The organism is Tepidiphilus succinatimandens (assembly GCF_006503695.1).
GTDB classification, from domain to species: Bacteria; Pseudomonadota; Gammaproteobacteria; order Burkholderiales; family Rhodocyclaceae; genus Tepidiphilus; species Tepidiphilus succinatimandens.
The window spans coordinates 100,001-146,609 of sequence record NZ_SBIK01000003.1; the positions used below are offsets into that span (position 1 = coordinate 100,001).

General features: G+C 65.4%; 40 protein-coding genes and 1 pseudogene (1 of these 41 only partly in view). 8 read left to right on the forward strand and 33 right to left on the reverse strand.

What is annotated here, in order from left to right; genetic code table 11:
- From EPD82_RS03390 to EPD82_RS03495, 22 genes and pseudogenes are all read right to left on the reverse strand, one after another.
- On the reverse strand, positions 1-300 hold the 5' end (the start) of the coding sequence (locus EPD82_RS03390; protein ID WP_028874379.1) for a virulence RhuM family protein/type II toxin-antitoxin system death-on-curing family toxin. Its footprint begins 702 nt before the window's first position; only the first 300 of its 1,002 coding nucleotides appear in the window; its start codon is at positions 298-300; the stop codon falls past the left edge of the window.
- A 77-nt stretch (positions 301-377) separates the two neighbouring features.
- A pseudogene (locus EPD82_RS03395) lies at positions 378-629 on the reverse strand (type I restriction endonuclease); the annotation flags it as partial.
- A gap of 51 nt (positions 630-680) precedes the next feature.
- The gene (locus tag EPD82_RS03400) at positions 681-2,396 is read right to left on the reverse strand and encodes an ATP-dependent nuclease (RefSeq protein WP_141055323.1); all 1,716 of its coding nucleotides are present in this window, start codon (positions 2,394-2,396) and stop codon (positions 681-683) included.
- Positions 2,393-3,754: a restriction endonuclease subunit S gene (locus EPD82_RS03405; RefSeq protein ID WP_141055325.1), complete on the reverse strand. Its 1,362-nt coding sequence runs from the start codon at positions 3,752-3,754 to the stop codon at positions 2,393-2,395. Before EPD82_RS03405 ends, EPD82_RS03400 begins: the two co-directional genes overlap by 4 nt.
- A gap of 80 nt (positions 3,755-3,834) precedes the next feature.
- Complete coding sequence (locus EPD82_RS03410) at positions 3,835-4,992, reverse strand: Fic family protein (protein ID WP_141055328.1); 1,158 nt, start codon at positions 4,990-4,992, stop codon at positions 3,835-3,837.
- A 253-nt stretch (positions 4,993-5,245) separates the two neighbouring features.
- Complete coding sequence (locus EPD82_RS03415) at positions 5,246-6,943, reverse strand: RNA-binding domain-containing protein (RefSeq protein ID WP_141055331.1); 1,698 nt, start codon at positions 6,941-6,943, stop codon at positions 5,246-5,248.
- A gap of 51 nt (positions 6,944-6,994) precedes the next feature.
- Positions 6,995-8,542, reverse strand: a complete 1,548-nt coding sequence (locus tag EPD82_RS03420; protein ID WP_141055334.1) for a class I SAM-dependent DNA methyltransferase — start codon at positions 8,540-8,542, stop codon at positions 6,995-6,997.
- A 35-nt stretch (positions 8,543-8,577) separates the two neighbouring features.
- On the reverse strand, positions 8,578-9,507 hold the full coding sequence (msrA, locus tag EPD82_RS03425) for a peptide-methionine (S)-S-oxide reductase MsrA (RefSeq protein ID WP_141055337.1): 930 nt from the start codon (positions 9,505-9,507) through the stop codon (positions 8,578-8,580).
- Positions 9,504-10,907 (reverse strand): amino acid permease, encoded by a 1,404-nt coding sequence (locus EPD82_RS03430; protein WP_141055340.1) that lies wholly within the window; start codon positions 10,905-10,907, stop codon positions 9,504-9,506. The genes msrA and EPD82_RS03430 overlap by 4 nt, the downstream gene beginning before the upstream one ends.
- Before the next feature lie 92 nt (positions 10,908-10,999).
- Entirely contained in the window at positions 11,000-11,419 is a 420-nt protein-coding gene (locus tag EPD82_RS03435) for a SufE family protein (protein ID WP_141055343.1), read from the reverse strand.
- A complete protein-coding gene (gene sufT, locus EPD82_RS03440; protein WP_141055346.1) occupies positions 11,416-11,946 on the reverse strand; it encodes a putative Fe-S cluster assembly protein SufT in 531 nt (176 codons plus the stop codon). Before sufT ends, EPD82_RS03435 begins: the two co-directional genes overlap by 4 nt.
- On the reverse strand, positions 11,943-13,223 hold the full coding sequence (locus EPD82_RS03445) for an aminotransferase class V-fold PLP-dependent enzyme (protein WP_141055349.1): 1,281 nt from the start codon (positions 13,221-13,223) through the stop codon (positions 11,943-11,945). The genes sufT and EPD82_RS03445 overlap by 4 nt, the downstream gene beginning before the upstream one ends.
- Positions 13,180-14,388, reverse strand: coding sequence for a SufD family Fe-S cluster assembly protein (locus tag EPD82_RS03450; protein ID WP_141055352.1), 1,209 nt, complete (start codon positions 14,386-14,388; stop codon positions 13,180-13,182). Before EPD82_RS03450 ends, EPD82_RS03445 begins: the two co-directional genes overlap by 44 nt.
- Positions 14,385-15,137, reverse strand: a complete 753-nt coding sequence (gene sufC / locus EPD82_RS03455; RefSeq protein WP_055422983.1) for a Fe-S cluster assembly ATPase SufC — start codon at positions 15,135-15,137, stop codon at positions 14,385-14,387. The genes EPD82_RS03450 and sufC overlap by 4 nt, the downstream gene beginning before the upstream one ends.
- Entirely contained in the window at positions 15,137-16,564 is a 1,428-nt protein-coding gene (gene sufB, locus EPD82_RS03460; protein WP_141055355.1) for a Fe-S cluster assembly protein SufB, read from the reverse strand. The genes sufC and sufB overlap by 1 nt, the downstream gene beginning before the upstream one ends.
- A gap of 89 nt (positions 16,565-16,653) precedes the next feature.
- On the reverse strand, positions 16,654-16,926 hold the full coding sequence (gene minE / locus EPD82_RS03465) for a cell division topological specificity factor MinE (RefSeq protein WP_055422928.1): 273 nt from the start codon (positions 16,924-16,926) through the stop codon (positions 16,654-16,656).
- A complete protein-coding gene (minD, locus tag EPD82_RS03470) occupies positions 16,926-17,738 on the reverse strand; it encodes a septum site-determining protein MinD (RefSeq protein ID WP_055422927.1) in 813 nt (270 codons plus the stop codon). Before minD ends, minE begins: the two co-directional genes overlap by 1 nt.
- A gap of 12 nt (positions 17,739-17,750) precedes the next feature.
- Positions 17,751-18,506 carry a septum site-determining protein MinC gene (minC, locus tag EPD82_RS03475; protein ID WP_055422926.1) on the reverse strand — a complete coding sequence of 252 codons (756 nt, stop codon included), beginning with the start codon at positions 18,504-18,506 and terminating at the stop codon, positions 17,751-17,753.
- 20 nt (positions 18,507-18,526) lie between these two features.
- A complete protein-coding gene (gene hslO / locus EPD82_RS03480; RefSeq protein WP_141055359.1) occupies positions 18,527-19,402 on the reverse strand; it encodes an Hsp33 family molecular chaperone HslO in 876 nt (291 codons plus the stop codon).
- 9 nt (positions 19,403-19,411) lie between these two features.
- Positions 19,412-21,730, reverse strand: a complete 2,319-nt coding sequence (locus EPD82_RS03485) for a Tex family protein (protein WP_141055362.1) — start codon at positions 21,728-21,730, stop codon at positions 19,412-19,414.
- Positions 21,731-21,783: 53 nt separating this feature from the next.
- A complete protein-coding gene (locus EPD82_RS03490) occupies positions 21,784-22,638 on the reverse strand; it encodes a D-hexose-6-phosphate mutarotase (RefSeq protein ID WP_055422923.1) in 855 nt (284 codons plus the stop codon).
- 2 nt (positions 22,639-22,640) lie between these two features.
- Entirely contained in the window at positions 22,641-25,334 is a 2,694-nt protein-coding gene (locus EPD82_RS03495; RefSeq protein ID WP_141055365.1) for a bifunctional acetate--CoA ligase family protein/GNAT family N-acetyltransferase, read from the reverse strand.
- Positions 25,335-25,461: 127 nt separating this feature from the next.
- Here EPD82_RS03495 and EPD82_RS03500 point away from each other — a divergent pair, with 127 nt between their 5' ends.
- Complete coding sequence (locus tag EPD82_RS03500) at positions 25,462-26,919, forward strand: NAD-dependent succinate-semialdehyde dehydrogenase (RefSeq protein ID WP_141055368.1); 1,458 nt, start codon at positions 25,462-25,464, stop codon at positions 26,917-26,919.
- Positions 26,920-26,950: 31 nt separating this feature from the next.
- Here the strand turns inward: EPD82_RS03500 and EPD82_RS03505 are convergent, their stop codons facing one another.
- From EPD82_RS03505 to gluQRS, 8 genes are all read right to left on the reverse strand, one after another.
- A complete protein-coding gene (locus EPD82_RS03505; protein ID WP_141055371.1) occupies positions 26,951-27,871 on the reverse strand; it encodes a DMT family transporter in 921 nt (306 codons plus the stop codon).
- Positions 27,868-28,578, reverse strand: a complete 711-nt coding sequence (locus EPD82_RS03510) for an ABC transporter ATP-binding protein (RefSeq protein WP_141055374.1) — start codon at positions 28,576-28,578, stop codon at positions 27,868-27,870. The genes EPD82_RS03505 and EPD82_RS03510 overlap by 4 nt, the downstream gene beginning before the upstream one ends.
- Entirely contained in the window at positions 28,571-29,383 is an 813-nt protein-coding gene (locus EPD82_RS03515) for an ABC transporter ATP-binding protein (protein ID WP_141055377.1), read from the reverse strand. Before EPD82_RS03515 ends, EPD82_RS03510 begins: the two co-directional genes overlap by 8 nt.
- The gene (gene livM / locus EPD82_RS03520; RefSeq protein ID WP_141055380.1) at positions 29,380-30,666 is read right to left on the reverse strand and encodes a high-affinity branched-chain amino acid ABC transporter permease LivM; all 1,287 of its coding nucleotides are present in this window, start codon (positions 30,664-30,666) and stop codon (positions 29,380-29,382) included. Before livM ends, EPD82_RS03515 begins: the two co-directional genes overlap by 4 nt.
- The gene (locus tag EPD82_RS03525; protein ID WP_141055383.1) at positions 30,666-31,580 is read right to left on the reverse strand and encodes an ABC transporter permease subunit; all 915 of its coding nucleotides are present in this window, start codon (positions 31,578-31,580) and stop codon (positions 30,666-30,668) included. The genes livM and EPD82_RS03525 overlap by 1 nt, the downstream gene beginning before the upstream one ends.
- A gap of 32 nt (positions 31,581-31,612) precedes the next feature.
- Positions 31,613-32,704, reverse strand: coding sequence for a branched-chain amino acid ABC transporter substrate-binding protein (locus tag EPD82_RS03530; protein WP_141055386.1), 1,092 nt, complete (start codon positions 32,702-32,704; stop codon positions 31,613-31,615).
- A gap of 101 nt (positions 32,705-32,805) precedes the next feature.
- Positions 32,806-36,444, reverse strand: coding sequence for a bifunctional proline dehydrogenase/L-glutamate gamma-semialdehyde dehydrogenase PutA (putA, locus tag EPD82_RS03535; RefSeq protein WP_141055389.1), 3,639 nt, complete (start codon positions 36,442-36,444; stop codon positions 32,806-32,808).
- Positions 36,445-36,474: 30 nt separating this feature from the next.
- Entirely contained in the window at positions 36,475-37,434 is a 960-nt protein-coding gene (gene gluQRS / locus EPD82_RS03540) for a tRNA glutamyl-Q(34) synthetase GluQRS (RefSeq protein ID WP_206202163.1), read from the reverse strand.
- A 38-nt stretch (positions 37,435-37,472) separates the two neighbouring features.
- Between gluQRS and EPD82_RS03545 the strand changes: the two genes are divergently transcribed.
- Entirely contained in the window at positions 37,473-38,408 is a 936-nt protein-coding gene (locus EPD82_RS03545) for an alpha/beta fold hydrolase (protein WP_141055395.1), read from the forward strand.
- A 13-nt stretch (positions 38,409-38,421) separates the two neighbouring features.
- Here the strand turns inward: EPD82_RS03545 and EPD82_RS03550 are convergent, their stop codons facing one another.
- Entirely contained in the window at positions 38,422-39,003 is a 582-nt protein-coding gene (locus EPD82_RS03550) for an RT0821/Lpp0805 family surface protein (protein ID WP_055422913.1), read from the reverse strand.
- Positions 39,004-39,067: 64 nt separating this feature from the next.
- Positions 39,068-40,723, reverse strand: a complete 1,656-nt coding sequence (locus tag EPD82_RS03555) for a sigma-54-dependent Fis family transcriptional regulator (protein ID WP_141055400.1) — start codon at positions 40,721-40,723, stop codon at positions 39,068-39,070.
- 328 nt (positions 40,724-41,051) lie between these two features.
- Between EPD82_RS03555 and EPD82_RS03560 the strand changes: the two genes are divergently transcribed.
- The 6 genes from EPD82_RS03560 to EPD82_RS03585 all read left to right on the forward strand — a co-directional run bounded on the left by EPD82_RS03560 (position 41,052) and on the right by EPD82_RS03585 (position 45,709).
- A complete protein-coding gene (locus EPD82_RS03560; protein ID WP_055422911.1) occupies positions 41,052-41,309 on the forward strand; it encodes a phenol hydroxylase subunit in 258 nt (85 codons plus the stop codon).
- Positions 41,310-41,342: 33 nt separating this feature from the next.
- Entirely contained in the window at positions 41,343-42,338 is a 996-nt protein-coding gene (locus EPD82_RS03565; RefSeq protein ID WP_141055403.1) for a ferritin family protein, read from the forward strand.
- 12 nt (positions 42,339-42,350) lie between these two features.
- Positions 42,351-42,620 carry an MmoB/DmpM family protein gene (locus EPD82_RS03570; protein ID WP_055422909.1) on the forward strand — a complete coding sequence of 90 codons (270 nt, stop codon included), beginning with the start codon at positions 42,351-42,353 and terminating at the stop codon, positions 42,618-42,620.
- A gap of 21 nt (positions 42,621-42,641) precedes the next feature.
- Entirely contained in the window at positions 42,642-44,195 is a 1,554-nt protein-coding gene (locus EPD82_RS03575; RefSeq protein WP_141055406.1) for an aromatic/alkene/methane monooxygenase hydroxylase/oxygenase subunit alpha, read from the forward strand.
- A 70-nt stretch (positions 44,196-44,265) separates the two neighbouring features.
- Positions 44,266-44,625, forward strand: a complete 360-nt coding sequence (locus EPD82_RS03580) for a phenol hydroxylase subunit P4 (protein WP_055422907.1) — start codon at positions 44,266-44,268, stop codon at positions 44,623-44,625.
- A 28-nt stretch (positions 44,626-44,653) separates the two neighbouring features.
- The gene (locus EPD82_RS03585; RefSeq protein ID WP_141055409.1) at positions 44,654-45,709 is read left to right on the forward strand and encodes an NADH:ubiquinone reductase (Na(+)-transporting) subunit F; all 1,056 of its coding nucleotides are present in this window, start codon (positions 44,654-44,656) and stop codon (positions 45,707-45,709) included.
- Between the two features lie 25 nt (positions 45,710-45,734).
- On the opposite strand, the gene EPD82_RS03590 is transcribed toward EPD82_RS03585, so the two are convergent.
- On the reverse strand, positions 45,735-46,436 hold the full coding sequence (locus EPD82_RS03590; protein WP_141055412.1) for an FCD domain-containing protein: 702 nt from the start codon (positions 46,434-46,436) through the stop codon (positions 45,735-45,737).
- Positions 46,437-46,609 lie beyond the last annotated feature (173 nt).

A 46,609-nucleotide genomic window follows, 5' to 3' on the forward strand; every position in this document is an offset into this window, starting at 1 on the left:
TTTCGCGGAACTGACCCGATACCCCACGGAAATGATGGCGTCGAGGTTGTAGTGCTTGAGCCGGCGTCGTACCTGCCGCGCGCCCTCCTGGCGAACTACCGAGAAATCCTCGGTAGTTGCCGCCTCCTGAAGCTCCCGCTCCTTGTAAATGTTCTTGAGGTGCAGGCTGATGTTGTCACTGGAAGTGCCGAACAGCTCGGCCATCTGCGCCTGCGTCAGCCACACGGTCTCTCCCTCCAGCCGCACCTGGACCGGACCGTTTTCAGCTTCGAAGATGACGAGTTGCCCAGCTTCGTTCATAAGTCACGTTCCTTGAGGAAGGCTTGGGCATCGGAGATACGCAGCGTGCCGGAAATCAGGCCGTGCGGGACGTGCACATCGAGCAGGGCGGGCAGATCGGACGGTGTGACCTTGCGGATCGCGTCCTGCCGCGCCTCCGGCGGCACCCCGGGGTTCAGGCGGGCAACGGCGTCCTCGACCCGCCTGCGCAGCACCACCTCATTGTGGCTCTCGCGCTCCGGCCGGTGGCCGTCGGGGCCGATGTCCTCCTCGCGTTCGATCCTGTATCCGAGCCCGTGCAGCTGGTCCAGCAGCGCGCTTTCGATTTCGGCCTCCGACAAGAATGCCAATGCGCTTCTCCTTGTTCTTGGCGGGAACTCTGACGGGAGTCTCAGAAACACTCAAACTCTACTTGCTATCTCAGTTCCAAAGCAGGACTGAACCAGCTCGCAAAATTTGCTGATGGCTTCCGCATCAATCTGATTGGAAGCATAGCAATACAGTATATGCTGAGGTTTTCTGTCGACACGACCGGGATGCGGGACACCTAATAGGTTTTCAAGATTATTTGGTATCGTTACAACCTTGCGTGTAAATTGTGCGTTTCTCGAATCAAGAATGAGCTGATTGAGTCCCTCGTGCTTGTCACTGTTGTTGTCGTCGTCAATCAGGACAGCATGGGAGACGCCAAGGCCGCTTAGTAGATTCATGAAGCGGTGGATGTTATATTTTCCTAGACAGTCCAGCACATAGACCCCTTGCGGCAAGGATAGCTTTCCATCGTCCAGCAGACGATTGATCAGCGCTGTTTCGCTTGGCCCTTCCACCAACAGGACATGCTGGGCAAATAGCAATCCCGCCCGATCCGGATTTAGCCATAAGAAGTACTTTATGGATTCCATTTCTGGCCGCCGATCATCGGCATGCATATCTTTTGCTAATTTGGGATACTTCTTGGCAACCTCTTGAATGCTTTGATTGGCATCCACGATGAGGTTCCACCGCGCGTCATCTATTTGATAGATAGACACGATCCCGTTACTCCGTCGAGCTCGGATGATCGCGGGGATCCGCGAGACATTCCTACTCACAAAGTGGGCGGAGTGTGTGGTGCATACAATTTGCCAATCCTCCGCATCGCTTACTTTGACAAGGTTTCGCGCCAGATCGACCTGTTGAGGCGGATGCAGGAATGCTTCGGGCTCTTCGAAGAGCACCAGGTTCAGAGAGGGCGAGAAGTCCTTCGCCTTCTTTGACACTTTCTGGGGTACGTACTTCGCACCAAGCTGAATAAGCGAATAAATGAAGTGGCGCTGAAAACCGGAACCAAAGTATTCAACTCCTTGCGGCTTTTCATGGCAATCGTCGCGGATACTCCATCCAAGCATGGACTTGATGATCTCCGCGGTAGATGGAGCCGTGAACTCTAGACTGAATCTTGCTTGCCATGACGCAAGCGACGCATTTAGGTCGTCCTCAAAACTCGACAGTGACCGCTTGTCCTCGGTCTCTATCGCCCGAACGCTATCCGCAAAGGCCTTAACACTATTAGCCAGAGCTGTGTAGGCATCACTCTTCTCCACAACATCCGACATGATGTTGGTAATCAGGTCGCGTAGGGCCGATGGGCCACTCAGCTTGGTATGTTCGTCAACCTTGCTGATTGCCGGAATGTAGATCAGATCACCGAACTTGCCGCTTTGAACATTCTTTGCGCCGTAGAACGGAGTATTTGACAGGACACCATCGGACTTATAACCCAGTATCCAGCCAGCAGCATTTTTTCCGTCATCGAGCTTTTCGTTCGTCTGAAAGTACTTCCTAACCTTCAGAGATTTGCTGTCTGTCTTGTATTCATCCTTCAGGGATTCATGCTCCTCATCTGTCAGAGCAAAGGTTAGTTCAACCCAAGACTCTTGATCAGTAGCGCCTTTGAGGGGAAAGTCGGCCTCCTTCTTGAACTTGAATCCGTCCTTTTCGTAAAAGGCACGGATGCAGTCAATGATCGTGCTTTTACCCGAGTTGTTCGCGCCAACAATGAGCGAGTAAGGATGAAACGCCATGGATGCGTCCAAGATTCCACGAAAATTGTGGATCGAAATATGTGTCAGCTTCATGCCATGGCCTCCATGAACTTATCGACATCCGGAACGCGCATCTCGCCGGAGATCAGTTTGGGCAGAAGGGTGTCGCGGAGTTGGGAGAGGAAATGAGATTCTCGTTGCTTCGAACGGATTTGCGCAAAGCTCTTATTCGCAAATACGTCGAATGCCTCTCCTATAGTTTCGACCGGAGCCAAAATGGGAATTGATCTAATGCTATCCGAGTTAACCGCAGTGGCTATAGAAGATGTGCTTCCAAGCGAGCCATAATCGAATTGTTTCAAGTAGCAGTACAGGTAAGGTGCCGATACTTTATTTCCTTCTTTTGGAATGAAATGAGCAATCGCCTCGTTGGACAGCATTTCGCTATCGGTGATTGCGACTCGACCGACAGTAAGCTTAAAACTCAGCACAACCGTGTTGGCAGGAATGCGCCGAACTCGAAAACGCTCAACTGCTTCGGCGGTCAGGTATTCACTCACCTCTGATATGTAAACCCCTGAATTCCCCAGGTCTTTAATGGACATCCAAGGAATATCCTTTGGATTTTTGGAAAACCAATGGGATTCTTTACGGGGAGGGGTTTTTCCGATGCCCACATCATAAATTTCTCCGGCACGTGCAATCGTCCACCCCTCCGGAATCTCCCCCAGCTCCGATTCGACGAGGCGGTCGGGGAAGAGGTCGTAGAGGTGGGCGGGCAGGCCGGGCAGGGTCTCGCCGCGCCGCCAGCGGCCCTCCATCTTGGCGCGCACGGGCTCGAAGTCCACGAACCATGCCTTGAACAGGGCGCGGGCCATGGCCTCCAGCGTTTCATTCTGGCGGCGCAGGTTCTCGATCTTGTCGTCCAGCGTGCCAAGGATGTGGGCGATGGCGCGTTGTTCGGGGAGTGGTGGCAAGGGGATTTCGAGCGATCGCAGATAAGTTACCGGCTGCGCAATCGAAGGCACGCCGACCTGCGATGTGTTGGCGAGTAGCTTATGCCGGCCTTCGGGCGAGCGGAAGTAGGCGACGAGAAATTCGGGCAATACCTTGGTGAAATCAGGGCGCAAGTAAAACTGTCGCTGGGAAATGACGTAGCGCTTGTAAACGGACGTGGGTGGTATGTAGGCAACCTGACCAATATTTCCTGCGTGGGTAAAAATCACATCGCCACACTGCACATTCGCATTCCGTAACTTTTCCGCATGCTCCTGAGTGATGAAGTTGAAACTTGACTTGTCGTCAACGCGCGAACCGTGCAGATGCTGGCCGCTGATGACCGGAACGCCTTCCGGAACAAAGGTTTCGACCTTAATGGAAGAACCGAACGGCCCCATGGCCACCCGCTCGGCCACTTCTTCTATGCGAGCAATTTGCCACTCACCCGCCATACCCAATCTCCGTCCAGTCACCGCATCTGCCACACCCCGCCCGAACGTTTCGCCGCGCAAATCACATCTTCGTCCGCCACTCACGCCTGCGCTCCTTCATTCAGAATGTCCAGATACCGCTGATAGGCAAACACCCGTTCGCGGCTTTTGTGGGTGAGTTCGTGCAGGATTCCGAGGTGCACGAGTGCCTCCACGTGCCGGGCGGCGGTGGCGAAGCTGACGCCGGTTTGCTGGGCGAGCATGCCGATGGTGGCCACGGGGCGGCGGCGCAGGGCGTCGAACAGGTGTAGCGCATTGGCGGCGCTGCGGCCGAGGGTGCTCACGCGCACGGCGTCTTGCTGAAACAGCGCGAGCAGGCGGTGCGCGGTGTCCATGGCGCCAGTGGCGGTTTGCTCGACGCCTTCGAGGAAGAAATCCAGCCAGGATTCCCAGTCGCCGGTGTGGCGCACGGCGTCGAGCTGGCGGTAGTACTCGGCGCGGTGCTGTTTGAAATACAGCGAGAGGTACAAGAGCGGCTGGCGCAGCACGCCGTCGTGATGCAGGATCAGGGCGATGAGGAGCCTTCCCACGCGCCCGTTGCCATCCAGAAACGGGTGGATGGTTTCGAACTGCACGTGCGCGAGCGCCGCCTTGACGAGCGCCCCCGGGGCGTCAGGCGCGTGCAGGTAGCGCTCCAGCGCGCCCATGCAGGGTTCGACTTCCTGCGGCGGCGGGGGCACGAACTGGGCGTTGCCCGGCCGGGTGCCGCCGAGCCAGTTCTGGCTGGTGCGAAATTCGCCGGGTTGCTTGGTCGCGCCGCGCCCGCTCGCCAGCAGCCGGGCGTGGATTTCGCGCAGCAGCCGGTTGCACAGCGGAAAGCCTTCACGCAGGCGCGCCGGGCCGTGTTCCAGCGCGGCGACGTAGTTGGAGACTTCGGTGACATCGTCGAAGGGCACGCCGGGCGCCTGGTCGAGCTCGAACATCAAAAGATCGGACAGCGAGGACTGCGTGCCTTCGATCTGGCTGGAAAGCACCGCCTCGCGCCGCACGTAGGCGTAGAGGAAAAGATCGGGCTCGGGTAGCAGTGCGGTGATGGCATCCAGCCGTCCGCAGGCGAGCAGCGCGCGTTCGAGCAGGCGCTGGCGCGCGCCGGTCAGCTCGATGGCGGGTGTCGGCGGCAGGGGCGCCGGCACAAAGGCGCGTACCGTCTCGCCCGCCACGGCGGTGGCGGTGTATGTTCCCGTGGTTCCGCGTTGCACCGCTGGCCTCCCTGAGATCGGCTGTTTTCACGAGTGAAAATGAGGCACTAGGCTATTTTTACATGAATCGACCCGTGAAAATAGCACATTTTCAAAACTCTGTAGCGGACAATATGTGCTACGAAACCGGACCGTTCTATTTGTTGACAACAGCCCTGTGAGCAATACGAGTACCGCGAAAGCGAATGCACGCGTGCATTTTTATGGGAATCGCGCATAAATATGAGCGGCTCTTCAAAACTTATGAGCGCGCTCATATCTTTTGTCCCCGCTCATACCAGGCGCCCTTGCGCGCACCATGGCGCACCAGGCGGCCCTCGTCCACGAGCCGGGACAGCAGCCGTGTGGCCTGGTAGGGGCCGATGCGGCATAGCTCCGCGACTTCCCGGCGTGTGATCCGCCCGTGTTTTTCCACGTATTGCAACACCATTTGCTCCTGCTGCAACGGCTCGAATCCGCGCTGCCGGACGTAGCCCGCTTTGTCGCCCAACAGCCTATAGACGGCGGCGGCCAGATGCCAGGTGCGGCCTTTCTTCTGTCCGCGCTCTTCGACGAGGCCCGCTTCCACCAGAGTGTGCAAGGTGGAGCGGGTTTGCGCTTCGGATTTCTGCAGGAGGTGTGCGGCATCACCGGTCGTGAGGCTGCGCTCCTGCCACAAGGCGTTGAGGATCAGCAGCTCGTCCAAACCCAAGACACGTCCACCTTGACCTTCCGTGACGAGCAGACGCACGAAATCGAGATTGGCCTCGCCGCCGGGGATGACGAGGGTGACCCCCGTTGCATCGCTGCGTGCGTAAGACGGCGCCGGGCGACCGTTGCGCAACTGCTCGTAGAAGATGGTATCGATGCCGCGCGCGGTGCGTTCGACGATGCCGGCGCGCTTGAATGCATCGGCGAGCAGAGGGTTCCTTGGGCGAGGGGCGGTGACGAGCAGGTTGTCGAGGCGCACGCCTTCGGGAAAGCCGCCGGGATTGCTGATTTCGATCCGGTCCCGGTGCCATTGGAAATGCACCGCCCCCAGACGCAGATAGTCGCGGTGGATGAGGGCGTTGGCTACCGCCTCGCGCAGGGCACGCTCGGGGTAATCCGGCACGCCTACGCGCAGCAGGCCGACCATCAGCTCCTGCTCGCGGTTGCGGGCGCGGATGCGAGCCTCGATTTCCTCCATGATCCTCAGCAGCGGCCAGCGGAAGAAGTCGTTGACCTCCACGTCGAGTCCGCGCAGCACCTGAAAAGCCGCTTCGTGGGCGGGCACAAAACGGCGCAGGGCGTCTTCCTTGCCAAAGAGCAGCAGAGCGGCCAGGCGCACGCCGCGCACGCTGCCGTTGGCTTCGACCACGCCGAGTGCCTTGGCAAGGTCCAGATCCGGAAGGTCGAGCAGGCTTTCGTCACTGCGGCCGCGCCGCTCACGTACGCTGCGGCGGAAGCGCTCGAACTCCAACGGGTCGAGGTCCTGCCAACGGGCTTCAGCGATGATCTGCGCCGAGGGATCCAGCAACCCTCGACCGGCTTGCAGGGACTGCACGTCATGGGCATCCATCGGCATGCAGGCGGGTTTCCCGTCACCGCCTGTTGTTCGGCGTAAAAAGACGCCGTCCGCGCTGGCTATGGGGTGCTGCTGCGGTGGAATTTCAATCACGAGTACAAAGCGGCCATCGAGTTCGACCGACTCAACCCGCACCGCTACCGAAGGGCGGGTCTGGTTGGCGATCAGGGCAGCGAGCTTGTTGCGGTCGGTGGTGTCGCCGTGTCGCGGGCGTGCACCGGTGATACGTCCATCGTCTTCGACGCCGATCAACAGGTATCCCGGTTCATGTCCGCTGCGATTGGCCAGGCACACGACGGCTTTCACGAGGTCGCGATCGTTGAGCGGTGTCCGTTCCTCGCCCTTGAACTCGACCGCGAGGGTTTCGCCTGCGGCGATCATCTGCAAGAGCTCATCGGCTGTCATATCGCGCTCCACTTGGGGGGCACACAAAGGCAGCTATGTTCAACGCAGCGTTCAAAACCCCAGCTCCCGCAGATTGCGCTCGATCGCCGCGTCGAGCCGTGCCGCTTCTTCGCGCTGGGCGCGCCATTGCGCCGACAGCCGTGCCATCTTCTCGGCGAAAGGTTCGCCGTCGTCCTCCTGTGCCGCCGCGCCGACGTAGCGGCCGGGGGTGAGGACGTGGCCGTGCTGGCGGATGTCGTCCAGCGTGGCGGATTTGCAAAAGCCGGGCTCGTCGGCGTACTCGCCGGCATCCGGTTCGCCGCGCCACGCGTGGTAGGTGCGGGCGATTTTCTGGATTTCCTCGTCGGTGAGCTCGCGCCGGGTGCGGTCGACCAGCACGCCCATGCTGCGCGCGTCGATGAAGAGCACTTGTCCGCGCCGGTCGCGCAATCCTTTGCCGGGGTTCTTGTTGCGGGCGAGGAACCACAGGCAGGCGGGAATCTGGGTGGAGTAGAAGAGCTGGCCGGGAAGCGCCACCATGCAGTCCACCACGTCGGCTTCGATCATGGCGCGGCGGATCTCGCCTTCGCCGGACTGGTTGGAACTCATGGAGCCGTTGGCGAGCACCACGCCCGCCACGCCGTTGGGGGCGAGGTGCCAGTGAATGTGCTGCAACCAGGCGAAGTTGGCGTTGCCCACGGGCGGGGCGCCGAACGTCCAGCGCACGTCCTCGCGCAGGCGCTCGCCGCCCCAGTCGGAGACGTTGAAAGGCGGGTTGGCGAGGATGTAGTCGAAGCGCAGATCGGGGAATTCGTCCTTGTGGAAACTTCCCTCGTTGTTCCAGCGGATGTCGGCGTCGATGCCGCGTACGGCGAGGTTCATCTTGGCAAGGCGCCAGGTGGTGTAGTTGCTCTCCTGGCCGTAGATGGCGATGTCGCCGATGCGCCCGCCGTGCTCGGCCACGAACTTTTCCGATTGCACGAACATGCCGCCGCTGCCGCAGCAGGGGTCATAGACGCGGCCGTGGAAGGGTTCGAGCATTTCCACCAGCACGCGGACCACCGAGCGGGGCGTGTAGAACTCGCCGCCGCGCTTGCCTTCGGCGCCGGCGAACTGGCCGAGGAAGTATTCGTACACGCGGCCGAGCACGTCCTTGGCCCGGTTGGCTTCTTCGCCCAGGCCGATGTTGGAGAGAAGGTCGATGAGCTCGCCGAGCATCACTTTGTTGAGCGCCGGACGGGCGTAGTCCTTGGGCAGCACGCCTTTGAGGGACTCGTTGTCCTTCTCGATGGCGCGCATGGCTTCGTCGATGAGGCTGCCGATTTCCGGGCGCTTGGCGTTGGCCTGCAGATGCGACCAACGCGCTGGCGGGGGCACCCAGAAGATGTTGTCGGCCAGATACTCGTCGCGGTCTTCGGCGGCCAGCGGGTCGTCGGCGAGGAGCGCCCGATGTTTGGCTTCGAACGCGTCCGAGATGTACTTGAGGAAAATGAGCCCCAGCACGACGTGCTTGTAGTCGCTGGGTTCCATGTTGCCGCGCAGCTTGTCGGCGGCCTTGAAGAGTTCAGCCTCGAATCCGAGGTTCGCGCCGTTGGTGGGAAGACTACGTTTTTTGGCCATGGACTTGCTCTGTGCGTTTTGCCGCGAGGCGGCGATCAAGGATGCACGTCGGGAATGAAGCGCAAGACTTCACCGTTGATGCAGTAGCGCAGGCCGGTGGGCGCAGGGCCGTCGTCGAAGACATGTCCTAGGTGGATGCCCGTGCTGGCGCTGCGCACTTCGGTACGGATCATGCCGTGCGAGCGGTCTTCGTGTAGCGTCACCGCGCCGGGGAGGGCTTCATGGAAGCTCGGCCAGCCGCAGGGGCTGTCGAACTTCGCCTCCGAGCGGAAAAGCGGTGCGTTGCTCAGGCGATCGACATAGACGCCAGGGCGCCGCTCGTCGAGGTGGGGGCCGGTGAAGGGGCGTTCCGTGCCTTGCTCGCAGGCGATCCAGCGCGCGAGCGGCGGCAGGTGGCGCTCGGCGAGCGTGCGCCAAAAGGAATGCGGCATGCGCACGCCCGTGCCTCCCAGGCCGCAGTACCCGTTCGGGTGCTTCAGCAGGTAGTGCTGATGGTATTCCTCGGCCGGCGTGTAGGAAACGAGCGGGGCGATTTCGGTGACGATCGGCCCGTAGCCGGCGGCCGAGAGCGCCCGTTGATAGGCGTCGCGCGTGGCGAGCGCCGCTTCTCTTTGTTCCGGCGTGGTGGTGTAGATCGCGCTGCGGTAGTTGCTGCCGAAGTCGTTTCCTTGTCGGTCGAGCTGGGTGGGATCGTGGTTTTCCCAAAACCAGGCGAGCACGGCTTCCGGGAGCAGCAGTTCGGGGTCATAGACGACCTTGACGACTTCGGCATGATTGCGTCCGCTCACCGATCCCCGGAGCAGGCGCTGCTCGAAGTCGAGCACCGCGTCGTAGGTGGGGTCGGGAAAGCTGCCTCCTGCGTAGCCCACTTCGGTTTCGAGCACTCCGGGCAGCGCGGCCATGCGCTTTTGCGCGCCCCAGAAACATCCCATGCCGAGGACGAGGGTTTCTCGCCGATCACTCATACAGCCTCCTTGGTCCGCACTTGCAGCCGCAGCTGCAGCCGGTAGCAGAGCCACATGAACCCCACCCAGATGGGCAGGGCGATGACGGAAGCGCGCGTGCCGGGGTTGTCGAGCATCAGAAAGAGCAGGAAGGCGACGAAGGCGAGGCAGAGGTAGTTGGCGAGCGGGCTCCAGAAGGCCTTGAAAGCAGGGGTGACGTGGCGCTGCTGCAGGACGCGGCGGAATTTGAGGTGGGTGAGGCTGATCATGGTCCAGTTGATCACCAGGGCGGCCACGACGAGCGACATCAGCAGTTCCAGGGCGCTTTGCGGCAGGAGGTAATTGACCGCCACGCAGAAGAAGGTGATGAGCGCGGAGACGCCCACCGCCAGGACCGGTACGCCGCGGCGGTTGATTCTCATGAGGGCGCGGGGGGCGTCGCCTTGTTCGGCCAGGCCGTAGAGCATGCGGCTGTTGCAATAGACGCCGCTGTTGTAGACCGACAGGGCTGCCGTGAGCACGACGAGGTTGAGCAGGTGCGCCGCCGTGTCGCTGCCGATGAGCGAGAAGATGCGCACGAAGGGGCTGGCGCTGTAGGGATCGCCGGCGGCGCTGAGCGAGGCCACCAGCTGGTCCCAGGGATAGAGGGAGAGCAGCACGGCGATCGCGCCGATGTAGAAGATGAGGATGCGGTAGACCACCTGATTGATGGCCTTGGGGATGACGCGGCGCGGGTCGGAGGCTTCGGCAGCGGTGATGCCGACGAGTTCGAGGCCGCCAAAGGAGAACATGATGATCGGCAGGGTAACCACCAGGCTGCCGAAGCCGTGGGGGAAGAATCCGCCGTGGCGCCAGAGGTTGGTGACGCTCGCCTGCTCGCCGCCCCGGCCGCTCATGAGCAGGTAGAGGCCGAGCACGATCATGCCGACGATGGCGGCCACCTTGATGATGGAGAACCAGAATTCGGCTTCGCCAAAAGCGCGCACGTTGGCGAGGTTGATCAGGTTGATGAGGAGGAAGAACGCCAGAACGGTGATCCAGGTGGGGATCTCCGGCCACCAGAACTGGACGTATTTGCCGATCGCCGTCAGCTCGGCCATGCCGACGAGCACGTAGAGCACCCAGTAGTTCCAGCCGGAGAGAAAGCCGGCGAAGCGGCCCCAGTAGGTGTGGGCGAAGTGGCTAAAGGAGCCGGCCACGGGTTCTTCGACGATCATCTCGCCGAGCTGGCGCATGATGAGGAAGGCGATGAGGCCACCGATGGCATAGCCGAGCAGCATCGACGGTCCGGCCGTGGCGAGCACACCGGCCGAGCCGAGGAAGAGCCCGGTGCCGATGGCGCCGCCCAGGGCGATGAGCTGGATGTGACGGTTTTTCAGGCCGCGGCGCAGCGGGGCCTCGTGGAGGGTGGAAGCGGTCATGGGCGACTTTCAGGATCGTGGCAATGGGCGCAATCTTACACGCGTCTTGGGACGGCGCGCCGATCGGTCGAGTTCCTGGAGTCTAGGGGGGATCAGCGGTTTGCGTCGGCGATCGCCGCGCGGGCGCATTCGCGGATCCGCTCGATCATCGCCCGTAGTCCGTTGCCACGCGTGGGGGATAGGTGAGCGAGCAAGCCCAGACGCTCGAAAAGCGCGAGGGTGTCGAGTTCCAAGGCTTCCCGCGGCGTTTTGCCCTCGTAGGTGGCGAGTACGATGGCGGCGAGCCCCCGTACGATGAGCGCATCGCTGTCGATCGCCAGGCGCAAGCGGCCGTTGTCGAGGCGGCAGACGAGCCAGACGCGGCTTTGGCAGCCGCGCACGAGGTTGGCGTCGGTACGCTCGGCTTCCGGGAAAGGGGGCAGCGAGCGCCCCAGCTCGATGAGGTAGTCGTAGCGACCGTCCCAGTCGTCGAAGAGGGCGAAATTCTCCTCGATCTCAGCGAGCGTCGTCATAGCAGCCCCAGTTCGAGCCGTGCGGTTTCGGAGAGGCGGTCGGATGTCCAGGGAGGGTCGAAGACGACGTTGACCGTGACCTGCGCCACGCCTGGCAGCTGTTCGATGCGTTGCTTGACTTCCTCGCTGAGCACGGGGCCGAGCGAGCAGCCGGGGGCGGTGAGGGTCATGTCGATGTCGACATGGGCGCCGTCCTCTTTCTCTTCGACGTCGAGGCGGTAGATGAGGCCCAGGTCGACGATGTTGACCGGAATTTCAGGATCGTAGATCTGGCGCAGCACTTCGAGGATGCGCTCGCGCAGGTCGCCTTCGGTGGGCATCGGCGAGGGGGCGTAAGGGTCGAGCCCGAAGGCGTCGGCATCTTCGCCGGCCACGCGCACGAGGCGTCCGTCGTGGAGCACGGTGAGGCTGGTGCCCAACGTCTGCGTCAGGCGCACTTCGCTGCCTTGGGGGATCGTGACGGGTTCCCCCGAGGGGACGACGATACCGTAGACGTCGCGCCGGGTGGTGACCGTTTGGGCGTTCATGGGGCTGGGGCTCCCAGACGTTCGAGGGCGCGGGAGAGCGCCGACAGGGTTTGGTCGATGTCTGCTTCGTTGTTGTAGAAGGCGATCGAGGCGCGCACGGTGCCGGGCAGTCCGTAGCGGGCGATCAGCGGCATGGTGCAATGGTGCCCGACGCGCACCGCGATGCCTTGCGTGTCGAGCAGGGTCCCGAGGTCGGCCGGGTGGGTGCCGGCGACGTGGAAGGAGGCGATGGGGGCCTTCTCTTCCGGCGGAAGGTCGGCGAGGAGCCGCAGCCCGTCGATCGCTACCAGGCCGTCCCTCAGCCTGCGGTAGAGGTGGGCTTCCCAGGCGGCCAGTTGCGCCCGATCGAATTGGCGTAGGTAGTCGATCGCGGCACCCAAAGCGATGGCTTCGGCGATGGGCGGGGTGCCGGCCTCGAACTTGTAGGGAAGTTCGTTGGGTTCGAAGCCGTGCTCATCGACCCAGGCGATCATCTCCCCGCCGCCTTGCCAGGGAGGCATGGCTTCGAGTACTTCCTGCCGCCCCCAGAGCACACCGATGCCGGTAGGGCCGAGCATCTTGTGACCGGAGAAGGCGTAGAAGTCGCAGCCCAGCGCCTGCACGTCGACGGGAAAATGCCCCACCGCCTGAGCGCCGTCGATGAGCACGGTCGCCCCCACGGCCTTGGCTTCGGCGATGAGCTCGGCCACGGGATTGATGGTGCCCAGGGTATTCGAGACGTGGGCGAGCGCCACCAGTCGGGGTCGCCGCTCGAGCAACTGGCGGTAGCGTTCCCGGTCGAGCGTTCCGTCGTCCCGTACCGGCACGAGGGCGAGTTCGGCGCCGGTGCGCCGGGCGAGCATCTGCCAGGGGACGAGGTTGGCGTGGTGCTCCATCTGGGTGGCGACGAGGAGATCTCCCGCCTTGACGAAGGCATTGCCCCAGGCTTGGGCCACGAGGTTGATCGCTTCCGTGGTGCCGCGCGTCCAGAGGACTTCTTTTTCGCTCGCGGCGTGGATCCAGCGGGCGACGGTGGTGCGGGCGGTCTCGAAACAGTCGGTGGCTTCCGTGCTCAAGGCGTGCGCGCCGCGGTGCACGTTGGCGTTGCGGTTCTCGTAGAAATCGGTGAGCGCCTCGATTACCTGCCGTGGCTTCTGGGCGGTGGCGGCGTTGTCGAGGTAGATGAGGGGCTTGCCGTAGACCCGTCGGTGCAGGATGGGAAAGTCTTCGCGCCAGCGCTCGACGGTGGCCGCCTCAGGCAGCGGCGTCGTCAGGGAGGGGGAGACGGGAGTGGACATGGCGGAGGACCTCTGCAAGGGTGAAACGCTGCAGGACCGGAGCGAGGAAGGCGTCGATGAGCAGTTGCCGCGCTTCGACTTCGGGAATGCCCCGGCTGCACAGGTAGAAGAGCGCTTCGTCGTCGAGCCGGCCGAGGGTGGCGCCGTGGCCGCAGGCGACGTCGTCGGCGTAGATCTCGAGCTCGGGCTTGACGTCGGCAGCGGCGCCGTCGGCCAGGAGCAGGTGATCGAGCCGCATGGCGGCGTCGGTACGCTGGCCGGCGGGCTCGATGAGGATGCGGCCGATCACGGCCGAGTGCGCTTCGGCCGGCACCAGGCCGCGCCAGCGCACGTCGGTGGCGGCACCGGGGGCGGCGTGGCGGATGCGCAGGGCGACGTCGGTGGAACCGTCGGGCTCGCCATGGGTGATGCCGGAGAGGCGCAGCGCGGCGGATTCGCCCAGTGCGACGTCCCATTCGAGTCGCTGATAGCCGCGGGTGGCGGCGAAGGACTGCACGTCGAGGCGGGCACGCGCGCCGAGCCGGGCGCGGACGCGGTGCAGCAAGGCTTCTTGCGCCTTGGCAGTGAAGACGCCGTGGGTGAGTTCGGCGCCTTCACCGAGCCAGAGATTCACGGCGCCGTTTTGCGTGGAAGGGCCGAAGGAGGCGAACGTCTCCACGATCGCGCCGCGCGCGCCTGCAGCGACTTCGACGAGCAGGAGGGGCTGGACCCATCCGGCGCCGTGGCGGTAGTGGATCTGCAGGGGAGCGTCGGCCGTTTCTTCGAGTTCGAGGAGCAGCACCGCATCGGCTTCGACCAGGTTGCGCACCGAGAAGTAATCCTCGCCCGGCTCCAGCCGCTCGCGCCAGCGTGCGCGGGTGGCTTCGTCCAGCTCGGACCAGGGGCGCAGGCGCCAGGCGCGGGTGTGCGCGGCCACGGGCCGACCCTGGTCGAAGTATATCCATTCGCCGGCGAGCGGCTCGGGCGAGGGGAAGGGGAAGTCGAGGCCGCGGCCGGCGCGCTCGGGGGCGAAACAGGCGGAAAGCCGCGAGTAGCGCCAGAATTCGTCCTTGCGCGAGGGGGGTGTGAGCGAGGCGAGCCGCTCGGCGAGCTGCTCGTGCCAGGCGCGCGTTGCTGCGTCTTCCGCCCAGCCGCAGCGGTGGCAGACGGCGAGTGCGGTATTCATGCGACCGACCCCTCGAGCACGGCGGCATAGCCGCCCGCTTCGATCTGGTGGGCGAGCTCGGCTGCGCCCGAACGGGCGATGCGTCCGCCGTGCAGCACGTGCACCCGGTCGGGGCGGACGTATTCGAGGATGCGGGGATAGTGGGTGATGATGAGGAAGGCGCGATCGGGGCGGCGCAGGCGATTGACGCCGGCGGCCACGAGCTTGAGCGCGTCCACGTCCAGGCCCGAATCGGGTTCGTCGAGAATGACGAAGCGCGGTTCGAGCAGCAGCATCTGCAGGATTTCGTTGCGTTTTTTCTCGCCGCCGGAGAAGCCTTCATTGACGCCGCGCTTGAGGAAGTCGGCCGGCAGCCCCAGCACTTGCGCCGCTTCGCGCGCGGCGCGCAGCAGGGCGGCGCTGTCGAGTGGCGCTTCGCCCCGGGCCTTGCGCAGGCAGTCGAGCGCGGTGCGCAGGAATTGCAGGTTGCTCACGCCGGGGATTTCCACCGGATGCTGGAAGGAGAGAAAAAGCCCCGCCTGGGCACGCGCTTCCGGCTCCATCGTGAGCAGGTCTTGGTCATCGAGGAGCGCTTTGCCTTCCAGGACTTCGTAGCCTTCGCGGCCGGCCAGGACGTTGGCGAGCGTGCTCTTGCCCGCGCCGTTGGGGCCCATGAGGGCATGGACTTCGCCTGCGGCGATGTCCAGATCGAGCCCGTCGAGGATGCGCCGACCTTCGACGGCGACGGTGAGGTTGCGTATCGTGAGCATCATCCGACCGATCCTTCTAGACTGACTTCGAGGAGTTTGCCGGCCTCGACGGCGAATTCGAGCGGCAGTTTCTGGAACACGTCCTTGCAGAACCCCCCCACGATGAGGGCGACGGCGCGCTCGGGGTCGATGCCGCGCTGGCGGCAATAAAAGAGCTGTTCTTCGCTCACGCGCGAGGTGCTGGCTTCGTGTTCCACGATGGCGCGCGGATTGCGGCTCTCGATGTAGGGGAAGGTGTGCGCGCCGCAGTGCGGGCCGATGAGCAGCGAATCGCACTGGGTGTAGTTGCGCGCCCCGCTCGCGCCGGGGTTGATGCGCACCAGCCCCCGGTAGGCGTTCTGGCTGTGGCCGGCGGCGATGCCCTTGGAGACGATGGTGCTGCGGGTGTTGCGCCCCAGGTGGATCATCTTGGTGCCGGTGTCGGCCTGCTGCCGGCCGCGCGTGAGCGCCACCGAGTAGAATTCGCCCACGCTGTCGTCACCCTTGAGGATCACGCTGGGATATTTCCAGGTGATGGCCGAGCCGGTCTCGACCTGGGTCCAGGAGATCTTGGCGCCGCGCCCGGCGCACAGCCCTCGCTTGGTGACGAAGTTGTAGACGCCGCCGCGCCCTTCTTCGTCGCCGGGGTACCAGTTCTGCACCGTGCTGTAGCGAATCTCGGCCCCTTCGAGGGCGATGAGTTCGACCACCGCGGCGTGCAGCTGGTGCTCGTCGCGCATGGGGGCGGTGCAGCCCTCGAGGTAGGAGACGTAGCTGCCTTCGTCGGCGATGATGAGCGTGCGCTCGAACTGCCCGGTGCGGGCGGTGTTGATGCGGAAGTAGGTGGAGAGCTCGAGCGGACAGCGCACGCCCTTGGGGATATAGACGAAGGAGCCGTCGCTGAAGACGGCGGAATTGAGCGCGGCGAAGAAGTTGTCTCCCGGCGGCACGACGCTGCCGAGATACTTCTGCACGAGTTCGGGATATTTTTGCACCGCCTCCGAGATGGGGCAGAAGATGACCCCGGCTTCGGAGAGCTTGTCCTTGAAGGTGGTGAGCACCGAGACCGAATCGAAGACAGCGTCGACCGCCACTCCGGCGAGCGCGGCGCGCTCGTGCACCGGCACGCCGAGCTTTTCATAGGTCTCGAGGAGCTTGGGATCGATCTCGGTCTCGCTGCGGCGCTTGGGCGCGGCGTAGTAGATGAGCCCTTGATAGTCGATGGGCTCGTAGCGCACGTGGGCCCAGTGCGGCTCCTTCATCGTCTGCCAGCGACGGAATGCGTCGAGCCGCCATTGGCGCAGGAATTCGGGCTCGTTCTTCTTGGCCGAAATGTATTCGATCACCTGTTCATCGAGGCCGGGCGGCAGCGTCTCGGTCTCGATGTCGGTGACGAAGCCGGCCTCGTAGGCTTGGCTGAGGGCGGCGTCGAGTTCGGTGGTGGACATGCGGTTCACTCCCCCGGAAGTCCGTGGATTTGTTGACCATTATACTAGGTTTTTGCAGGGAGAGCGCCTATGCGCTCCCTAGCCTGGCTCTATTGGGGGAGGGGAGGAGAGGTTTCGTTGAGGACGATGTTGACTTCGAGGATCTCGAGGTTGTCTTGCCGCTCGAGCTGGACCTTGATGTCTTCGGGGGCGATCTTCACGTACTTCGAGATGACGTCGAGCAGTTCTTTTTGCAAAGCGGGAAGGAAGTCGGGCGAGGACTTGCCGTCGACGTGCTCGCGCGCGATGATGAGCTGCAGGCGTTCCTTGGCGATCGCCGCGGTCTTTTTCTTTTCCCCGAAGAGGCGCGTGAGCAGCGACATCAGGTGCTCCCGAAGAGGCGTTTGATGAGGCTGGGTTTCTCGTAGGAGACGAAACGCAGCGGTTTGTCCTCGCCGAGAAAACGGGCGACGACGTCGGCGTAGGCTTCGGCCACGTCCGTGCCTTTGAGGTGGATGGCCGGAACCCCCTGGTTGGAGGCGTGCAGCACGGCGTCGGATTCGGGGATGACGCCGATGAGGGGCACGCGCAGGAGTTCTTGGATGTCCTTGTAGGAGAGCATCTCGCCTTCTTCGACGCGCTTGGCGCTGTAGCGCGTGACCAGCAGATGCTCCTTGACCGGTTCGCGCCCTTCGATCGCGCGACGGGACTTGGATTGCAGGATGCCGAGGATGCGGTCGGAGTCGCGCACCGAGGAGACTTCGGGGTTGGTGACGACGATGGCTTCGTCGGCAAAGAGCAGCGCCATGAGGGCGCCGCGCTCGATCCCGGCGGGCGAATCGCACACGACGTAGTCGAAGCCCATCGCTTCGAGCTCGCGCATCACCTTTTCCACGCCTTCTTCGGTGAGGGCTTCCTTGTCCTTGGTCTGGGAGGCGGGCAGGATGTGCAGGGTGTCGACGTGCTTGTCTTTGATGAGCGCCTGGGTGAGCTTGGCCTCGCCCTGGAGGACGTTGACGAAATCGTAGACGACGCGGCGTTCGCAGCCCATGATGAGGTCGAGGTTGCGCAGGCCGACGTCGAAGTCGACGACGGCGGTCTTGAAGCCGCGAAGCGCCAGGCCCGAGGCGAAAGCGGCGCTGGTGGTGGTCTTGCCCACCCCTCCTTTGCCGGAAGTGACGACGACGATGCGCACGTGGTAAGCCTCTCAAATGGTTTCGATGGGTTCGATGAGCAGGTGGCTTTGCCCTTGAATGACTTGCAATTTTACCTGCACGGGGCGGTTTGCGATAGAGGCGGGAAGACCGTTTTCGAACGTCTGGTACACCCCGGCGATGGAAACGAGCTCGGGGCCGAAGTGGGTGGCGACGATGCGGGCTTCCAGGTTGCCGCCGGCTCCGGCGAGCACCCGTCCGCGCAGGGGGCCCCAGCAGTGGATGCTGCCGGCGGCGATGATCTCGGCGCCGGGGTTGGAACCGGCCATGAGCACCACGTCGCCTTCCGGAGCGTAGATCTGCTGGCCGGCGCGCACCGGGCGATCGATGAATTTGGTGGAGGCGGCGCGCGCCGTACCGGTCTGCGGGGAGGCGGGAGCTTGCGCCGAGGTTGGGGCGGCAGGCGGGGGCTCGGTTGGCCGGGCGGCCTCGAGCCGCAGCGCGGCCTCGTCGAGGTTGGCCAAATGCAGGCGCTTCAAGGCGGCATCGAACGATTCGGGCACCCCGCGCACGCCGATGGGTTGCAGCCCGAGGCGGCGGAAGAAGGCCACGAGGCCGCTCCAGTCGACCTGTTCGGGCCAGTCGCGCACTTCCGAGAAGTCGAGCACGGCGGGTTCGCCGCCGAAGTAGCTTTCCGTGCCAGCGAAACGTTTGTGCAGCACGTCGGCGAGCCGTGCGGGACTCACGAGCGGCGAGCGCACGACGATGCCCTCGAAGCGCCCGCTCTCGAATCGTACTTCTTCACTCATGATCGAAATGGCCTTTGCGGTCAGTGGCGGGTGGCGGGTGCGGTGCCGTCGTCCTCGGTGAAGATGCGGGGAAGATCGTCGCGGCTGAACCGGTATTCGAGGCCGCCGAGCTCGTCGCGCACGACGATCTCTCCGTCGCGCGCGAGTTGCGCTTCGATCTCGTCCCGGCCGAGGAGCCGCAGCATCTGGATGACGGCGGCTTCGTTGGGCTTGACCTCGTGGGTGATGCCGAGCGCCGTGAAGAGGCGCACCGTCTCTTCGGGGAAGAGGCGGGAGAGGAGCTCGGGGGCGTCGAACGCGAGCAGTTCGGGCTCGGTGACGGTGTCGGCGAGGCGGGTGAGGCGGTTCCAGCCGTCGGGGTCTTTCTCGTCGGCGGAGGGGAGCTTTTGCAGCAGGAGCCCCGCGGCGGCGTGCGCGTCGGCGGCAAGCCACAGGCGCGCCGGTTGCTGCTCGGACTGGGCGAGGAAGGCTTCGAGCGTATCGCTCAGGGTTTGGCCACTCCAGGGAACGATGCTCACGTAGGGTTCCTTGGAGACGGGGAGGTCGAGCACCATCTGCAGCTGGGCTTCGCCCAGGAGCTCGCGCGCGCTGGCATCGGGCCGGGGTGCCCGCTCGCCCTCGTAGCGGGCGAAGGCGCGCAGGTTGCGCTCGGGGCTGAGGTCGACCACGAGCAGGCTCACGGGCCCTTCTCCCTGAGCCTGGAAGGTGACGCGGGTGGGATCCTTGAGCCGGGCGGCGATCATGGCGGCGAAAGCGGCGAGTTCGCCGAGCAGGCGCTGCACCGCGGGGGGATCGTTGCGGCGCGCGGCGATGCCTTGCCAGGATTGGACCAGGCGCACGTGGGCGCCGCGGATGTCGGCGTTGTCGATGAGGAAGGGCTGGACGGCGTCGTGCATGGGGGGACCTCAGCGCTCCAGGGCGCGGGCGAGCGCCTGGGCGAGTGCGCTCTCGGGGGCAGGGGATTCGCGCCGGCCGGGCTTGGCGGGTTTGGCCGCCTTGGCGGGGCGGCGTGCTTCCTTGGCGGCGGGTTCGGCGCGCGGCTGGGCCGTCGGGGCCGCTTCGGTACGTTCCTTTTTCAGCGACAGGGCGATGCGGCGCCGTTCGAGGTCGACTTCGAGCACGCGCACGCGCACGATCTGGCCCGGTTTGACGACTTCATGCGGATCGCGCACGAATCGGTCGGAGAGTTCGGAGACGTGGGCGAGGCCGTCCTGGTGGACGCCGATGTCGATGAAGGCGCCGAAATTGGTGACGTTGGTGACCACGCCTTCGAGCCATTGGCCGGGGCGGAGGTCTTCGAGCGATTCGATCCCTTCGGCGAAGCGTGCGGTGCGAAATTCCGGCCGCGGGTCGCGCCCCGGCTTGACGAGCTCGGCGAGGATGTCGCGCACGGTGGGCAGCCCAAAGCGCTCGTCGGTGAATTCGGCCGGGTCGAGCGTTTCGATGAGGGCGCGCTGGCCGAGGACTTCGCGTACGTCCTTGCCGATGCGCTGGAGGATCCTGCGCACCACGGGGTAGGCTTCCGGGTGTACGGCCGAGGCGTCCAGCGGGTCGTCCCCTTCGGGGATGCGCAGGAACCCGGCGGCCTGCTCGAAGGTGCGCGGGCCGATGCGCGGGACTTCGCGCAGTTGCTCGCGCCGGCGAAAGCCGCCGTGGCGCTGGCGCCAGGCGACGATCTCTTCGGCGATGCTGCGGTTGAGCCCCGAGACGCGGGCGAGCAGCGCGGGGCTGGCGGTGTTGAGGTCGACGCCGACGGCGTTGACGCAATCCTCGACCACGGCGTCCAGCGTGCGCGACAGTTGCGTCGCGTCGAGGTCGTGCTGGTACTGGCCGATGCCGATCGACTTGGGATCGATCTTGACGAGTTCGGCGAGCGGATCCTGCAGGCGGCGGGCGATGGAGACGGCGCCGCGCAGGGAGACGTCGAGCTCGGGGAGTTCCTGCGCGGCGAGCTCGGAGGCGGAGTAGACCGAGGCGCCGGCTTCCGAGACGACCACTTTCTGCGCCCGCAGTTCGGGGTGGCGCGCGAGGCACTCGGCGACGAGGCGCTCGGTCTCGCGGCTGGCGGTGCCGTTGCCGATGGCGATGAGTTCGACGCCGTGCTGGGCGATGAGGGCGGCGAGCGCGGCGATGGTCGGCTCGTAGTGGCGTCGCGGCTCGAAGGGGTAGAGGGTGTCGGTGGCGATCACGCGGCCGGTGGCGTCGACCACGGCGACCTTGATGCCGGTGCGGATGCCCGGGTCGATGCCCATGGTCACGCGGGCGCCGGCCGGTGCGGCGAGCAGCAGCTCCTTGAGGTTGCGCCCGAAGACGCGGATTGCTTCCTCGCCGGCGCGCTCGCGCATGCGGTTGAGGGCATCGAGCTCGAGGTGGACCGAGAGCTTGGTCGCCCAGGCCCAGCGGGCGGTGTCGAGCCGCCAGCGGTCGGCGGGGCGCCCCTGGTCGGCCAGGCCGTAGCGGCGCGCCAGGACGGTGAGCGCCGGGTGGGGGCTGCCTTCTTCGTGCGGAACATCGACGCTGAGCCGCAGCACGCCTTCGTTGCGCCCGCGCAGCAGGGCGAGTGCCCGGTGCGAGGGGATGGCGGCGATCGGTTCGTGGTGGTCGAACCAGTCGCGGAACTTGGCGCCTTCCGATTCCTTGCCTTCGACGACGCGACTATGAACATGGGCCTCACGCTCGAAGAGGGCGCGCAGCTCGGCGAGCAGATCGGCGTCTTCGGCGTAGCGCTCGGCAAGGATCTGGCGCGCGCCTTCGAGCACGGCCTTGACGTCGGCAAAACCCGCCTCCGGGTTGAGGTAGGTGGCGGCGAGCGATTCCGGTTCGGCGAGCGGGTCGTTGGCGAGCGCGTCGGCGAGCGGCTCGAGCCCCGCCTCGCGGGCGATCATGGCTTTGGTGCGCCGCTTGGGGCGATAAGGGAGGTAGAGGTCTTCGAGCGCCTGTTTGGTGTCGGCGGCGCGCAGTTTTTCTTCGAGCTCGGCGCTGAGTTTGCCCTGTTCGGCGATGGAGGAAAGGATCGCTTCGCGGCGCGCTTCGAGCTCGCGCAGGTAGCCCAGGCGCTCTTCGAGCCGGCGCAATTGGGTGTCGTCGAGCCCGCCGGTGAGCTCTTTGCGGTAGCGGGCGATGAAGGGGACGGTGGCTCCGGCATCGAGCAGCGCCACGGCGGCCATCACCTGGCGCGGCGCGACGCCCAGTTCCTGGGCGATTCGGGTTTCGATCGTCGACATCGGCTATCGTCTTGGCGGGAAAAGGCGGATTGTGGCTGTCGGCGCGGCGGCGGTCAACGTTCGGGCAGCATGAGCGCCTGGCGTCCGGCCCATTCTTCGTCGGCTCGAAGCGACACGGGAACGCTCGCCTGCGCCGCTTCGATGCACACGAAATGGCGCCAGGCACCGGCAGGGAGGTCGGCTGGGCCGTGTTCGCCCGGGTTCCAGAGCACGGTCTCGCCGAAACCCGCCTGCGCGATCTCGGTGCGCAGGGTGGGCGTGGCAAGCGTGAGCACGCGCTCGCCGCCGCGATAGAGCCGATCGAGCGGCGGTTCCAGCCGTGTGACGTTTTCCGGCTCGGCGTGCCACCGGCTGGGATCGGCCGGATCAGTGTATTCGCTGCCCCCCAGCCCTTGCAGGGCGCTGCGCTCGATCTCGGGCACGGCAAGGTAGGTGTGCAGCGCCGCGGTGAATGCGAAAGGCGCAGTGCCGGTGTTGCGCACGGCGAGTTCCACGTCCAAGCGCCGCTCGGAGAGGAGCACGGTGACTTCGGCGAGGAAGTCGTGGGGGAAGGCGGTGCGCGCACCGGGTTCGAGTAGGGAAGGATCGAGCTGCAGGGTCACGAGCACGTAGTCTTCGCCCTGGCGCGTCTCGTCGATGCGCCAGGTGTGCGTGCGGGCGAAACCGTGGCGCGCTCCGGGGCCGAGGGTACCGAACTGGGGAAAGACGATGGGGATGCCGCCGCGAATGGGCTGTGCGCCGCCGAGGGCGGCGGATTCGCTGAGATAGAGGCGTTCCTGGCCGTCTTCGGGGATCCAGGAAAGCACCTGGGCACCAAACGGGGTGAGGGTGGCGCGGGCTTCGCCCAAATGGAGGGTGAGGGCCGGTAGTTCGCCGAGGCGGTGGGTATCGATGCGGGTGGCGGACATGTTCAGGAACCTTGCAGCGGCAGGATGCCTTTCTTGATGGTACGGTCTTCGGGATCGTCGGTGAGGGTAAAGCCGAGGCTTTGCACGAAGCGCAGCATGCGCTCGTTGTTGGCGAGGAAAATCCCGGTCATGTATTTCAGGCCGCGGGCGCGCGCCGTCTCGATGAGCACCTGCATGAGGCGGCGCGCCAGGCCCCGGCCTTGCCATTCGTCGTCGACGACGATGGCGAACTCGCAGGATTCGCCGTCCGGGTTGACGGCGTAGCGGGCTACGCCCAGCTCGATCTCCTTGCCGTCCTTGTCGGTGGTGACGGCGATGAAGGCCATCTCTCGATCATAGTCGATCTGTGTGAGCCGCGCGAGCATGGGCGGAGGCAGCTCGTTGAGGGTGGTCATGAAGCGGAAGTACTTGGTCTCGGGCGAGAGGCGGCGCACGAACTCGGCCTCGAGCTCGGCGTCTTCGGGGCGGATGGGGCGGATGGTGATCTCGGTGCCGTCGCCCAGGGTCCAGGTCTGGATGAGGTGGGAAGGGTAAGGGTGGATCGCCATGTGGTCGTAGCGATCCGCCGACGGGTTGACCGGCTGGATGGTGATCTTGGCATCCAGCGCGATGGCATCCTGGCTATCGACCACCAGCGGATTGATGCTGAGATAGTCGATCCAGGGAAGTTCGCACACCATCTCGGAGACGCGCAGCAGCACCTGTTCGAGCTTGTCGAAGGCGATGGCCGGCATGTTCCGGTATTCTTGCAGCATGGGGTAGACGCGGCTGTTGCGCACGAGATCCTGGGCGAGGAAGCCGTTCAAGGGCGGCAAGGCCACGCTCATGTCCTCTTCCATGCCCACGCGCTTGCCCCCTTCTCCGAAGAGGATCACCGGGCCGAAGACGGGGTCGCGGCGCACGCGGATGGCCAGTTCCCGTCCGTGGCGCTTGATGACCATGGGTTCGATGGCCACGCCGTTGATCACTGCATCGGGCACGTTCTTCTTGACTTCGGCGATGATCTCCTGATAGGCGGTGCGCACCGCGGCCAGGGAGCCGAGGTTCAGGCGCACGCCGCCCGAGTCGGCCTTGTCGATCACCGAGGGGGAATCGATCTTCATCGCCACGGGCAAGCCCAGCTCCTCGGCGAGCACCATGGCTTCGGTGACGCTGCGCGCGACCACCGTCTGGGCGATGGGGATGTGGAAGGCGGCGAGAATGGCCTTGGATTCCATTTCGTTGAGGCGATTGCGCCGCTCGGAGAGCGCCGTCTCGATGACGAGCTGGGCGTTTTCCACCCGCGGCGGTTCGTGGTGCGACAGCGGCGCCGGCGTCTGGGCGAGGAGCTTCTGGTTGCGGTAGTAGGAAGAGACGTGCGAGAAGAGCTCGACCGCGGGCTCGGGCGCCTCGAACGTGGGGATGCCGGCGGCGATGAATTTCTGCCGCGCCTCTTCGACGAGCTCCTGCCCCAGCCAGCAGGTGACGACGGGCTTTTCGGCGTGTTTTTCTTTCTCGATGATGGCTTCGGCCACGGCGGTGGGGTCGGTCATGGCCTGCGGCGTGAGGATGACGAGCACCCCGTCGACTTCGGGCGATTCGAGCACGATCTGGAAGGTCTTGCGGTAGCGCTCGGCGTCGGCATCGCCCAGGATGTCGAGGGGGTTGCCGTGCGACCAGGATTCGGGCAGGAAGGCGCTGAGCCGCCCGAGGGTGTCGTCGCTGAGTTCGGCCAGAGGGATTTTGAGGTCGGCCGCACGGTCGGCCGCCATCGCCCCTAGTCCGCCGCCGTTGGTGATGATGGCCAGCCGATTGCCGCGTGGGCGTAGGCGGGCGAAGAGGGCCGTGGCGGCGGCGTAGAGCTGGCTGATGTTGTAGATGCGGATGACGCCCGAGCGGCGCAGCGCGGCGTCGAACACGGCGTCGTTACCCGGCTGGTTGCCGCTGTGCACGAGGATGGCGCGCATCACTTCCGGTCGACGCCCGGCCTTGAGCACCAGGACGGGTTTGACCCGGGCGGCGGCGCGCAGCGCGCTCATGAAGCGGCGCGCGTTGCGGATGCCCTCGATGTAGAGGATGATGGATTCGGTGCGGTGGTCGGTGGCAAGGAAGTCGAGCACGTCGCCGAAGTCGATGTCGGCCGACACGCCCAGCGAGACGACGGCGGAAAAACCCACGCCGTTGGGCTTGGCCCAGTCGAGCACGGCGGCGCACAGCGCGCCCGATTGCGACACGAGCCCGATGGAGCCCTTGATGGCGGAGGCGTGGGCGAAGGTGGCGTTGAGCCCGATGCTGGGGCGCACGAGCCCGAGGCAGTTGGGCCCGAGCACGCGCATCTTGTAGCGCCGGGCGATCTCGATGATCTGGCGCTCGAGATAGCTGCCGCGTGGGCCGGATTCGGAGAAACCGGAGCTGAGCACGACGATGGCCTTGACTCCGGCGCGGCCGCAGGCCTCGACGATGCCGGGGGCCCGTTCGGGCCGGGTGCAGATGACCGCCAGGTCGAGCCGGTGCGGCACGTCTTCGACCGACTTGTAGCAGGGCAGGTCGAAGAGCGTTTCGTGGTTGGGGTTGATCAGGAAGAGCCGCCCATGGAAGCCGGCCTCCAGCATGTTGCGGGTGACGGTCTGCCCGAGCGAACCCGGGCGGTCGGAGGCGCCGATGATGCCGACGGAACGCGGTTCGAGCAGCGGCTGGAGATAATGGGTCTCTTTCATGACGTCGGGCCCCGAGCGATGAGGCCATAAGTTTATCGCACCCCAGCGCAGCGCGGGCATGGTGCGCGGCGCTCGGGGGTAGAATCGTCGGGCGGCTGTGCGCGCGATGAGAGGAAAGGAGCGAAGGATGTCGCTGGAGGCGGTGCGGGCAAAGGGTTTGCTGGTCGATCGGGCCTGGATCGGAGGGCAATGGTGCGAGGCCGATTCGGGAAGGCGCTTCCCCGTCTTCGATCCGGCAAGCGGCGATCGCCTGGCCGAAGTGCCGGACATGGGAGAGGCCGAGACCCGGCGGGCGATCGCGGCGGCTGCGGCGGCGTTCGATTCCTGGCGCCGGAGCCTGCCTCAGGAGCGGGCGGTGGTGCTGTCGCGCTGGGCGGCTCTGATGCGCTCTTCGCTCGAGGAGCTCGCCACGCTGGTGATGCACGAGCAGGGGAAACCGCTCGCGCAGGCGCGCGGCGAAGTGGCGCACGCGGCGGCTTTCGTCGAGTGGTTCGCCGAAGAAGGGAAGCGCATCTACGGCGAGATCATGCCGACCAATCGGGCCGACCGGCGTTTCCTCGTGCTGCGTCAGCCGGTGGGCGTGTGCGCGGCGATCACGCCGTGGAATTTTCCTGCCTCGATGATCACGCGCAAGGTGGCGCCGGCGCTGGCGGTGGGCTGCACCGTGGTGGTGAAGCCGGCCGAGCAGACGCCGCTCACGGCCCTGGCGCTCGCGCGGCTCGCCGAGCAGGCTGGTATGCCGCCCGGGGTGCTCGATGTCATCACCGGCGCCGATCCAGCGCCGATCGGCCTGGCGCTCACGTCCGATCCTCGCGTGCGCAAGATTTCTTTCACCGGCTCGACCGAGGTCGGGCGGCTGCTGATGGCGCAAAGCGCTGCCACGCTCAAGCGCCTGTCGCTGGAGCTGGGAGGGGACGCTCCCTTTCTCGTGTTCGACGACGCGGATGTGGAGGCCGCGGTGCAGGGGGCGATCGCCTCGAAATACCGCAATTCGGGGCAGACCTGCGTGTGCGCCAACCGCATCCTGGTGCAGGCGGGGATCTACGAAGCGTTCGTGCGCCGCTACGTCGAGGAGGTAGAGAAGCTCGCCGTCGGGCCGGGATGGCAGCCGGGGGTGACGGTGGGGCCGCTCATCGACGAGGCGGCGCTCGACAAGGTGGAGGCTTTGGTGGCCGACGCGCGCGAAAAAGGGGCGCGGCTCTTGTGCGGCGGTCGGCGCGCGCAGGGGCTTTTTTACACGCCGACGGCGCTCGAGGGGATCACGCCCGACATGCGCATCGCGCACGAGGAGATCTTCGGGCCGGTGGCGCCGCTCTACCGCTTCGAGACGGAGGAAGAAGGCATCGCCTTGGCGAACGCCAGCGACTACGGTCTGGCGGGATATCTGTATGCGCGCGACGTGGGCCGCATCCTGCGCGTGGCCGAGGCGCTCGAAGTCGGCGTGGTCGGGGTCAATACCGGCTCGACCTCGAACGAGGCGGCGCCTTTCGGCGGCATCAAGCAGTCCGGCTTTGGGCGCGAGGGCTCGAAGTACGGCGTGGAAGAGTATCTCGAGCTGAAGTCGGTGTGCCTGGCGGGGCTGTAGGGAGGCGCGAAGGGTCGCTGGCGCGGCGAATTCACCCTTGCTGGGCGGCGAGCGCCCGGGCGGCGGTGCGCTGGTTCTCGCCCAGCGCCGCCAGGCCGATGCCCAGGAGCAGCAGCACGAAACCGAGCGCCTGCAGGCCGCCGAGCCGCTCGCCGAACACGAGCCAGGCGAGCAGGCTGCTGCCCACCGGCTCGCCCAGGGTGACGATGGCCACGAAAGCGGCCGAGACGTGGCGCAGCGACCAGTTGTAGGCCGTGTGCCCCACCACCTGCGGCAAGAGGGCGAGCAGCAGCAATGCCTGCCAGCCTGCAGAAGACCACCCCGAAAGCGGCGTGCCGCTGAGCAGGCAGGCGAGCATGAGGAGCGCCGCGGCGCTGGTGTAGACGCTGAAGACGTAGGCCGGTAGCGTGAGCCGAGCCCGCAGCCGGTGGCCCACAAGCAGATAGGCCGAGAAACACCAGGCGCCGGCGAGCGCGAGGAAGTTGCCCCAGAGGGAATCGGCGCCGCCCGTGTGCCGGTCGCTCCAGAAGATGGCTAGGCTGCCGGCGAGTGCGAGCGCCATGCCGGAAAGCAGCGTGCGGTTGAAGCGCTCGCGCAGGAAGAGGAAGCCGACGAGGGCGATCCAGATGGGGTTGGTGGTGACCAGCACCGTGCTCGAGGCGACCGAGGTGAGGGCGAGCGAGCGGATCCACAGCGCGAAGTGCAGGGCGAGGAAGGCGCCGGCGAGTAGCGCAAGCCCGAGCTGCCGCAGGGTCATGGCGCGCAGCGAGGCCCGGTCGAAGAGCAGGGCTGCGGGTGCCACGGCGAGCGCGGCGAAGGTGAGGCGCCATGCGGCCACGGCGAGCGACTCCACCCCCTCGCCCTGGGCGATGCGCGCGCAGATCGCCCCGGCGGCGATCGACAGCATTCCGCCCACGGCAACGAGATAGGCGAGTGCCCGGCGTTCTTTCATGAGACGGCGTCGAGGTAGGCGGCGCGCACCTGGGGGTCGGCGAGCAGTGCCGCGCCGCTGCCCTCGAGCACGATGCGCCCGTTTTGCAGGACGTAGCCGCGGTGCGCGATTTTCAACGCCTGCCGGGCATTTTGTTCTACCAGCAGGATGGTGAGTCCGTGTTCGCGGTTGAGCGCGACGATGGTGCGAAAAATGGTGCGGATGACGAGCGGCGCGAGCCCAAGGGAGGGTTCGTCGAGCAGCAGCAGGCGCGGTTCGCTCATCAGCGCCCGGCCGATGGCCAGCATTTGCTGTTCGCCCCCGGAAAGGGTACCGGCACGCTGGGTACGGCGCGTCTCGAGTACGGGAAAGAGCGAGAAGACCCGCTGCAGGTTTTCTTCGACGTGCGCTCCCTCGAGCGGCGTCGCGCCCAGCAGCAGATTCTCGTAGACGCTCATCTTGGCGAAGACGCGCCGCCCCTCGGGAACGAGCGCAATGCCGCGACGCGCGATCCGGTGCGGCGGCAGCGCCGTGATGTCCTCGCCCTCGAGCAGGATGCGGCCGCTGCTCGCGCGCGGCGTGCCGAAGAGGGTCGTCATCAGGGTGGATTTGCCGGCGCCGTTCGCGCCGATGAGCGTGACGATCTCGCCGGCGCGCACCACCAGATCGACTTCCACGAGCGCCTGGATGGGGCCGTAGTGGGCGCTGACGCGCTGGAGTTCAAGCATCGGCGGCCTCTTCGTCCTCTTCGCCCAGATAGGCGCGGATCACTTCGGGGTCGCGGCGCATTGCCTCGGGCGGCCCTTCGGCGATCTTGCGCCCGAAGTTCATCACCACCACGTGGTCGGACACGTTCATCACCACGCTCATGTCGTGCTCGATGAAGAGCAGCGTCAGGCCGTGTTCGTCGCGCAGCGCCGTGAGGAGTACGTTGAGCTCGGCCGATTCGCGCGGATTGAGTCCGGCGGCCGGTTCGTCCAGGCACAACAGGCGCGGGCGGGCGCACAGGGCGCGGGCGATTTCCACGCGGCGCTGGGTGCCGTAGGGCAAGGCACCCGCCGGTGTATCGGCAACGGCGGTGAGCCCCAGCTCGGCGAGCCAGCGCCGGGCGAATTCGAGCGCCTCGCGTTCGGCGCGCCGATAACCCGGCGTGTGCAGCAGGCCGGCCAGGGCGAAACGCGACGCCTGTGCGAGCGCATGATGCTGGGCTACGAGCAAATTTTCCAGCACCGTCATGCCGCCGAAGAGGCGGATGTTCTGGAAGGTGCGTACGATGCGCGCCTCGCGGGCGATACGGTGACCCTTGAGGCGGGTGAGGTCGCGCTCGCTACCATCGTCCTCATGCAGCAGGATGCGACCGGCGCTGGGGCGATAGAAACCGGTGAGGCAGTTGAAGAGCGTGGTCTTGCCCGCGCCATTGGGGCCGATGACGGCGGTGATCGCCCCCCGTGGCACCTGCAGCGAGAGTCCGTCGATGGCAGTGATGCCGCCGAAGCGCATCACGAGGCGATCCACCGTGAGGAGCGGTGTCATGGTGCGGCGCTCCGCTCGGGATTCAGCCGCACGGTGGGTTCGCGCCGCGCGAGCAGCCCCGTGGGTTTGACCGCCATGATGGTGACCATGGCCGCGCCGAAGACGAGCATGCGGTAGTCGGCGAACTGGCGCCCCAGCTCCGGCAGCACGACCAGCACCGCCGCGGCGAGCACCACGCCGAGCTGCGAGCCCATGCCGCCGAGCACGACGATGGCCAGAATCGTGGCCGATTCGCTGAAAGTGAAACTTTCCGGCGAGATGAACCCTTGGCGGGCGGCGAAGAACACGCCGGCAAAGCCCGCGAGCATCGCCCCGGTGGCGAAGGCCGAGAGTTTGACGGTGGTGGTGTTGAGTCCCAGGGCCTTGCAGGCGATCTCGTCTTCGCGCAGCGCTTCCCATGCCCGCCCCGTAGGCAGCACGCGCAGGCGGCTGATGAGGGCGTGCGTGAGCAGCGCCAGCACCACGATGAGATAGTAGAGAAAAATGAAGCGGTGCATGGGCGAGAATTCCAGCCCGAAGAATTCATGGAAGGTTCGCCCCTCGGCGCTGCGCGCGAACGCCAGGCCGAAGAAGCTCGGGCGGGGAATGCCGCCGATGCCGTTGGGTCCGCCGGAAAACGAGGTCCAATTGAGCAGCACGATGCGGATGATCTCGCCGAAGCCCAGGGTGACGATGGCGAGGTAGTCGCCGCGAAGCCGCAGCACCGGATAGCCGAGCAGGATGCCGAAGAGCGCCGCCAGGGCGCCCGCCGCCGGCAGCGCCTCCCAGAAGCTCCAGCCGAACTGGGTCGATAGCAGCGCATAGGTGTAGGCACCCACGGCGTAGAACGCGACGTAGCCCAGATCGAGCAGCCCGGCGAGACCCACCACCACGTTGAGCCCCCAGCCGAGCATCACGTAGATGCCCAGCGTCGTGGCCGTGTCGATCACATAGCGGTTGTCGGCGAAGAAGACCGGCAGCAGGAGCGCCGCCGCCAGCAGGCTCGTGCCGGCGGCACGGCGCAGCACGGCGTCCCCGCTCGAGAAGACGGCGCGCTTGCGGGCCGGTCTGCGGCTGCGCCAGGCATCAAGCGCCGCCCGCAGCAACAGCCGCCCAAAGAAGAGCGCCGCGAGCGTCGCCCCCCACGCCCCCCAGCGGGTGCGCACGGTGAGCGCACCTCCCTCTTCGACGGTGACGAGCCCGATGAAAGGCAAGGCGAGCAGCCCGCCGAGTACCGTGACGGCGAGCGCGTCGCGCAGGCGCAGGGCAAGCGGCGAAGACGCAGAGATCACGGCGGCGGTCATCACACTTTCTCCACGTCGGGTTTGCCCAGCAGCCCCGTGGGACGAAAGAGCAGCACCAGCACGAGGATGGAGAAGGTGGCTACGTCTTTGTACTCCGGCGAGAGGTAGGCCGACCAGAACGCCTCGACGAGGCCGATGAGGAGGCCGCCCAGCATGGCGCCGGGAATGGAGCCGATGCCGCCGAGCACTGCGGCGGTGAAGGCCTTGATGCCGGCGATGAAGCCGATAGAGAAGTCGATCACGCCGTACTGCAGCACCGCCATCATTCCCGCTACGGCCGCCAGCGCCGCACCGAGGATGAAGGTGAGCGAAATGGTGCGATCGACGTCGATGCCCAGCAAGGCGGCCATTTTGGGATCCTGCTCACAGGCGCGCTGCTGGCGGCCGAAGGAGGTGCGTGTGATCATCCAGGCAAACCCGGCCATGACGATCAGCGTGACGACGACCACGGTGAGCTGTGCCCAGCCGAAGGTGACGCGGAAGTCGTCGGCCGACCACAGCGTCACCCCTCCCTGCCACAGCGGTGGCACGGACTTGATGCGCGCACCCTGGGTGAGCTGGACGTAGTTCTGCAGGAAGATGGACATGCCGATGGCCGAAATCAGCGGAGCGAGGCGCGGCGCCCCGCGCAGCGGCCGGTAGGCGATGCGCTCGACCGCCCATCCGTAGAGGGCGGTGAAAGCGACCGACACGAAGAGCATGGCGAGCAGCACGAGCGGCGTCGGCCCGATCCCCAACGCGGTGCACAGCACGTAGGTGAGCACCGAGAGGAAGGCGCCGATCATGTAGATCTCGCCATGGGCGAAGTTGATCATGCCGATGATGCCATACACCATCGTGTAACCGATGGCGATGAGGCCGTACATCGCCCCCAGGGTCAGCCCGTTGATGAGCTGTTGCAGCGCGTAGCCCAAAAGCGTCTCTCCCTCGTGCGTCCACCCGTGCCTTACTCGGCGTAGTCGTAGCGCCCGCCGGTCCACTTGTAGATGGCGAAGGCCGGTTTCTTCAGGTCGCCTTTCTCGTCGAATTCGAGCGTGCCGATGGCCGTGTCGAATTTCCCTTTGCGCAGTACCGGCTCGAGCTTGGCGCGCTCGACCCCGCCGGCCTGCGTCACGGCCTGCTCGAAGAGCTGCAGGGCGGCGTAGGCATAGAGCACGTACCCCTCGGGTTCGATCTTGGCGGCGCGGAAGCGCTCGACGATGGGCGTGGCCTGCGGATTCTTGCGCGGATCGGGCGTGAAGGTGAAGTAGACGCGATCGGCGAACTTGCCGGCGGCGGTGACGAGCTCGGAGTTGGTCATGGTGTCGCCGCCCACGATGACGAGCGGCAGCCCCACCTGGTCGGACTGGCGCAACAGCAGCGCGACCTCGGTGTGGTAGCCGCCGTAGGCGAGCACGTCGACGCCGGCGTTCTTGAGCCGCGTGACGATGCCGGAATAGTCTTTCTCGCCGGCGGTGATGGATTCGCGCAGCACCGGCTCCTTGCCGGCGGCTTTCATCGCCTTGGCGATCTCGTCGGCGAGCCCCTTGCCGTAGGCGCTCTTGTCGTCGAGCACGGCGACTTTCTTGTCCTTGAATTTGCTGGCGATCCATTGCCCGATCACCGAGCCTTGCTGGTCGTCTCGCCCCATGATGCGGAAGAGGTTCTTCAGGCCGCGTTCGGTCACCTGCGGGTTGGTCGATACCGTGGCCATCACGATGTCGGCGTCGTTGTAGATGTCGGAAGCCGGGATCGTCGAGCTGGAGCACCAGTGGCCATGCACGAACTGCACTTTCTTGTTCACGAGCGCATTGGCCACGGCCACGGCCTGTTTGGGATCGCAGGCATCGTCGCCGTATTCGAGCTTGATCTTCTGCCCCAGCACGCCGCCTTTGGCGTTGATGTCGGCGGCGGCCGCTTCCGCTCCTTTCTTGATCTGGTCGCCGGCGGAGGCGTATTGGCCGGTGAAGGGGCCGGCCACGCCCACCAGCCAGTCGGCGTGGGCAAGGAGCGGTGCGGCAAGGCCGGCGGCGAGGGCGAGGGTGCGCAGCGGAGTCATCGGAGTCTCCTTTCTCGGTGTGGGTAAGAACGGCGCTCGGAGGGGGTGCGGCGCGAAGGATAGCGTGCGCCGCGCTGCCTGCCTATTGGGGTTTTCCCGCCTCAATCCTCCAGCGTCATGAGGCTCGCGTTGCCGCCCACCGCGGCCGTGTTGATGCTGAGGCTGCGCTCATGGATCAGCCGCTCGGGGCGGTAGGGCGGAGTGAGCAGCGGCACGATCGGCCCGGGACGCTCGGCAAGCCGCCTGCGCCACAGGGCGGCGAGCGCGGCTTCCCCCTCGAAGAGCAGCAAATCGATGGGTTCGGCGAGCAGGTCTTCGCTCAGGCGGCAGCGGGCTTGCAGGGAAGCCGGCAGGTCGTGCCGGATGCGCTCGGTCTGCGGGTTTGCGGGCAGCACGAGCGGGGCGCCGTTGGCGAACGCCGTCACGATCTGGCCGGCGTAGCCCTCGGGCGTGGTGGCGAAGCCGCCGATGAGATGGCGCGGCAGGAAGCGCAGGCGATTCTCCTCTCCCGTTGGACCGGGCAAGAGCAATTCCTTGCCGACGAGCGAGCGTCCGCGCCAGGCTTCCAGCGTTTCGAGGAGCCGCTGCCTCGTTTCGGTGCCGAAGAGCGCTTCGCCACGGGCTTCCAGCCAGTCGCGCAGCGGGCCCAAGTCTGGAGGTTCGTGCAGGAGCCGGGCCTGGGGAAAGCGCGGCTCCGGGGCGCGCGCGAGCAGCCGCAGCAGGTAGAGCGGCCCGCCGGCCTTGGGGCCGGTGCCCGAGAGCCCCTCGCCGCCGAAAGGCTGCACGCCCACTGCGGCACCGATGATGGTGCGATTGACGTAGAGGTTGCCGACGTGGGCGCGCCGGGCGACGAATTCCACGGTGCCGTCGATGCGGCTGTGGATGCCCATCGTCAACCCATAGCCCGTGGCGGAGATCTCGTCGAGCAGGGCGTCGAGTGCTTCGGCGCGAAAGCGCTTCACGTGCAGGATGGGGCCGAAGCGCTCGCCGCCGATCGCTTCGATGCGGTCGATTTCGATCACCGTGGGGGCGACGAAGGTGCCGGCAGCGCAGGCGGACGGCGGCTCCAGCCTGTGCACGCGGTAGCCGGCGCGGGCCATGCGCTCGACGTGCGCTTCGAGCGCGGCGCGGGCTTCGTCGTCGATCACCGGCCCGACGTCGGTACGCAGGTCCCGCGGGTCGCCCAAGCGCAGCTCGCGCAGAGCCCCGAGCAGCATGGTCAGGGTCTTGTCGGCGATTTCTTCCTGCAGGCAGAGCACGCGCAGCGCCGAGCAGCGCTGCCCGGCCGAGTCGAAAGCGGAGGTGATCGCGTCGGCCACTACCTGCTCGGTGAGCGCGCTCGAGTCGACGATCATCGCATTGAGCCCGCCGGTCTCGGCGATCAGCGGCACTTCTTCCTCGCGTGCGGCGAGCGTGCGCTGGATGGCACGCGCCACGGCGGTGGAACCGGTAAACATCACGCCGCGGATGCGCGGGTCGGCCACCAGGCGCGCGCCCACCGTCTCGCCGCGCCCGGGCAGCAGCTGCAGCGCTTCGCCGGGGATGCCCGCTTCGTGCAGCAGCCGCACGGCCTCGAAGGCGGTGAGCGGCGTCTGCTCGGCGGGTTTGGCGAGCACGGCGTTGCCCGCCGCGAGCGCCGCGGCGATCTGGCCGACGAAGATCGACAAGGGGAAGTTCCAGGGGCTGATGCACACCACCGGGCCCAAGGGGCGCAGGTTCGGCTCTTCGTCGGCAAGGCGGCGGAGCTCGGCGGCGTAGTAGCGGCAGAAGTCGACCGCCTCGCGGATTTCGCCCACGGCGTCGGCCCAGGTCTTGCCGGCTTCACGCACGATGAGCGCCAAGAGCGCGTCGGTGTGGGCTTCGAGCGTATCGGCCGCCGCCTCGAGCCGGCGGGCGCGCTCTGGTGGCGGGGTTTCGCCCCAGCGGGCCCGGGCGGCGATCTCGAGAGCCGCCTCGATCGCCGGTTCGTCGGCTTCGATCGCCTTGCCAAGCAGGTCGGACCTGTCGGCCGGATTGCGGCAGGGCAGCTCGAGGGCTCCTTGGCGCACGGTTCCCCCCACGAGCGGAGCGGCCGTGCGCCGGATCGTGTCCTCGGCGGCGATGCGGGCCGCGAGCCGGCGCTGGGTGGGACGATCGGCGAGGTCCAGCCCCAGCGAATTGCGCCGCAGCGGCGCAAAGAGTTCGGGCGGCACGGGGATGTTGGGGTGCGGCGCGCCGCCGAGCGTCCGGGCGCGTGCCACCGGGTCGGCGAGCAGCGTTTCCAGCGGCACGTCGGCGGCGATGCGGTTGACGAAACTCGTGTTGGCGCCGTTTTCCAGCAGGCGGCGCACGAGATAGGGCAGCAGCGTCTCGTGGCTGCCCACCGGGGCGTAGATGCGTACCTGGCGGTGGCGTTCGGGGTGCCCGACGAGCGATTCGTAGAGCGGCTCGCCCATGCCGTGCAGGCATTGGAATTCGTACTCGCCGGGCTGCCAGCGCTCGCCGGCCAGATGGAAGATCGCCGCGAGCGTGTGTGCGTTGTGCGTGGCGAATTGGGGGTAGACCACGTCGCGCGCGGCGAGCAGCCGCTTCGCGCAGGCGAGATAGGAGACGTCGGTATAGACCTTGCGCGTATAGACGGGGTAGCCGGTGAGCCCATCGACCTGGGCGCGCTTGATCTCGCTGTCCCAGTAGGCCCCCTTGACGAGACGAATCATCAGCCGGCGCTCGCGTGCCCGAGCCCGAGCCACCAGCCAGTCGATGACGAAAGGGGCGCGTTTCTGGTATGCCTGCACGACGAAGCCGAGCCCGTCCCAGCCGGCGAGCTCGGGGTCGGCGAGCGCCGCATCGAGCAGGTCGAGCGAGAGCTCGAGCCGGTCGGCTTCCTCGGCGTCGATGTTCAGACCGATGTCGTAGCGCTTGGCGAGCCGGCACAGCTGCAGCAGGCGCGGCAGCAGCTCGGCGAGCACGCGGTCGGGCTGGGACCAGTGATAGCGCGGATGCAGGGCGCTCAGTTTCACCGAGATGCCGTTGCCGTCGATCACGCCGCGCCCGGCGTCGCGCCGGCCGATGGCGTGGATGGCGTGCTCGTAATCGGCCAGATAACGCGCGGCGTCTTCGGCCGTCATTGCCGCTTCGCCCAGCATGTCGAAGGAGTAACGGAACCCTTTCTGCTCGAGCGGCCGCACGCGATCGAGCGCTTCCTCGATCGTGCGGCCGGTGACGAAGGTTTCACCCAGCAGGCGCATGGCCACGTCCAGCCCCTTGCGCACCAGCGGCTCGCCGCCGCGCGCGAGCAGGCGCGTGAGGGCGGAGGAAAGCGCCTTTTCTTCGGCAAGGGAAACGAGCTTGCCGGTGACGACCAAGCCCCAGGCGGCGGCATTGACGAAGATCGAGCGGCTGCGGCCCAGATGCTCGCGCCATTGGCCGCGCGCGAGCTTGTCGCGGATGAGGGCATCGCGCGTGGCGGCGTCCGGGATACGCAGCAGCGCCTCGGCCAGGCACATGAGCGCCACGCCTTCGCGGCTCGAGAGGCTGAATTCGGCCATCAGTGCGGCCACCCCGCCCTGCTTGCGCTGACGCTCGCGCAGGGCCTGGGCGAGTTCGGCAGCCAAACCTTCGATGTGCGGCAAGAGATCAGGCGGCCAAGCGGCCTCTTCGACACGGGTCGGTACACAATCTGGTTCCGGCGGCCGGGTGGCGAGCGCGATGAGGTCGCGCCGGGGGTCCGCAGGCGCTGCGGAGGCGGGAGTGAAGCTCATGGCGTCTCCCAAGAGAGGGGGGTGCGCCGATTATAAACCGTCCGGATGGAGGCATTGACGGAGCGCCGGAACCTCGTCGATCTTCCAGTGCGCCACCGCCCAGGCAAGGAGCTCCGCGGGCGGCGCGCCGCGCAGTTCCGCTGGGGGCGTATGGCCGAGAAAATCGAGCGCCTGGGCAAGGCGCACGCTCGCTTCGGCGGCTTCCAGTGGCCGGGCGCGCGTCTGCTTCGAGAGCTTGTCGCCGCGCGCGTCGACGGCCACCGGCAGGTGCGCATAGCGCGGCACCGGCAGGCCAAGGGCGCGATGCAGGGCGATCTGGCGCGCCGTGGAGCCGAGCAGGTCGGCGCCGCGCACCACGTCGGTGACGCCGCCGAGCGCATCGTCGATCACCACCGCGAGCTGATAGGCGAAGACGCCGTCGGCGCGCTTGACGACGAAGTCGCCCACCTCGCGCGGCAGATCCTCGACGACGCGCCCCTGGATGCGATCATCGAACACCACGCAGCCTTCGGCGCGGAAACGCCAGGCCCGCGCCGTTCTGCCCGGCGGCAGCCCCTCGCGGCAGGTACCGGGGTAGAGCGTGCTGCCATCGATCGCCCGCGGCGCCTCGGCGAGGTCTCTGCGGCTGCAGCCGCAGGGGTAGAGCCACCCCCTGTCGCGCAGCGTCGCAAAGGCGGCTTCATACTGCGCCAGATGCCGGCTCTGGTAGGCGACTTCGCCGTCCCAGGAAAAACCGTAGGCTTCGAGCGTGCGCAGGATGTCGGCATCCATGCCGGGAATGGCACGCGCCGCGTCGAGATCGTCGATGCGCACGAGCCAGCGCCCGCCGCGCGATCTCGCGTCGCAATGGCTGGCGAGCGCCGCCAGCAGCGAGCCGAAGTGCAGCCGGCCGGTAGGGGAGGGGGCGAAGCGGCCGACGACGGGGGAGGGCGGAGCGGCACGGGGCGGATGTTTCATCGTCGCTTGCGGCATGGCGGGGAAAGATGGCATGCTCGATCCTACTACGAGACGTGTGCAAGGAGAGGGGGATGGAGGAACGGCCCGTGCAGGGAAAGGACGGTGCGGCGTATCGGCTCCGGGAAGTGCCCCGCTGCCGGCGGCTGCCGCTGCGGGGTCTGGAAGAATCGTGCGTGCGCGAATGGGGGCCGGAAGGCGGGCTGCCCGTGTTCCTGCTGCACGGCTGGATGGACAGCGGTGCCACCTGGCAGTTCGTCGTCGATGTCCTCTTGGAGCAGGCGCCATCCTGCCGTCTGATCGCCCCGGACTGGCGCGGCTTCGGCGACAGCGCCTGGTGTGCCCACGGCTACTGGTTTCCCGACTATCTGGCAGACCTGGAGGCGCTGCTCGAAGCGCTCGCGCCAGGGAAAGAAGTCGTGCTGGTCGGGCACAGCATGGGCGGCAACGTCGCCGGGCTCTATGCCGGCATCCGCCCGGAGCGCGTGCGCGCGCTCGCCCTGCTCGAGGGCTTTGGCCTGCCGGAACATCGGCCCGAAGAAGCGCCGCGGCGCTACCGCGCCTGGTTCGAGCAGCTCTCGGCTCCGCCGGCCTTGAAAGCGCCCGAGTCGATCGAGGAATTCGCGCTACGCTTGTGTCAGCGGCATCCGAACCTGCCGCTGGAGCGGGCGCGCTTCGTGGCCGACTCCTGGCTGCGGCTAGCCCCCGACGGGCGGCTCGCCTTCCGCGCCGATCCGCGGCACAAGATCCTCAATCCCATTCTCTATCGTCTGGAGGAAGCCAAAGCCTGCTGGCGCGCCATCACCGCGCCTTGCCTGTGGCTGTGGGGCGAGGAATCGGAAATCCCCCGTCAGCTCGCTGCCGACTGGGAGGCGCGCAAGGCGTGTTTCCGTCGCTGGGAGGGTAGGACGATCGCCAAGACAGGGCACATGATGCACCACGAGCAGCCCGAGGCGGTCGCGCAGGCACTGGGGGAATTCATCGCCCGGACGGTGCGGATTCCGGGCTGACGTCCTTGGTGGCTCAGTCGATCACTTCCCAGCGACCTTCACCCACGGCGCATGCCTTGCCGCGAACTTTTTCCTTGCGTCCGTCGCGGGTGATCACCGCCTCGTAGTGTCGGCACTTGCGCCCGTTGCGGACGAATTCGTCGAGCGGGGTGACGGCGTAGGCCACGCCGTAAGGAGCGCGCCAGCTCACGGTCTGCCCCCGTTTACCCAGTTCCAGCGTGTGGCCGAAGCACGCCCGATCCTCTTCGTCCATGTCCCGCCCCAATTCGGCGCCGAGTACCGCCCCGAGCACGCTGCCGAGGATGATCGCCGCCGCGCGCCCGCTGCCGTCGCCGATCTGGCTCCCCACGACGGCGCCGGCCATGCCGCCCAGGGCCGCACCGAGCGCCTCGCGGTTGCAGCGTCCGGCATAGATGCCGAAATCATTGCCCCATTTTTTTCCCGAATACCCCAGATAGAGCGGGTCGTGCTGCTTGCGCCAGCCGTGGGCCGGGGCCCAAGAAGGAGGATCGGCAAGCACGGGGGCTGGCAGTGCAGAGGAGAGGAGGGTGGCTGCGGCGGCAATCAGGATGCCACGTGAAAAAGGACGTTCCATCGAAAGACTCCAGGATGTCATGCCGAACGATGCAAGATTATCTCGTGTCGTCGGTCGTGGCGCATCATTTTTTCAGACGGTAACTCAATTGCGGCCGCGTCAGCCCGAGCAGACGCGCTGCCGCCGAGAGATTGCCGCCGGCGCGTTCCACTGCGCGGTGCAAGAGCATGCGCTCGAAGGATTCGAGGGGAACGCCTCGTTCGATCAACGCGTCGGCGAGATCGGTGTGGGTCTCCCTGCTCTTTTCCTCCAGTCCGCCGCTCGTTCCAAGCACGTGGGCGCGCGTCTCCTCGCTTCCGTTGCCGACGAAAAGATGCTCGACCTCGATGGTGCCGTGGTTGGGTGCGAGAATCACGCCCCGTTCGATCACGTTCTCCAACTCGCGCACGTTGCCCGGCCAGTGGTATGCCTTGAGCGCCAGCATGGCCTTGTCGCTGATGCCGGTGATCTTCTTGCCGTGCAGGCTCTGGAAGCGCGCGATCATCGCCTCCACGAGCAGCGGGATGTCGGAGATGCGCTCTCGCAGCGGCGGGATGTGGATGGGGTAGACGTTGAGCCGGTAGAAGAGGTCGCGGCGAAAGCGCCCTGCCTCGACGGCCTGGTGCAAATCGACGTTGGTGGCCGCGACCAGTCGAACGTCAATCTTGCGCACCTGCTCGCCCCCGAGGCGTTCGATCTCCCCTTCTTGCAGCACCCGCAGGAGTTTTGCCTGGGCCGCGGGCGAGAGCTCTCCGACCTCGTCGAGAAAGAGGGTGCCACCGTTGGCGCGCTCGAATTTGCCGGCACGCGGGGCATGGGCACCGGTGAAGGCGCCGCGCTCGACGCCGAAGAGCTCGGATTCGATCAGCTCTTCAGGAATGGCCGCGCAGTTGACGGCCACGAAAGGCCCGTTTTTCCGCGGGCTGAGCTCGTGCAGCGTGCGCGCGAAGCGCTCCTTCCCTACGCCGGTTTCGCCCAACAGCAAGACGGTGACTTGTGTCCCGGCGGCGCGCTCGAGCAAATCGTAGGTGCGCAGAAACGCGGCAGAGGCACCGATGAGCTTGGGGACCCGGCGCGGTTCGACCAGCCGCTCGCGCATGCTCTCGATCTCTTCGCGCAATTCCAGCAGACGCCCGACGATGGGATCTTCCTGAAAGAAACCGATCAGCTCCGGCGCGTCGCTCCATTCTTCGGCCGGCTTGCCGACGATATGGCAACGCTCCTGTCCCATCGCTGCACAAGCGGTCTCCCGAAAGACGATGAAGCGGTTCATGAAGGCCGAGGTATAGCCTGAAGCATAACCGATCATCATCCAGCAGGCCGGCTCATCGCTCGTGCCGATTCCCTGCAGATGTGCCTGCGCTTCCCACGAGTGCTCCCAGGCGAATTCGCCGTGAAACGTTCCGTCTTCGAGCTCGATCGTGAGGGGGATGACGCGGGCGCTGCCCTCGAGCATGTGCAGCTGGGGACCGACGACGAAAGCGTCGCGCAGCGTGCCCTGCGGTCGGGTTTTCTTCGCCAGCTCGGCGTCGCGCATCCCGGAGACGAACCCCATGCGGGTGAGCAGCCGCCTCGCCTGCACCTTCCCGACCGAGGCGACCAATTCCTTGCGCAAGGCCGCAAGCGCTCCGACGTGCAGGAGCAGCATGCGATGTTCGCCGAGCCAGATCAAACCCTCTTCGGGAAGAAAACGCAGCAGGCTGCGCAGATCGGAGCCTTCCGGATACTGGATCGTCGCCATTTCCTCTCCTCGGTGGTTCGGCGTCTGGGCGCCGTGGTGTGCAGGATGTCCGATGGGGATGATGGTACCCGCGGACCTGTCCGCAGCGTCTGTCGTTGCGTTGAGGATGGTTGTTATGATTAAGTCATAAAAAGGGTGTTTGTCGTGTTGCAATGCAATAAATTTGTTGTATCAAATGATCAATGCGCTTTGGCGAATTTTATCAAAAGATCAGCCTGTACCGGAAAAATCTCGAGAAATATCGGTGTTTACGAGAGATTATTTTTTGGCACTGAAATTGCTACAAGGGAGACGCAGGACGAACCTAGGGCAGAAGCGGAGAAAAGGTATGAAACCTGCAGCAGAAGCATTCGACGTCGGGCGCAAGTTCGTGCGCGTGCTGGAGCGGCGTCCCGACGGGCTGGTGGCCTTCGAGTTCGCCATCGGTGAGCCGGATCTGTGCGTCGACATGCTGCTGCCCGCCGAGGCGTTCGCGCGTTTCTGTGAGGAGCAGCAAGTGATCCATCTGGAGGGAGCGGCACGTGAAGACGGGCTTTCCGACTGGGATTGGAGCATGCGCACGGCGGCACAGCAACGGTTTCGCTGAGCATCATTCATTCGAAAGAGGAGGAGAGGATCCATGCAAATTGATCTGCGAACGGTGACGATCAAGCCACTGCGCCATACGTTCGACCACATCGCGCGCTATCTCGGCACCGACAAACCGGTGTCGCGCTACCTCGAAGGCAGCATCGGCATCCAGCCGAAGGACATTTTCCACTACCGCCCAACCTGGGAGCCGGAGCGGGAGATCTTCGATGAGGGACGCACGAAGATCCGTATGAAGGATTGGGATGCGCTCAAGGATCCGCGCCAGTTCTATTACGGTGCCTATACCAGTGCCCGGGCCCGGCAGCAGGATACGGCCGAGGCCAATTTCGACTTCGTCGAATCGCGCGGCTTGGTCGAGGCGCTACCCGAGGAGGTGCGGCAAGCCGCCATCGCGCTGCTCGTGCCCCTGCGCCACCTCGCTTGGGGAGCGAACATGAACAACGCCGCCGTTTGTGCCTACGCCTATGCCGCAATGGCGGCGCAGGCAGCCATCTACCAGTCGATGGACCAGCTCGGCATCGCGCAGTACCTTACGCGCATCGGGTTGCTCTTGGGAGACGTGGAGGCGCTGTCGGCGGGCAAGCAAGCTTGGATGAACGATCCGGCCTGGCAGCCGCTGCGTCGCTACGTCGAGGACAGTTTCGTCGTCAAGGATCCTTTCGAGCTGCACACGGTGCAAAACCTCGTGCTCGACGGGCTGCTCTACCCCCTGGTCTATGACACGATCGTCGATCAGGTCTTCGCCGCGCGCGGTGGGGCGGCGATTGCCATGCTCACCCAGTTCATGACCCAGTGGTCGGCGGAGACGCGCAAGTGGGTCGATGCGACGCTGAAGGCGATCGTGACGGAATCGGCGGAGAACCGCAGCATCGTGCAGGATTGGGTCGATGCTTGGCTTCCCCGGGCGAAGGAGGCCTTGTTGCCGGTGTCGGCGATCGCCGTGTCCGAGCAAGCGCCGGCGCTGCTCGATGAGGTGATGGAGGGGTTTGCCCAGCGCCTGGCCAAGATCGGCCTGTCGGCCTGAGGGAGGAAGAAGATGTCGACCGTATTCATCGCCTTTCAGACGAACGAAGAGACCCGCCCGATCATCGAGGCCATCGTCGAGGACAACCCCCACGCGCGCGTCAATGAAGCACCGGCCATGGTGAAGATCGATGCCGATGGGCGGCTCATCGTCAAACGCAGCTCGATCGAGGAGCGCCTCGGGCGCGAGTTCGATCTGCAGGAGCTGCACATCAACCTCATCTCGCTCTCTGGCAACATCGAAGAGGACGAAGATCAATTCGTGCTGGTTTGGAAAAACTGACACCGGGAAGGAGCAAGGGACATGGATATGCAAGTGGCGAAAAAGAAGCTTGGCCTGAAGGAGAAGTACCAGGTCATGACGCGGGATCTCGACTGGACCCCGACCTACCAGAAGATGGAGGACATCTACCCTTACGTACACTACGAAGGCATCAAGATCCACGACTGGGACCGCTGGGAGGACCCTTTCCGCCTGACGATGGACGCCTACTGGAAGTACCAGGCGGAAAAGGAGAAAAAGCTCTACGCCATCATCGACGCCTATGCGCAGAACAATGGGCATCTCAACGTCACCGATGCGCGCTACATCAACACCGTCAAGCTCTTCCTCACCGGGGTCAGCCCTCTGGAATACATGGCACACCGCGGGTTTGCCCACGTCGGGCGGGCTTTTCCGGGGCTGGGGCCGCGCGTCGCCTGTCTGATGCAGTCGCTCGACGAGATGCGCCACTTACAGACCCAGGTCCACGCCATCTCCAACTACAACAAGTATTACAACGGATTCCACGATTTCCGGCAGTGGTACGATCGGGTCTGGTACCTCTCGGTGCCGAAATCCTTCTTCGATGACGCGATCACCGCGGGGCCGTTCGAATTCATGGTCGCCATTGGGTTTTCCTTCGAATACGTGCTCACCAATTTGCTGTTCGTGCCTTTCGTCTCGGGTGCGGCCTATAACGGCGACATGGGAACGATGGCCTATGGCTTCTCGGCCCAATCGGACGAGGCGCGGCACATGACGTTGGGGCTGGAGGTGATCAAGTTCATCCTCGAGCAGGACCCGGACAACCTTCCGATCGTGCAGCGCTGGATCGACAAATGGACCTGGCGCGGCTATCGGGTACTGACGCTCGTGGCGATGATGATGGACTACATGCTGCCCAAGCGCACCATGAGCTGGAAGGAAGCCTGGGAAATCTACTTCGAGGAGAACGGCGGGGCGCTCTTCCGGGATCTCTCCCGCTACGGCATCCGTATGCCCAAGTGCGCGGAGACGATCGCACTCGAAAAGGATCATCTCTCGCACCAGGCCTGGTGCACTTTCTACAACTACACCGCGGCCACGGCGTTCCATACCTGGATACCGACCGAAGACGAGATGCAGTGGCTCTCGGCAAAATATCCCGAGAGCTTCGACAAATACTACCGCCCGCGCTGGGATTTCTGGCGCGAGCAGGCGGCCAAGGGGAACCGTTTCTACAACACCACCTTGCCGATGCTGTGCCAGACCTGCCAGGTCCCCATGCTCTTCACCGAGCCGGGCGATCCGACCAAGATCTGCTATCGCGAAACCGATTACGAAGGCATGAAGTACCACTTCTGCTCGGACCACTGCAAGGAGATCTTCGAGCACGAGCCGGAAAAATACGTCCAGGCATGGCTTCCGGTACACCAGATCTACCAGGGCAATTGTTTCCCCGAAGGAACCGATCCCACGGCCGAAGGATTCGATCCGCTCAAAGCGGTATTGCAGTGGTACAACATCGTCCACGGTCGTGACAATCTCGACTTCGAAGGTTCGGAAGATCAGAGGAATTTCGCCGCCTGGCGTGCCCAAGCCACGCGAAACGTTTGAATAAGATCATTCTTTTGACATGAGACGACGGTACCAAAGTAACCGTCGTCCTTTAGGGAAGGAGACCGACATGGCCGTTGCCGCCATTCGTGAATATTCGTTCGCACCGCTCGACCTCGAGGAGAAATTCCACGGGAACCGCCTCCTCTACGTGGGTTGGGACGATCACCTGATGTTCTGCGCCCCGTTGGCTTTTCCCTTGCCGCCGACGATGCCCTTCCGCGATCTGGTAGAGAAGGTGCTGCCGCCTGCCTACAGCTACCACCCCGATTTTGCCCGCATCGATTGGGCGGCGGTGCAGTGGTTCAAATCCGGCCAGCCGTGGCAGCCGCAATGGGACGAGAGCCTGGAGCAGAATGGGTTGCGCCACAAGGACGTGATCCGTTTCCGTACGCCGGGTCTGACCGGCCTGCAGGGCTCGTGCAGTTGAGCGCGACTCGAATCACCGGGAGGAAGGGATGAGCCATCAGCTGACGATCGAGCCGCTCGGCCAGACGATCGAGGTCGAGGAGGGACAGACCATCCTCGATGCGGCGCTGCGCGCCGGCATCTGGCTACCGCATGCCTGTTGCCATGGTCTGTGCGCCACCTGCAAGGTGCAGGTGCTCGAAGGGGAAGTCGATCATGGCGAGGCATCCAACTTCGCCCTGATGGATTTCGAGCGGGAAGAAGGAAAAACGCTTGCCTGCTGTGCCCGGCTGGAAAGCGACGTAGTGATCGAAGCGGAGATCGATGAGGAACCCGATGCCGAGATCATTCCGGTGCGCGATTACACCGGCACCGTCAGCCGGCTCGTCGAGCTTACGCCAACCATCAAGGGCGTTTTCATCATGCTCGACGAGCCGCTGCACTTCCAGGCGGGGCAGTACATCAACCTCGAGATCGACGGTGGACGGCTCACTCGGGCGTTTTCGCTGGCCAATCCGCCTTCGCGAGCAACGGAGGTGGAACTCAACGTTCGCTTGGTGCCCGGAGGAGAAGGGACGACCTGGATCCACACGCAGCTTGCCGAAGGCGACCGTATCCGGCTCTCCGGCCCCTACGGTCGCTTCTTCGTGCGCAAGTCCGCTCCGGGCGACCTCATCTTCATGGCGGGTGGCTCGGGGCTGTCGAGCCCCCGTTCCATGATCCTTGATCTGCTGGAAAAGGGAGATCGGCGCAACATGACGCTCATCTACGGGCAGCGCCGCCGCGACGAGCTCTACTACCACGAGGAGTTCGTCGAATTGGCCCGTCGCCATGCCAATTTCCGCTATGTGCCGGCACTCTCCGAGGAACCGACCGAGTCTGCATGGGAGGGGTTCCGCGGCTTCGTGCATGAGGCGGCCAAAGCGGCTTTCGGTGGCGATTTCCGCGGCCACAAGGCATATCTGTGCGGGCCGCCGAAGATGATCGAGGCGTGCATCGCCACCCTGATGCAGGGAAGGTTATATGAGAGAGACATTCATACCGAGAAGTTCATCTCGGCGGCCGACGCGCAACAGGTGCGCAGCCCCTTGTTCCGCACCCTGTGAGGGAGAAGCGCCGATGGTGGTGCGTTCAGGGGCGCAGGGTGAAGAAGTCGCGCGGCATGTGCCGGACGGCTTCGAGCGTGCGCAGGATGTGCTCGCGCAGCACCGCTGCGGCCGCATCGGCGTCTCGCCGCAAGGCCGCTTCGAACAGGGCTTGATGTTCCGCATGGACGTCGCGCGGGATGGGGCGACGGAACACGCTCAGGCGCCGGTAGCGCTCCGACTGGCGATAGAGGATGGCCTGGAAATGAAGCAGCCAGCGCGAGGGGCAAGCCTGGATCAGACTCTCGTGGAAGAGGCGGTTGCGCAGCTCCCATTCCGCCACCACTGCGTGATCCTGATCCAGGCGATCCTCGGCGCGGCTCAGCAGATGAAAGGCCGAGACGAGCTTCGCTTCCCATTCCTCGCCGCCAGCCTGGATCGACTGGCGCAGCGCCTCGGTCTCGAGCAGGACCCGCGTGCGGGTGATGTCCTCGAAGTCGGTCAAGGACATCGGCGCGACGCGAAACCCCCGCTGCCCTTGCACCAGCACGAGGGCATCGGAGACCAGGCGCAGCAGGGCTTCGCGCAAGGTGCCCGCGCCTACGCCGTAGCGGTCCTTGAGATGTTCGACGCGCAGCTTCTCGCCCGGAGCGAGGATGCCCTCGACGATGTCGTCGCGCAGGCGCTGATAGGCCGCTTCGACGAGGGTGGTCGGTTCTGGGGGAGACGGTATGGTTCGGTCGTTCATGGGAATGAAGGAAAAAGTCGAGTCGCATTATAGCCGACTCGAGGGTGCAAGAGCGCTTGCAAATCTCGAAATTTTGTGCTGTAATCAAAAAAAAAGATATGGATCGATAAACAGGAGGAAGGGATGGAGCTGGAGGTTCCGACCACGACCCTGAGCTGGGAAGCGGGACACGC

Coding starts and splice junctions, on each gene's coding strand:
- EPD82_RS03400 (WP_141055323.1), bottom strand. CDS start 2,396: ATGAAGCTGACACATATTTCGATCCACAATTTTCGTGGAATCTTGGAC.
- EPD82_RS03405 (WP_141055325.1), bottom strand. CDS start 3,754: ATGGCGGGTGAGTGGCAAATTGCTCGCATAGAAGAAGTGGCCGAGCGG.
- EPD82_RS03415 (WP_141055331.1), bottom strand. CDS start 6,943: ATGACAGCCGATGAGCTCTTGCAGATGATCGCCGCAGGCGAAACCCTC.
- EPD82_RS03420 (WP_141055334.1), bottom strand. CDS start 8,542: ATGGCCAAAAAACGTAGTCTTCCCACCAACGGCGCGAACCTCGGATTC.
- msrA (WP_141055337.1), bottom strand. CDS start 9,507: ATGAGTGATCGGCGAGAAACCCTCGTCCTCGGCATGGGATGTTTCTGG.
- EPD82_RS03430 (WP_141055340.1), bottom strand. CDS start 10,907: ATGACCGCTTCCACCCTCCACGAGGCCCCGCTGCGCCGCGGCCTGAAA.
- EPD82_RS03435 (WP_141055343.1), bottom strand. CDS start 11,419: ATGACGACGCTCGCTGAGATCGAGGAGAATTTCGCCCTCTTCGACGAC.
- sufT (WP_141055346.1), bottom strand. CDS start 11,946: ATGAACGCCCAAACGGTCACCACCCGGCGCGACGTCTACGGTATCGTC.
- EPD82_RS03445 (WP_141055349.1), bottom strand. CDS start 13,223: ATGTCCACTCCCGTCTCCCCCTCCCTGACGACGCCGCTGCCTGAGGCG.
- EPD82_RS03450 (WP_141055352.1), bottom strand. CDS start 14,388: ATGAATACCGCACTCGCCGTCTGCCACCGCTGCGGCTGGGCGGAAGAC.
- sufC (WP_055422983.1), bottom strand. CDS start 15,137: ATGCTCACGATACGCAACCTCACCGTCGCCGTCGAAGGTCGGCGCATC.
- sufB (WP_141055355.1), bottom strand. CDS start 16,564: ATGTCCACCACCGAACTCGACGCCGCCCTCAGCCAAGCCTACGAGGCC.
- minE (WP_055422928.1), bottom strand. CDS start 16,926: ATGTCGCTGCTCACGCGCCTCTTCGGGGAAAAGAAAAAGACCGCGGCG.
- minC (WP_055422926.1), bottom strand. CDS start 18,506: ATGAGTGAAGAAGTACGATTCGAGAGCGGGCGCTTCGAGGGCATCGTC.
- hslO (WP_141055359.1), bottom strand. CDS start 19,402: ATGCACGACGCCGTCCAGCCCTTCCTCATCGACAACGCCGACATCCGC.
- EPD82_RS03485 (WP_141055362.1), bottom strand. CDS start 21,730: ATGTCGACGATCGAAACCCGAATCGCCCAGGAACTGGGCGTCGCGCCG.
- EPD82_RS03490 (WP_055422923.1), bottom strand. CDS start 22,638: ATGTCCGCCACCCGCATCGATACCCACCGCCTCGGCGAACTACCGGCC.
- EPD82_RS03495 (WP_141055365.1), bottom strand. CDS start 25,334: ATGAAAGAGACCCATTATCTCCAGCCGCTGCTCGAACCGCGTTCCGTC.
- EPD82_RS03500 (WP_141055368.1), top strand. CDS start 25,462: ATGTCGCTGGAGGCGGTGCGGGCAAAGGGTTTGCTGGTCGATCGGGCC.
- EPD82_RS03505 (WP_141055371.1), bottom strand. CDS start 27,871: ATGAAAGAACGCCGGGCACTCGCCTATCTCGTTGCCGTGGGCGGAATG.
- EPD82_RS03510 (WP_141055374.1), bottom strand. CDS start 28,578: ATGCTTGAACTCCAGCGCGTCAGCGCCCACTACGGCCCCATCCAGGCG.
- EPD82_RS03515 (WP_141055377.1), bottom strand. CDS start 29,383: ATGACACCGCTCCTCACGGTGGATCGCCTCGTGATGCGCTTCGGCGGC.
- livM (WP_141055380.1), bottom strand. CDS start 30,666: ATGACCGCCGCCGTGATCTCTGCGTCTTCGCCGCTTGCCCTGCGCCTG.
- EPD82_RS03530 (WP_141055386.1), bottom strand. CDS start 32,704: ATGACTCCGCTGCGCACCCTCGCCCTCGCCGCCGGCCTTGCCGCACCG.
- putA (WP_141055389.1), bottom strand. CDS start 36,444: ATGAGCTTCACTCCCGCCTCCGCAGCGCCTGCGGACCCCCGGCGCGAC.
- gluQRS (WP_206202163.1), bottom strand. CDS start 37,434: ATGCCATCTTTCCCCGCCATGCCGCAAGCGACGATGAAACATCCGCCC.
- EPD82_RS03545 (WP_141055395.1), top strand. CDS start 37,473: ATGGAGGAACGGCCCGTGCAGGGAAAGGACGGTGCGGCGTATCGGCTC.
- EPD82_RS03550 (WP_055422913.1), bottom strand. CDS start 39,003: ATGGAACGTCCTTTTTCACGTGGCATCCTGATTGCCGCCGCAGCCACC.
- EPD82_RS03555 (WP_141055400.1), bottom strand. CDS start 40,723: ATGGCGACGATCCAGTATCCGGAAGGCTCCGATCTGCGCAGCCTGCTG.
- EPD82_RS03560 (WP_055422911.1), top strand. CDS start 41,052: ATGAAACCTGCAGCAGAAGCATTCGACGTCGGGCGCAAGTTCGTGCGC.
- EPD82_RS03565 (WP_141055403.1), top strand. CDS start 41,343: ATGCAAATTGATCTGCGAACGGTGACGATCAAGCCACTGCGCCATACG.
- EPD82_RS03570 (WP_055422909.1), top strand. CDS start 42,351: ATGTCGACCGTATTCATCGCCTTTCAGACGAACGAAGAGACCCGCCCG.
- EPD82_RS03575 (WP_141055406.1), top strand. CDS start 42,642: ATGGATATGCAAGTGGCGAAAAAGAAGCTTGGCCTGAAGGAGAAGTAC.
- EPD82_RS03580 (WP_055422907.1), top strand. CDS start 44,266: ATGGCCGTTGCCGCCATTCGTGAATATTCGTTCGCACCGCTCGACCTC.
- EPD82_RS03585 (WP_141055409.1), top strand. CDS start 44,654: ATGAGCCATCAGCTGACGATCGAGCCGCTCGGCCAGACGATCGAGGTC.
- EPD82_RS03590 (WP_141055412.1), bottom strand. CDS start 46,436: ATGAACGACCGAACCATACCGTCTCCCCCAGAACCGACCACCCTCGTC.